The organism is Streptomyces sp. 7R007, assembly GCF_054850255.1.
The window spans coordinates 1-55484 of the sequence record NZ_JBTWMV010000031.1 but is presented as its reverse complement, the minus strand read 5'-3'; the positions used below and the strand labels follow the sequence as shown (position 1 = coordinate 55484).

Genomic DNA, 55484 nt, shown 5'->3' with positions numbered 1-55484 from the left:
GGACGGCCGGCCCCAGGCCGAGCACGCCGTCGGACAGGGGAGTGCAGCGCACGCCTCCCTTGTCGCGCAGCGCCTTCTGGGCGCCGGGGCCGATCGTGACGTTCATCCACGCGCAGGGTCTGGCCGGACGGTTCACCCGGAAGGTCACGGGGCCGTCACCGGAGTCGAGGGTGATGGTGCTGCCGACGAGAGCGTCGACGTCGACGCCGCGCAGGAGGATGTTGCGGCGGGTGTGCCGGAGGTCGGCCTCGGGGTTGATGTCCCGGGGCAGGTTCTCCGCGGACATCAGCGTCACCGCCGCGTCCCGGTGTGCCTGCCGGGCGAAGTAGCGGTCGCCGACCAGCCCCAGGTGGCGGCGTACCTCCACCTGGCGCACGCGCTCGTCCGCCGGGCCGTCCGCTGGTCCGTCCGCGGGCCGACCCGCCAGCCGGTGCGCCGGAGAGACGAGCAGCTGCAGCACCTCCACCTGGATCACGCCTCCACCCTACGGGCGTCACGGCAGGGGCGTGCCGCCGGTGGCGTTGAGGATCTCCGCGGTGATGAAGCTCGCCTCCTGGGAGGCGAGATAGACGTACGCCGGTGCCAGTTCGGCCGGCTGCGCCGGCCGGCCCAGCGGGCTCTGCTTGCCGAACTCCGCCGTGTCGGGCATCGTCGCCGGGATCAGCGGCGTCCACACGGGGCCGGGCGCGACGGCGTTGACGCGGACACCGCGCTCGGCGACCATCTGCGCCAGTCCCTGGGTGAAGGTGACGATCGCGCCCTTGGTCATCGCGTAGTCCAGCAGATGCGGGCTGGGCTTGTAGGCCTGCACGGACGTGGAGTTGATGACGCTGCCGCCTTCCGGGATGTGCGGCAGGGCGTACTTGGTCAGCCAGAACATGCCGTAGAGGTTGGTGCGCATCACCCGGTCGAACTGCTCGGTGGTGATGGCCTCGATGCCGTCCGGCTGCGACATCTGGTACGCCGCGTTGTTCACCAGGACGTCGATGCCCCCGAACTCCGCGACCGCGCGGTCGATCAGCGCCCGGCAGTTGTCCTCCTCGCGGATGTCGCAGGAGACGGCGACCGCCTTGCGGCCGGCGTCCTCGACCAGCCGGGCCGTCTCGCGCGCGTCGTCGGCCTCCTCCTGGAGGTGGGAGAACAGGACGTCGGCGCCCTCGCGGGCGAAGGCCAGGGCCACCGCCCGGCCGATGCCGGAGTCCCCGCCGGTGATCACCGTCCTGCGGCCCTCCAGCCGGCCGGAACCGCGGTAGGAGTCCTCGCCGTGGTCGGGCGGCGGATCCATCGGCCCCGTCCAGCCCGGATGCGGCTGGTCCTGCGAGGGAAAGCCGGGCCGGGGGTGCTGTGTGGTCGGATCCTGCTGGGTCCTCTGCTCGTCGCTCACGTCGGTCTCCCGTCTGGTCGGGCGTGCGGCCAGGCCACCGGGTTCCCCGATCCCACCAGCGGAAATCCACCTGTCTCCGGTCTGGCGGATGGAGCAGGAGCGGAGCGCGTGGAGGGGGCTTCCGGCCGGTGCTCAGCGGCGGCCGTTGCTGGGCAGCGGCGGCGGTGAGGCGACGGCGTCGGCCTGACGCAGCTCGGCGAGGAGCTGGTTCTGCCCGGCGAGCAGCTCGGTGAGGATGCGCCGGGCGGCCCGCAACAGGTCGGCGACGTCACCGCCGGCCAGGGCGTAGCGGACGGTGGACCCCTCCCGGACCGAGACGACGATGCCGGAGCGGCGCAGCACGGCCAGCTGCTGGGAGAGGCTGGAGGGTTCGATGTCGATGTCGGCGAGCAGATCCCGCACCGCGACCGGCCCGTGCTGCAGCAGTTCCAGCACCCGGATGCGCACGGGGTGCCCGAGCATGCGGAAGAAGTCCGCCTTGGCCTGGTAGAGGGGGACTGGCATGTCGCGCTCGCTCCCTGCCGGAGGGGTGGGGTGACTGGCGCGGCGGCATCCGGCGGGATGCCGCCGCACACGGGGTGCACATCGGCTGTCCAGCCGATCCTTCTCCTCGGGGGCGGTGCACGACCACACATTGGGATCATGCTGATGTGGTCACTTGAAGAAGTTTTCACATCACGGGCGCACTGCCCCGCGCAGGACGACGGCCGGAGCTAGATCTCGATCACTTCCTCCACCCGCTTGAGCTGGTGGCGGGCCATGGCCAGGTTCGAGCGGGCCTTGTCGAGGACGAGGTAGAGGAACAGCCCGTTGCCCTTGCGGCCGGTCACCAGCCGGATGAGGTGGTACTGGCTCTCCAGCGTGATGAGGATGTCCTCGATGCGGCTGCTCAGGCCGAGTTGCTCCATGGTGCGCACCTTGGCCCGGATGACGTCGGTGTTGCCGGCGGCGGCGATCGTCAGGTCCAGGTCCTTGCCGCCGCCGAGGGTGCCCAGGGCCATGCCGCTGGTGTAGTCGACGACCGCGGCTCCCAACGCCCCCTCGACACCGGCCATCATCTCCTTCAATGACACTTCCACACTTGCCACAGCGCCTCCCCTTCATGTGTCTTTCTCTCGCCGTGGCGGGCCGGCACGCATACCGTCCCACCCGATGGCCGGACGCTATGCACTCCGCGCGGCCGCCCGGGGAAGGTCTCTGGTGCTGACGCATGATGACTGAACGGCACCGGGACCGGACCGCCCGTCCGGCGAGAACTGCCCGACGTAAGGCCGAAGTTGACGCCCCGCCCGGACGTCCGCGGGCCGGAGGCGGACCTGGGGCCGAAATCCGGCGGAGCACCGGAATACGTGAATAGCCGGTACGCATAAACGCGCGCCCGTCCACGAACCCGCTATCCTCGGGGCGACGACCCGCCGGGGAAAGGGAAAGAGGGGGACGAGGGCAGGAAATGCCGGAACGCACCATGGAATTCGGGATGTACGGGGCCCGGGGCGTCAAGGGGCACGAGGCGGTCGCCCGTCGGCTCGACGCCCTCGCCGGTTTCGTCGCCACCCCGATCACCACCCGGCGCGGCCTGCTGGCCCGGCTGCACTACCTCACCCGCACCGACCACGCCCGCCAGGCGGCGCGGGAGGCCGGTCTGACGGTCACCGGGCGGACGCTCGCGGCCTGGCTGGAGGGCAGGCGGGCGCCGTCGAAGAAGAACCTGGAGCGGATCGAGAACGCCTATCGCGCGGTGCGCCGCCGGAACGTGGCGCGCTACCTGCTGGCCCGCCTGAACCGTGCGGGCCGCGGCACGCGGGTGGAGTTCCACCCCCTCAACCAGTCCCACGTCTCCCGGCCCCGCCAGCGCGAGGTCGGCTTCCGCACCCTCAACGTCCGCCACTGGGACCGTGTCGTCGCGGCCTGGGCCGCGGGCGACGACCAGGGCATGGACGAGGCCTGGGTGAACGACGTGGTCGTCGACCTCGGCTCCCAGTGGGGCCAGTACGAGTACGTCACGGCAGTCGGCTTCGCGGCCTGACGCGCCCCTCCCGCCGTCCCGCCGCTTTCACGTGCCCCACCCCTCCCCGGCGGTCTTGGCCGAAAAGCGTCCGTAGCGCGAACTCCTGCGCATATCCCCACAAGCGTGGCGGGCAGAGTCGTTCAATACGGCAGCCGCAGGGGGGAGTCGGATGTCACTGGACTGGGCGACCACCGTGACGATCGTCGGCGGAGTGGCCACCACGCTGGTCGGCGTGGTGGCGGGGTCTCTGCTCACCAGCCGCAGTGATCGCCTGCACTGGGTCCGCGACCAGCAGATCGCCGCCTGCTCGGCGGTCGTCGCCGAGTCCACGCGCATTCAGCTCGCCCTCTTGCGGGCCTGGAAGCACGGCGAGCCGGTGGACTGGGTGCCCTGGAACGTGGCCCTGGGCACCATCTGGCTCGTCGGGAGCCCGGCGGTCGTGCAGGCGGCGGGCCAGGTCGACGAGGTGTTCTGGGAATGCCGGGACCAGTTCATCCGGCAGACCGCCTCCAACGAGGCATGGCGCCTGGCGAGGGACCGCATGGAGGCGGCCCGGCTGCACTTCATCAACACCGCGCGCCTGTACGTCGATCCCCAGCGCCGACGGCTCACCCAGGTGCCGGTCAGCCGGCCGCCGCGCCCACCGGTCGGCGGACGGTCCGCGGGCCAGGGCCCCGACGAGACCCGGGAGCCGGACGCCGCGCGTTCCTGAGGGTGCCCGGTTCATCCGGGGTGCGCTGTGACGGGCTGCCGCAGGATCGTCCTGAGCCTGGCGGGGTCGGTGCGGCGGGGGTCGCTGAGGTAGATCTCGTGGTGCAGGCCCGCCTCCCGCAGGTGGTGGGCGGGGAGGTAGTCGCGGTGCAGCCTGGTCAGGATCGGCGTCTCGTCGTCGTACGAGCCGATGTGGAGAACCTGGGCGCAGGTGCCCTCGTGCAGCGTCTGTGACCGGACGTCGGGAACGGCCGGCAGGTTCTTCTTCTTGGCCGCGGCGGTGTCCCTGGCGTCGTCGATCATGTCGGCGGTGATCCAGTCGGGGACGTGGATGAGCAGTCTCCAGCGCCAGTTGTCCTTGCGCCGGGCCAGGAAGTCGGCCATGTCGTCGGCCCACCACAGACCCTCCAGCGGGCCCACCATGAAGTCCCTGCCGAGCCGGCCCTTGCTCGCGAACTTGACCGTGTAGGCGACCGCGTAGAGCGCCTCGACCGCGTGACGGTAGGCGGCACTGGTGTTCGGGTCACCATGCCCGTCGACGGCGAGGAACCGGAGCTCGGGGATGTCGACGAGTTCCCAGTCGGTGTTCTTGGGCGCGTAGCACGCCTTGAGCTCACGCTTGACGTCGTACGTGGCGGTCATGCCTCACACCCGAGGCGTCCGTGGCGCTGGTCCACGTCGGTGAGCAGGCGGGTGCCGGTGCGGTGTGGCTGCATCGGGGCATCGTAGGCGCGCCTGTCCCGGAGCGCCCACCGCGACGCCGTACCGTCGCCGGCGCGGTGGGCGCCGCTCGTGCGCTGCCCGATGGCAGCCGTACCAGGTCTGGACGAGGCCGATGTCAGGGGCGCTGGGCGGTGCTACGGGCGGAGCACGATCTTGCCGTGGGTGTGGCCGCGTTCCAGTTCGCGGAAGGCGTCCCGCACCTGCTCCAGCGGGTAGGTCCGCGCGATCGGCACCTGAAGTTCCCCGCGCGCGGCGAGGCGGGCGAGTTCGCCGACGACGACCGCGCACGCCGCCGAACCCTCCCCGTAGGTCCGCGCGCCGACCCTGGCCGCGGCCTGCCAGTCGCGGATGGTGTTGATGCGCTCGGGCCGGACGCCCAGTTCCACCGCCAGCTCCACGTAACCGTCGCCGAAGGTGTCGATGAACGCGTCGACGCTCCCGCCGGCGGCCTTCCGGATCCGCTCGGCCACGCCCTCCCCGTACCGGACCGGCACCACCCCGTGCTCCTTGAGCCAGGCGTGGTTGCGCTCGCCGGCCAGCCCGATCACCGTGGCGCCGCGCCGCCGCGCGAGCTGCACCGCCAGCGAGCCGACGCCCCCCGCGGCGCCGGACACCACGACGGTGTCGGCCGGCCCCGGGTCGACCGCGAAGACGGAGGCGTACGCGGTCGTGCCGGCCACGTACAACGACCCGGCGATCTCCCAGGGCAGCCCCTGGGGACGGGCGACGACGTTCACGTCGTCCACCACGACGAACTCCGCGTGACTGGCCCGGTTGTGGGTGAAGCCCAGGACCTCGTCGCCCGGCGCGAAGCCGCGCACCTCCGGGCCGAGCTCCACCACGACGCCGGCGAGATCGCTGCCCTGTCCGGAGGGGAAGGCGGCCGGCCAGCGTTTGTGCCGTGCGCCCTCGCGGATCATCACCTCACCGGGCTGGATCCCGGCCGCCCGAACCTCGACCAGCAGCTGCCCGGGCCCGGGCACGGGCCGCTCCACCTCCTCCACCCGCAGCACATCGATCCCGCCGTACTCATGGAACCGCACCGCCTTCATGCGCGATCACCGCACTTCCTCGCTCGGACAAGCCCTGGACGGTCACCTCGTGGACGGCCGCACTTCGGCCGCGCCGTCGGACTCAACGGCGCGGCAAGGGAGTTGTCTTCCCGCTCGGGCGTGGGTCAGGTGGCGATCGTGGCCAGGCCGGCGATTCCGGCGAGGTAGACGACCACCGCCGCGACGCTGTCGACGCCCATGCGGGCGTACTGACGTCGCGGGCGGAAGATCAGGCCGGCCATGTACACCACGGTCAGGATGATGCCGAGCGCGGTGAGGTAGATGTCGGTGTCGTGGGCGGCCGGCAGGACCGGATGGCCGGAGAGGAGGTCGGCGAGGAGGAACAGGACGGGAAGGAAGGCGTTGCCGCCGAAGATGTCGCTGACGGCGAGCTGGTAGTCGCCCAGCCCGGTCGAGGTCAGACCGGTGCTGACCTCGGGCAGCGAGGTGGCCGCCGCCAGCACGGTGGCGCCGAACAGGACACCGCTGAGCCCCTGCCGGGCGAAGAACTCCTCGCCGCTGCGCTCGATCACGACGCCGGCGACGAGGGTGGCCAGGGCGGAGAGGGAGAAGACCAGCGCCGCGCGGGCCGTGCTCACGCCCCGTGCGCTGGCCGCCTTCTCCTTCTTGTCCTTGGAGTGCCCGCGGGGCTCGGGCTGGCTGTCGGGCGCGTCGCCGCCCTCCCGCCACGGCAGGCCGCGCCCGGCGCGGTCGAGCAGGACCAGTCCGACGACCCACAGCGCGGCGATGGCCACCGACGCCGGGGCCAGACCGCCGGCGTGCAGCGCAGGGGAGAGCTGTGCGCCCATCACGACGACGGCCAGGACGACGACCACCAGGCCGCCTTCGAGGACGAGTTGCAGGCTGGCCGCCATCCGGGTGAGCGGCGCGCGGGGACGCACTCCGCCGGCGTCCAGGACGGCCAGCACGACGGTCTGCACGGCGATGCCGCCGAGGATGTTGCCCACGGCGACATCGAGCTGGTCCGCCACGGCCGCGCTCGCGGTGATCGCGATCTCGGGGAGGTTGGTGGCGATCGCCAGCAGGACCAGCCCGCCCAGCGCGCTGCCCAGACGCAGCCGCTGCGCCAGCACGTCGGTGGTGTCGGACAGTTTGACGCCCGCGAACCAGATCACGACCGCACTGGCCACGAACAGCAGCAACAACACCGGCGAACTCATCGATCCCATGCGGCGGGGAGTACCCGTGGATCACGACCGGAACCGGTGCACGCGGCCCGTGGCCGCACGGCGCTGGAACGGGCGCGTCACCGCGCGGTGCCGCTACGCACCATCGGGCGTCGGCACCCGGCCGGGCTCCTGCTCCGCCTCCGGAGGCGGCAGGTACGGCGTGATCAGCAGCCGGTACACGGCCGCGCCGACCACCCCGCCGATAAGGGGGCCGACGATCGGCACCCAGAAGTAGAGGTTGCCGTACTGATCGCGCCAGGCGGTGCCGTAGCCGGTGAGATAGCTGGCCAGGCGGGGGCCGAAGTCACGGGCCGGGTTGATGGCGTAACCGGCGTCGGTGCCCCACGCCATGCCGATCGCCACCACCAGGAAACCGATGATCAGCGGGGCCAGGTTGGCGCCGGGCGGGGTGTTGAGGAGGTCGGTGATGGCGAAGATGAGCAGGACCAGGATGGCCGTGCCGATCACCTGGTCGCGCAGCGCCCCGAGTTCGCTCACGGGCAGGGCGCCGTTGCCGGGCAGGGTCGAGAAGACGCCCTGGGTCTTGATGGTGTGCCCGGGGTCGGCCTTGGCCAGGACCTCGGTGTAGTTCCAGCGCACCAGCAGCGCCGCCACGAACGCGCCCGCGGTCTGCGCCACCGAGTAGGGCAGGACCTTGCTCCACGAGAAGCCCTTGAACGCCGCCAGCGCCACGGTCACCGCGGGATTGAGATGGGCTCCGCTGACCCGGGCGGCGACGTACACGCCGAGCGTGACGCCGAAGCCCCAGGCCCAGGCGATGCTGTCGTGGTCCCCGATCCCCGCGGCCACCACCTGGGCGACCACACCGCAGCCGAAGAGGATGAGGACCATCGTGCCGAGGAACTCCGCCAGGAGTTCACCGATCAGCCCTCTCCGGGCCGTCCACTCCGCCATGGGGCACCGCCTTCCACCGCGTGGTTGGGCAATTTGGCCCTGAGCGTAGTGATTTCACGCAGAACGTCCAGGGGCCCAGCAACAACTGGAACCCCGGTCACCTCTTCAGGCAGCGGCGGCCGGGCCAGATGGGTCAACAAAACGACCGGATGTCACCCGCAAGCGTCACATCCGGGCGCGCCGGCCGAGCAGAGCCACCCCGGCGAGCAGGACCAGGACCACCGCGCTGAACCACGTCATCGCCCCGGCCACGGAGGTGTACCGGGTGGCGACGCCGAGGCCGACGGGCAGCAGGGCCAGGCCGAGGTAGGAGATCAGGAACAGTCCGGCCAGGGCCTCACCGCGTCGGGCCGGGGCCGCCATCGCCGCGACGGAACCCACGGCCGACTTGAACAGCATCCCGGCGCCCGCGCCGGCCACGACACCGGCGAGGACGAACACGCTCAGGCTCGCGCTGCGCACACCCACCGCCAGTACGGCCACCCCGACGGCCTGGGCGAGCAGTCCCGCGGTGCGCCGCGCCCGCGGGCCGAGCCGCCCGGTCAGCACCTGCGCCGCCGCGGCCGCACCGAACACCACGAACACGATCAGCCCGGCGAGCGCCCGCGAGGGATGGTGCAGGGTGCCGCCGACGAAGCCCGGGACCAGGGAGGTGAACAGTCCGAAGACCGCCAGTGAGGCGAACCCGGCGGCGGCCGCGGCCAGGTAGCCGGCCCGGTCCCCGTGGTCGGCGCTCACCCGCTGCGGCCGGTACGCCGGCCGGACCTGCGGCCTCTGCACCGTCTCCGGCGTCAGGGCGATCGCCGCGACACCGATCAGCAGCAGAACCCCGAGGACGGCGTACGACAGACGCAGCGGCGCTCCCAGGTACTGGGCCAGCGCGCCCGCCACCAGCGGACCGAGCCCGAGCCCGCCGATGTTCGCCGCGGTGGAGACGATCTCGAACCGCTGCGGGGAACCACCGGGCCGGTGGGCCCGGTGCAGGTCGTGCAGATGGGCGGTGGCCGTCGCGGTGAGCATGCCGACACCGAGCCCGGTGACGAGCCGCGCGACGAGGAGCACGGGCAGGGAGGTGCCGGCGAGGAACAGGGCCGCGGCGACGAGTTCCAGGGCCAGCGCGGCGGTCAGCACCTTCTTGCGGCCCAGCCAGTCCGAGACGTGCCCGGCCAGGACCAGACTGGCGAGGACCCCGACGGCGTAGACCGCGAACACGACCGTCACGGTGAACGCCGAGAAGCCGTCGTGCGCCTGGTAGAGCGGATACAGCGGCGTCGGAACGGTCGAGAACGCCATCGCCGTGACGAACACGGCGGCGATCGTCCAGAACCCCGTGCCGTAGGCGCGAGGGGTGCGGCGGGTGTGCGGCGCGCGGCGGTCGACGCCGCCTGAGGGGCGGGTGGCCGAGGACATCGACATGGGAGCACTCCGATCCGTGAACGGTGGCTGCGGCGGCTTCCGCACCGCCTGTCCGTCCCAACCGGCGCCGGCCCGGACCGCTTCCCCCTCGGCTGCGATGATCGGCGATGACGGTAATCTCGTTCAGAGATGACCGGACGGAGGGCGGCGGCATGGAACTCCGGCAGATGGAGGTCGTCGTCGCGGTCGCCGAGGAGGGCGGATTCACCGCGGCGGCGCGACGGCTGCACGTGGTGCAGTCCGCGGTCTCCGGGACGGTGCGCGCGCTGGAGCGCGAACTGGGCGCGCAGCTCTTCCAGCGCACCACGCACCGCGTGTCGCTGACCCCGGCGGGACGGGCGTTCCTGTCGTCCGCGCGCACCGCGCTCCGGGCCGCCGAGGAGGCCCGGACGGCCGTCGCCCTGGCCCAGGCGGAACTGCGCGGGCAGATCACGGTCGGCGTGATGCAGGGGCTCTACGCCGGTCTCGCCCCCGGCCTGGCCGCCTTCCACCGGGAACACCCCGCGGTCGCGGTGCGGCTGCGCCAGGCCCCCGCCGACGACATCCCGCGGGCCCTGCGCGAGGGGGTCGTCGACCTGGCGGTCGTGGCCCTGGAGGCGTCGCGGCTGCGGGGGCTCGCCGGCCGGTCACTGGCGCGGGAGGACATGGTGCTGGTCGCCGCGCCGGGGGACACACGTGTGCCGGAACGCCCGGTGACCCTGGCCGAGGCGGTCGGTCTGCCGTTGGTCGACTTCCCCCTCGGCTGGGCGATCCGCACCTCGGTCGACCGGGCCCTGCGGTCGGCGGCCGTCGAACGGACCACCGCCTTCGAGGTGAACGACGTCCTCGGCGCCACCGACCTCGTACGCCACGGCCTCGGCGTCTGCATCCTGCCCCCGTCCCTGGCCGCCCGTTTCCCCGACCTGTCCGTCCGCCCCTTCACCTCCCACGCGCCGACCTGGCGGATGCGGGTCGTCCACCCGCGCGGAGACCTCGCCCCGGCGGTGACCGAACTGCTGCGCCACATCGGGTAGCGGGGTCGGTTGCGGTTCACGGGCTGCCCGGAAGCGTCCGGCCCAGGCGGGCCAGGGGGGAGAGGGCCATCAGGGCCGGGGACAGCAGCATGCCGGCGGCCGTTGCCGTCAGGCTCGCGCGCGTGCCCCACACGTCCGCGAGGAGGCCGCCGAGCAGGGAGCCGAGCGGCGTCAGTCCCATGCCGACGAAGGTGATCGTCGCGGTCGCCCGGCCTTGCATCGCGGCCGGGGTGAGGGACTGCCGGACGGCCATGACCGTGACGTTCACCAGCTGACCGAAGGCACCGAAGACGAAGTTGACCGCGACGAGCACGACGACCGTCAGCGCGCCGGCGCCGCGCAGCGCGGGCACGACGAGGAACACGCCGTCGCCGAGCGCCGCCGCGCCCACGAGGACGGTCCCGTGCCCGAGGCGGCGCGGCAGGCGGGCGGCCAGCAGCGAACCCACCAGTGCGCCCGGTCCCGAGGCCGCGAGCGCCAGCCCGACGGCGGTGCCCGACAGGTGCAGGTCCCGTGGCAGGAACAGCAGACAGACGGTCATCGCCGCCGCGAGGAAGAACTGGAACGCGGCGGACGCGAGGCACACGGTCCGCAGCGCGGTGTCCCCGGCGACGAAACGCAGGCCCTCGTGGATGCGCCGCCACAGGCGCGGTGGACGCACCGAGCGGTCCGGGACGGACTCACGGCCACCGATGCGTCGTATCGACAGGAACGACAGCGTGAAGAACACCGCACCGCAGGCGAGGGCGATCGGCGCCGACAGCGCGGACACCAGCGCACCGCCGAGCGCGGGACCGCCGATCTGCGCGGCGGACCGGCTGCCCTCCAGCGCGCTGTTGCCGCGCACCAACTGCTCGCGCTCCACCAGCCGTACCAGGGACGACTGGTACGCCACGTCGAAGATCACGGACAGCGCCCCGACGCCGAACGCGACCACGAGCAGCCCCGGCAGGCCCAGCCCGCCGAGGACGCCGGCCACGGCGGCGGCGCCCAGGACCAGGGCCCGGCCGGCGTCCGTCACCACCATCAGCGTGCGGGTCCGCCACCTGTCCACCCACGCGCCGGCGAACAGCGACAGCAGCACGATCGGCGCCTGCCCCACGGCACGCAGGGCGCCCAGCCGACCCGCGTCGGCGCCGAGCGTCAGCACGGCGAAGAGCGGCAGCACCACCAGGCTGGTGTGCTCGCCCAGCTGGGAGACGGTCTGGCCCACCCAGAGCCGGCGGAAGTCGGCGTCGCGCCACAGGCCCGACGGAACAGGGCGGGCGTGATCGGACGCGGCGGAGGAAGAGGATGAAGACGAGGACGGCACAGGAATCCCTCGTGAAGAAGGGCAGCGGGAAGGAAAGGCTCGCTGTGCCGCGCGTCGAGGGCGGCACGCGATGACGGGCCGCCGAAGGGCCTGGGACGTCAACGCGTGCGCGGACGACCGACCATGTCTTCACTCCTCGTAAGCCACTCGCTGCCCTCGTAAGCCACTCGCTGCCCAGACCCTAACTCCCGCCCGCCGCCCGCGAAAGGCGATCAGCGGAAGCGGCCCGGCCGGGGCCCCGTCCGTGTGGATGATCTCCTGCGGGGCACACGAGCGTCGACGACGAGCCTGGGAGGGTACGTGTTCGACGGCTTCGAGCTGACGCGCTGCCAGGGCGACGGGGCCGGACTGCGGGTCCGCCACGGCGGCAGCGGCCCTGCCGTGCTGCTCCTGCACGGCCACCCGCGCACGCACGCCACCTGGCACCGCGTCGCCCCGCTGCTCGCCGCGGCGGGCCACACCGTCGTCTGCCCCGACCTGCGCGGGTACGGCCGGTCCGACAAGCCCGCGACCGACGCAGAACACCGTCCGTACTCCAAACGGGCCATGGCCGGCGACTGCCTCGCGGTCATGCGCCGGCTCGGGCACGAGCGGTTCGCGGTCGTCGGGCACGACCGGGGCGCCTACGTCGCCACACGCCTCGCCCTGGACCACCCCGAGGCGGTCTCGGCCGTCAGCGTGCTGGACGCCGTCCCCATCGGGGAGGCGCTGCGACGCTGTGACGCCGGCTTCGCCGCGAGCTGGTGGCACTGGTTCTTCCTCGGCCAGACGGACAAGCCCGCCGAACGCCTCATCAACGCCGACCCCGACGCCTGGTACAGGGCCACCGCCGAGCAGATGGGCGCCGAAGCGTACGAGGACTACCGGCGGGCGATACACGATCCGGCGACCGTGCACGCCATGTGCGAGGACTACCGGGCCGGCCTCGGCGTCGACCGGGAGCACGACGACGCCGACCGGCGGGCCGGCCGGCGTGTCGGCTGCCCGTTGCAGGTGCTGTGGGCCACCCGTGACGACATGGTCGACCTCTACGGCGACGTCCTGGGCGTCTGGCGCGACTGGGCGGGCGACCGGCTGGAAGGCGGCCCGATCGACTCCGGGCACCACATCGCCGAGGAGGCGCCCGAGGAACTCGTCACCGCGCTGCGCGCGTTCTGGGAGAAGGCCGGGTGGATGACCGCCTAGGGGTCAGGCCGCGTCCCGGTGCCCGTGGGGGGAGGACGCCTGCGGCTCGGCGCGTCCGCCGCCGTGGATCAGCTTCAGATGTCGTCGCGTGCGCGCGTGCCGTGGCGCGCCGGGCTCCGCCGTCAGCCAGTCCTCGACCCGGTCCATCAGCAGCAACAGCGCACCCAGGACAGGCACGACCAAGCCCGCTACGACGATCACAACGAAGCACTCCCTCATCGACGTTCGTGGACATCGGGTGCCCGTTTCCCGAAGACAGGCCCACCGGTGGTGTGAGGGTGCGGTGAAGGTCGGCCGGGCCGGAGCCCGTCAGTGTCCCGCCGCGTCCTCGGCTTCCCAGCGCAGCAGGTCGCCCGGTTGGCACTCGAGCACCTCGCAGAGCGCGGCGAGGGTCGTGAAGCGCACCGCCTTGGCACGGCCGTTCTTGAGCACCGCGAGGTTGGCGGGTGTGATGCCGACGCGGTCCGCCAGTTCGCCCACCTGCATCTTCCGCTTGGCCAGCATCACGTCGATGTCGACGACGATCGGCATCAGATCACCTCGTCCAACTCGGCCTGCATCCGCGACGCTTCGACGTCGCGTGCGACGGCCTGGGCGAGCAGCATCCGCAGGACGAGCACGATGAGGGCGACCCCCAGGACGGCCACGCCGATTCCGCCCATGATGAGGGTCACGCCCGGGTCGTCCCGCTGGCCCGGCGCGTTGAGGGCGGTGACCGTGAACCACACGAGGGCGGCCGCCACGATCGCGCCGATCACGCCGTCCACGTAGCGGAAGGCGGCGTTCGAGAAGACGGTTCCCCGTCGCACCATCGTCACCAGCCTCCCCACGCAGACCACGGCGATCTGGACCGACACCATGCCCACGAGGGTGACCACCCGCAGCGCGGTCAGGGGCAGTGACCCGTCCTCCGGGTCGTTCCCGCTGATCAGCGTCCACATCATCAACACCTGGACGAAGACGGTGCCGACGAGCACCACCCCGAGAATGACGCGCAGCGCCCCGACGGCCAGCTTGCCCATGACTCACCTCCCAATCGAATTCCGATGGGAATCTATCGAATATCGATGGGTGCGGGCAACACTCCCCGCAGGGGCGGTGCGCGAGCGGACCGACCCCCGTACGGTCTGCCCGCGCACCGCACGGCCGGCGAGGGGGGCCGGCTCGACGCGCAGCCCGCGGCCCTCGCCGCTCACCGGAGTGCGTGAGCGTGCGGCAGTCGACCCGGTCGTCCGCCCGACGACCGCTAATGTGAGGATGCGGAACGCGTCTTGCGAAAACCTTGCGACGGAGGACCGTTGAAGCTCCTTCTGCTCGGCCCACTGGAATTACGCCTCGCGCGGGGTGAGGTGGAGCCGGGTCAGCCGCGAAGGCGGGCCGTCCTCGCGGCGTTGGCGGCCGACACCGGGCGCCCGGTGCCGGTGGAGACGCTGGTCGACCGGCTGTGGGACGGGGCTCCGCCCGAGGGCGCGCGCTCCGTCGTCTACTCCCACATCAGCCGCTTACGCAGGCTCCTCGACGAGGCCGCGGCCAAGGAGAACGGCGACGCGGAGCCACAGCCGTCGATCCGCCTGGGCAAGGTGTCCGGCGGCTATGTCCTGCAGGCGGACGATGACGCCGTCGACCTGACGCACTTCCGCTCCCTGGTCGCGCGCGGGCGCGAGCCGGGGTGCCCGGACGCGGAGCGCACCGTCCTGCTCGCGCAAGCGCTCCGGCTGTGGCGGGGCGTCCCGCTGGCCGGGCTCACCGGGACGTGGGCCGAGCGGATGCGCTCGGCCTGGAGCCAGGAGCGGATCGAGGCGGCCCTCGCCTGGGCCCAGGCCTGTCTGCGGCAGGGCAGCCCGCAGCAGGTGCCCGAACTGCTGCGTCCCGTGCTGGCGGAGCACCCCCTGTCCGAGCAACTGGCCGCGCTGCTCATGCGCTCGCTCGCGGACGTCGGCTCGACCGCCGACGCGCTGCACGTCTACGGCGGAATCCGCGCACACCTCGCCGACGAGCTGGACGTACCTCCCGGCCCCGAACTGCGCTCCCTGTACGAGGAGTTGTCGAGCGGCGGCACCACCCCGCGCCGTCGCCCGGCCCCCCGGCAGTCCCCGCCGCCGGTCCCCGCCCAACTCCCCATGGACATACGTCCCTTCACCGGACGCGATGAACAGCTCACCGACCTCACCCGGGCGCTGACACCCACCGGCAGCGACGCGGGCGCCGCCGCAGTGGTCGTCTCCGCCGTCTCCGGCACCGCGGGCGTCGGCAAGACCGCGCTGGCGGTGCACTGGGCCCACCAGGCGCGCGGCGCCTTCCCCGACGGGCAGTTGTACGTCGACCTCCGGGGCTACGACCCGCGGTCACCGCTGTCCGCGTCCCAGGCGCTGACCGGTTTCCTCACCGCCCTGGGCGTGCCCGTGCAGGAGATCCCGCCGCGCCTGGAGGACCGCGCGGCGCGCTACCGTACGGCGCTCGACGGCCGGCGCCTGCTGGTGATCCTGGACAACGCCGCCTCCGCCGCCCAGGTCAGGCCCCTGCTGCCGGGCAGCCCGGACTGCCGGGTGCTGATCACCAGCCGGGACGCGCTGGGCGCGCTGGTGTCCGTGCACGGGGCGCACCGCGTGGTGCTCGACGCGCTCTCCGAGGCCGACTCCCTGGACCTGCTGCGCGCGCTGATCGGCGAGCGCGTCGACGCCGAGCGGGCCTGCGCCGAGGACCTGACGCGGCAGTGTGCCCGGCTGCCGCTGGCCCTGCGGGTGGCGGCCGAGCTGGTCCTGTCCCGGCCCGACGAGCCGCTCAGCCGGCTCGTGGCCGAACTCCACGACCACCAGCGGCGGTTGGACCTGCTGGACTCCGGTGACGACCCGCGGGCCGCGGTACGCGCGGTCTTCTCCTGGTCCTACGCCCGCCTGACCGACCTGCCGGCCCGGCTCTTCCGGCTCCTGGGCCTGCACCCCGGGCCGGACGCCGACCTCCACTCCCTCGCCGCCCTGGCCGGCGCGTCCGTGGACGCCGTACGACGGGCGCTCGACCGGCTCGCCGGCGCGCACCTGGTGCACCGCGTCGGCGCGGGCCGGTACGGCATGCACGACCTGCTGCGGGCGTACGCGGCCGAACTCGCCGCCCGGCACGACCCGAAGGCCGCACGCGATGCCGCCCTCACCCGCCTGCTCGACCACTGCCTGGCCGCGTCGTCGGCGGCCATGGACGTCCTCTACCCCGCCGAACGCCATCTGCGGCCGGACGTGGAGCGTCCCGCCACCGGCCTGCCGCCCCTGCGGACCGCGGAGGAGGCGCGCGCCTGGCTGGCCGCCGCGCAGCCCACGCTGGTCGCGCTGTGCTCCCGTACCGAAGAGCCCGGCCCGTCCCGCCACACGGTGCGCATCGCCACCACCCTGCACCGCCACTACGAACGCACCGGGCACTACACGCACGCCCTGACCCTGCACACGCACGCCCTGCGGGCCGCGCGCTTGGTGGGGGACGCGCGGGGCGAGGCCGACGTGCTGGGCTTCCTCGGCGCCGTCCACCGCCGGCTCGGCGACTACGACCAGGCCCGGCAACTCCACGACACCGCACTCGCGTTGTGCCGCCGCATCGGCTACGCGGCGGGCGAGGCCCGGCACCTGACGAACGTGGGGGTCCTCTTCGAACTGCGCGGCCGCTACCGGGAGGCCGCCGCAGCGCACGAGCGGGCGGTCGCGCTGTTCCGCTCGGTCGACGACCCGCACGGCGAGGCGGACGCGCTCAACAACCTGGGGATCGTCCTGGAGTTGCTGGAGGACTTCACGGCCTCGATCGAACGCTACGAGCGGGCGCTGGAGTTGTACCGGACCGTGGGCCATCCCATGGGAGAGGCCAGCGCCCTCGGCAACCTGGGCATCCTCCTCGCCCGGCTCGGCGACCACACGGCGGCCGCGGGGCACTTCGACAGGGCCCTGGCCCTCTTCCGGCGCCTGGGCAACGCCTCGGGGACGGGGCACGCGCTGACCAACCTGGGCAACGCCCTCAGCGGTCTGGGCCGCCACGAGGAGGCGGCCGGACGACAGCGCGAGGCCCTGGAACTGTTCCGCCGGATCGGCGAGCGCTACGGCGAGGCCGGCGCCCTCAACGGACTGGGCGAGGCCCTGCAGGGCCTGGGGCGACCGGCCGAGGCCCTCGACGCCCACGCGAAGGCCCTCGCGGTCGCCCGCGAGATCGACGAGCAGGAGGAACAGGCCCGCGCCCACATGGGAACCGCCGCCGTCCTACGCTCCGGTCCGGCCCCGGACCGGGCGACCGGCCACCTTCAGCAGGCATTGCGGCTCTACACGGCGCTCGGCTCCCCGCGGGCGCGGGAGGTGTCGACCCTGCTCGACAGCCCGTGATCCGTCACCAGTGACGCGACGCGTCACCTCTGGTCAACGGTGGCCACGGAGTTTGCCCAGCAGGCGCTGGGCCTGGGCCCGGCGCCGCGGGTCCGCCGCGGCCCGCCGCGCCTGTTCGGCCGCCCGCCTGCCCTGGGGGCTCCTGGCGAACTGCTTGATGCGCTCCATCATGCCGGGCATGACGCTCCTTCCCTGCGGGGCTTTTCTCCCTTGCTGTCGGCTCGGTTACCCCCGACCGGTCGGCTCAGCCCTGCCCGGCGGCCTGTGCGGGGCTGGGCCACCGGACGAGATGACAGGTGCGGTACGGCCCGGACGGGGTACTGGGCGCCGCATGTCGATGCACCCTGAGACTCCTGATCACGTCCGTCCGGTCGTGCGGCAGTTGCGTCGGATGCGTGCCCTGTACGCCGCGGGCGTGGCGTTGTGGGCGGCTTCGAGCGCCTGGACCGGATGGACGGCCCCCGGCGACCGGACCATGTGGACGTGCCTGCTGCTCCTGGCGGTCTTCACGGGCCTGCTCGCGCTGGCGAGCTGGTGGCTGCGGCGCCTGGAGCCCGTCAGGGCCCGGCCGGCCGTCCACGCCGCACCGCGGGGGATCCGTGCCTCGCAGCAGGCGCGTGCCTGACCGTGCACGCAGAGCACAGCAGTGTGCGCTGAGGTGTAAGGACGGCCCCGGCTGCGGCATGCACCCTTTCCGAACAACAGCGGTCGATCCGTGTTCGGGAAAGGAATGTGATGTCGGTACTGAAGCGGTACGCGTCCCTGGCAGCCGGGGCCGTCGTCGTGCTCGCCGTGGGATGGGCCGGCCCGGCGTTCGCGGAGACGGCGGGCGGCCACACGCCCTTCGTCGTTCAAGCCCGCGCAGCCGGACTCACCGCGGAGCAAGCCGGCGCCCTGCAGGCCAAGGTGGACGGATACCTCGCTCGGCAGGACGGGCGCCAGGTCGCCGCGAACGAGATCCGGCTGGCCGGCGGGGCGACGCTGACGCTCACCGTCCCCGGCGAGCGGTACGTGCGTGACCTGGCCGCACCGGACGCGGCCCGGACCACGGAGGACTGGGAGTGCGACTACACGTACTTCTGCATGTACCGCCAGCCCCTCGGGCAGGGCGAGCGGCTCTCCCTCTACCACTGCCAGGACTACGCGCTGCAGGACTGGCTCGGCGAGGGCTCCTACTACAACAACCAGACCCCCGGCACCCAAGCGCAGTTCAAGGACCGCAACCGCAGGGTCATCTACACCACCCCCCGGGCCCCGTTCAGCGACGCGAGCTTCGACTGGACCCCGGTCTGGTACGTCAAGCCCTGCTAGGGCAGGCGCCGTTGTTGCGGCGTTGTTTGTTCGGCGCCGGTGTCCCGAAGGCGAACATCCCCGAGCCGTTAGACCAGAGAGAGGACGGAGAACGGGAGAAACGGGGAGACGCACATGCCGCACCGCGACGCCACCACCGCGCCACCATCGTGGGGCACGAACGCCGTCAGCACCGACGACGTACCGGCCGAGGAGCGGTTCGGTTTCTGGCACGACGTCAGCGCACGCACCTGGGTGCCCTACGACCTGCGCCGCGAACCGCAGCACGGGCGGACCTTCCGGGCCCGGATGAGCACCCGTGAACTCGGCACCCTGCAACTGGCACTGATGACGACCACTCCGTACACCATCCACCGCACGGACCGGCTCATCCGCCGCAGCGACCCCGGACTGTTCAAGCTGGGCGTCGCGGTCCGGGGCGAGGGAGCCGTCACACAAGGCGATCGGCAGGCGCGGTTCGCCGTGGGCGACCTCGTCCTCTACGACACCTCCAGGCCGTACACGGCGACACTGGACGCCGGCCCACGCGCCTGCCAACTGCTGGTGCTGCAGTTCGCGCCCTCGCTCCTGCACCTGCCCGAGAAGGAGGTACGGCGTCTGAGCGCCGTCCGCATACCCGGCCACCACGGCATCGCCGCACTGTCCTCCCAGTATCTGCTGCACCTCGCCCGTCACCTGGACGAACTCACGCCGGCGGACACCAGCCGGCTGTCCACTCTCACCCTCGACATCCTGACCACGGCTCTCGCCACCGCGCTGGACACCGGCAGCGCGGTGCCCGCGCACACCCGGCAGCAGGCGCTCAGGGCCCGGATCCGCGCCTTCATCCACGACCACCTCGGCGACCCGGCTCTGACCCCGGACGTGATCGCCGCCGCCCACCACATCTCCCTGCGGTATCTGCACAAGCTGTTCCAGCACGACGGGCTCACCGTCGCCGGCCACATTCGCGAGCGCCGTCTGGAACAGTGCCGACGCGAGCTCGCCGACCCACGGCTGACGGCCCGTACGGTCCATGCGATCGCCGCGCGCTGGGGCTTCTCCAGCCCCGCCCACTTCAGCCAGGTCTTCCGCAACGCCTACGGCATGTCGCCGAGGGAGTACCGCCGGCAGTGCGAAGAGGCGGCGCACGTCGTGCGGTGAGCGGGCCGGTTTCTCAAGTGGCGTGTTTCCACAGGCGGATTGTCTGGTCCGCACTGCCGCTGGCCAGCAGTTTTCCGTCGGGGCTGAAGGCCACGGCGTAGACGGCGTCGGTGTGGCCGGTGAGGGGGTGGGCGAGGAGGGACGGGGCGGTGGATTCGGTGACGTGCCACAGGCGGATCGTCTTGTCGCTGCCGGCGCTGGCCAGGACCCGCCCGTCGGGGCTGAAGGCGACCGCGTTGACGGCGTCGGAGTGGCCGGTGGCGTGACCCAGGAAGGCCGGGTTCGCCGGGTCCTTCACGTTCCACAGCCGGATCGTGTGGTCACCGCTTCCGCTGGCCAGCAGATGCCCGTTGGGGCTGAACGTCACGCAGTACACGCGGTCGGTGTGGCCGGGCAGGGCCGGGCCGATGGGGGCGGGAGGGTCCGCCACGTTCCACAGGCGCACCGCGTGGTCGGAGCCACCGCTGCCCAGGACGCTCTCGTCGTGGCTGAAGGCCACCGACAGAACGGCGTCCGTGTGCCCGAGGACGGGCCCGCCGAGGAGTTTCGGGCGTGCGGGGTCGGACACGTTCCACAGGCGCAGCGTGCGGTCCCCGCTGCCACCGGCCAGCAGTTCGCCGCTCGGCGCGAAGGCGACGGAGAAGACGGCGTCGGTGTGGCCGGTGGCCGGCCGGCTGAGGGTCACCGGCTTCGCGGGGTCGGCCACGGTCAGCAGCCGCACCTTCTGGTCGGCGCCGGCGTCCGCCAGCAGCTTGCCGTCGGGGCTGAACACGACGGAGTAGACCGTGTCGGTATGGCCGGGGAAGGGCGCGCCGACGGGCTTGGGCCGCGCGGGATCGGTCAGGTCCCAGAACCGGACCGTCTGGTCGGCGCTGCCGCTGACCAGGACCCGTCCGCCCGGGTGGAAGGCCACCGAGTAGACGCGGTCGGTGTGGCCGAGGACCGGCTGCCCCAGCGCGGTCATCGCGGCCTTGGTCGCCGAGGTGGAGGCGTGGTTGCCGGGCGGGTCGGCGTGCGAGCCGGTCGCCGTGCCGGTCAGACGGCCGTTGAGCGTCAGAAGGGTGTTGGCGACCGTCAGACCGATGGTGCCGGCACCGGTCAGCAGCGTACGCCGGTCCAGGCGGGGCGGAACTTCCGGTACGACGACGTCTTCGCCGCCCTCGATGAGCTTCTCGCGGTGGGCGGGATGGGCGGCGTTCAGGGCGAACCGGTACCGGTGTGCTCCGCGGGCTCCGCTCTCCACCGGCTCCGGCAGCAGTTTGCGCCCCAGCTCCGCCCGCAGTTCGAGGAAGATCCGCTCCAGCGACAACTCGGGGTCCGGCTCTTCGGGGATGCCGCGGCGCACCACCGACAAGAAGGCCTCGGTGAAGCAGGTCAGGGTCGCGTTCGGGAGGGTCTTGGCCTTCATGTGGCTGCCGCTGGCGCCGATCACGTACACGCCGTCGATGGGGTAGGTCTCCCCGAAGTCGACGGACTGGAACACGTAGGTGGCCTTGTTGGCGAGTTCCGCGTGGCAGCAGTCCAGGAGGACGAGTGTGGTGGCCGCCCGGCAGTGGCGAAGGATCTTGGCGAGGTTCTCGTACAGCAGCGCGGTGTGCGGCAGTGCCCGCGGGTCGGCGTCGGTGTCGCCCACGGTGAGGGCGAGTTGGCCGTCGCTGGTGCGCACGCCGTGGCCGACGTAGTACACCAGCAGCACGTCGTCGGTGTCGTCGATCGCGGCGATCACCTTGCGGGCCAGGTCGCCTGGGGAGGACACGTCGACCAGAGTCGTGACGCGGTCGGCCGGCCATCGGCACAGGGGGCCGGTGAGCAGGGCCGCCATCGCCTGGACGCACGCGGCCGCGGGCAAGTTCGGGATGCGGGCGTCCCGGTACACGCCGTTGCCGATGAGGAGGGCGCGGGCCCGGCTGAGGTCAGCGTCCACCCAGCAGATCCTCCAGCACCGGGCGGGCGTCCTCGAAGGTGTCGGCGGTGATCTTCAGCCGGACGTTCCCCTGCCGGACCTTCAGGACGAAGCCGGGGCCTGCGGATTCGAGCAGGGACTTGACGATCCCCAGCAGCACGGCGACGGCACCGCCCGACGCGCAGGCCACCGTCAGCAGATCCACGACCGAGCCCTGCTCACCGGGCCGCATGGGCGCGGCGACCGCCTCCACCGTGATTCCGCTGCGTCCTTGCAACTCGCCGTACAGGACGTCGAAATCGTCCGGATCCTCCGCCGAGATCTCGACCGCGCCCACCCTTGCCCCTTTCAGGCCCGACCCCCCTGTGCCCGCTGCCGCGGGCGCCGACGCCTCACGCGCACTCGCCCGCGCGTACGGGACGAGGGTCTGCCAGGCGCTTCGACCCTAGGGACGCCGGGTCCGCGGTACGCGCGGAAGACCGGAACCTGCCGGGAACCGCCCGCCTGCGACCGGGATACGGCGCGAAGAGGCCGGTCTCGGCTGTCAGTTGGCCGAGATGACGGGGAAGCGGGCCGGTGCGGTCACTCCCGCCTGTCTGGGGTGGGTGCGTGCGCGGGGCGAGCGGCGCGACCGGGTGGCCGTTCGCCGTCGTCCCTAGGAGCCGTGTGCCGTGTGCCACACCATGTGGTGCAGGCGCATGGAGCGACCGGCCATGGCGTGAGCGGCTCCCTCAGGCACCGCCGGCCCTGGTGCGGAGCATGCGCCTGACCATGTCCGACCGTTCCAGCAGGGTGGTGCGCACCACCGGGGCCGCTTCGAGCGCTGCCTGCTGGGCCTTGTCGATGTACGCGGTGTCGATGGCGTGCAGGGGGAAGAGGTGCCTGGTGAAGGCCATCGCCGGGATCATTCCGCCGTGGTGCAGGTCAGGGACCGCGTCCAGGTAGCGCTGGGCGTAGGGCTCCAGCAGCGGCTCCTGACCGGGGCGCCAGAACGCGGCCGCCACGTGACCGACCGAACTGATGGGGACGCGGCGGTCGAGGACCAGCTGCTGCCAGACGTCGGCCTTGGCGGCGGGGTCGGGCAGGGCGGCGCGTACGGTCAGGGCGCGGATCCAGGCGTCCGGATCGGGGTCGCGGTCCAGCAGCCGGGCGGCCTCGGCGGAGACGTCCGCGCCCAGTTCGGCCTGGCGTACCAGCAGGTGCCAGCGCAGGTCCGCGTCGTCCGCCACCTGCCCGTCGAGCCAGGCCAGGTCGTCGTCGCTCGTCGCGGTGCGGGCCAGGGCGCGCAGCGCGACGCGGCGGCGGCCGGGGTTGTCGGCGAGGCGGCGGCAGACGGCCGCCAGCGCCGTGGCCAGTGCGGCGCGGGCGCCGGGCGGCGCCCACAGTTCGGCGATGCTCGTGGCCAGGGTCAGATAGGGCTCGATCACCGCGTCCGACGTCTCGGCCGCGAGGACCGCGGTGAGGCACTGTCCGGCTTCCACGGCCGTCGCCTCGCCGGTGGTCAGCATGTCCCAGACGGTGGCGGCGGCCACGCCCCGGGAGAGGGCCGAGGGCAGACGGGCCGCCGTGCGCAAGAGAGCGTCCCGGGCCGCGGGATCCGGGCGGGTCGTCGCGAAGGTCAGGTCGTCGTCGTTGATCAGCAGGACGTCCGCCGTGAGCGGCAGGCCGGCGACCTCGGTCCGCGTCCCCGTCACCTCGACGCGCACCGATGCCGTGCGTTCCAACGCCGAGCCGTTCCTGTCGTACGCGCCCACCGCCAGCACCTGCGGACGAGGGCTGCCGTCGGCCACGAGCGTGAGCGTGTCGCCGTCCCGCCGCAGACGGAAGCGGTCGGTGCCCGCCGTCTCGAGCCAGGCCGCGCGCCAGGCGTCCAGGTCGCGGCCGCTGGCCTCGGCGAGCGCCTCGATCAGGTCCTGCAGGGTGGTGTTGGCCCAGGCGTGGCGGGCGAAGTAGGCGGCCATGCCCGTCCGGAAGCTGTCCTCGCCGACGTAGGTCATCAGCTGCTGCAGGACGGAGGCGCCCTTGGGATAGGTGATGTTGTCGAAGATCGACGCGGCCTGGTCGACGTCGTGGATGGGCTGGTGGATCGGGTGCGTGGCCGGACCCTGGTCCGACAGGTACGCCTTGAGCTTGTCGCCGACCAGATGGCCGGCCCACGCGTCGGTGTACCGGGTGGCTCGCTCGGCGGCCCAGTGGCAGGCGAACTCGGCGAACGCCTCGTTGAGCCACAGGTCGTCCCACCAGCGCATGGTGACGATGTTGCCGAACCACATGTGCGCCATCTCGTGCAGCAGCACCTTGGCGAACAGCTCGCGCTCGGCCGGGGTCGGCGCGGCCCGCCGCAGGAAGGCGTCCGACCAGGTCACACAGCCGTAGTTCTCCATCGCCCCGCCGAACTCGGGCATGAACACCTGGTCGTACCGGCGCTGCGGGAACGGCATCGCGAAGGCGTCGGCGTAGAAGGCGAGGCCCTGACGGGTGAGGGTGAAGATCTCGTCGGCGTCGCGTTCCAGGACGGCGGCGAGCGAACGGCGGGCGTACAGGCGCAGGTCGTGGCCGTCGGCCTGGTGGCGCAGCTCGTGGAAGGGCCCCGCGTTGACGACGGTGTTGTACACCGACAGGGGCGGGGTGTCCGGGAAGGTCCAGCGGCGGGCCGACGGCAGTTCCTCGACGCGCGGGTCGCCGGAGTTGCTGGTCACGGTCCACGCGGCGGGAGCGGTGACGGTGAAGGCGTGCGGGGCTTTGAGGTCGGGTTGGTCGAAGCAGGCCCAGACGAACCGCGCCTCGTCCGGTTCGAAGCTCGTCCAGACGTACACCTCGCCGTCGGCGGGGTCGACGGCCTTGTGCACGCCGGGACCGGCGGCCGTGTCGGCCTGGACGCTCTCCACCCGCAGCACGTTGCGCTCGGCCAGGGCGGGCAGCGGGATGCGGCCGTCGTCGCCCGGGGTGAGGGCGGCGCCGTTCAGAGTGGCGCCGACCACCTGTGCCGCGCAGTCCACGAAGGTGTCCGCGCCCGGTTCCCGGCAGGTGAACGTCACCGTGGACACGCACCGGACCTCGGGCCCCTCGGGCAGGGCGGTGAGGTCGATGTCCACCTCGTACCGCTCGACCGCCAGCAGCGCGGCCCGGCGCTCGGCTTCGTCCCGTGTCAGGCTGCGGATCCCCATGTGTGCTCCCTCGGCAGACGGCGGGCGACAGCGTACGACGGCGGCCGCCGTTGATCACAGGGGATTTGCGCGTGGCGCCGGAGTGCCGTGTCCACCGCAACTGCCCGGCGGTCGACGCTGGTTGGTGCGTCGCCAGGCGGCCGCGCCGACTCGCCCGCGAGGTGTCAGGGGCGAGTGGTCGTTTCCGCCGCGGGCGGTCGGGCACCCAGTGTCCATGGAGAGGCGTCCCGTTCCGGTACGCACCATTCTCGCCGCCATCGGTCTGGTGCTCGCCGCCTATGTCGCACTGCAAGTGGTGGTGCAGACGCGCCGGGTCCTGGTGTGGATGGTGATCGCGCTGTTCTTCGCGGTCGCCCTCTACCCGGCGGTCGACGCGCTGGAGCGCCGGGTGACGCGCTGTCGCCGTTCCGTGGCCACGCTGCTGGTCTTCCTGGTCGCGGTGGTGGTCGTCGGCGGTCTGGTCGCGCTGTTCGTGGCCCCGCTGGCCGAGGAGGGGACCCGGCTCGCCGGCCGGCTGCCCACGATCATCGACGACGCCCGGGCCGGCCGCGGGCCCGTCGGCGACCTGCTGGAGCGCACGCATGCCCTGCGCTACGTCCAGCAGCACCAGGACCAGATCCGCTCCTTCGCCACCGGGCTGGGCACACCCGCCCTGGCCTTCGTCCGCAGTGCGGCGACCACGGTCGCGGGAGCCGTCACGATCTTCGTCCTGGCGTATCTGATGGTGCTGGAGGGACCCAAGGCCATCGACGGTGCGCTGGCCCTGACGGACGAGGCACGCGCCGCTCGCATCCGCCGGGTCGGTGCCGCCTGCGCCCGCACCGTCAACGGCTACCTCACCGGGAACCTGCTGATCAGCGTCATCTGCGGCGTCCTGACCTATGTGATGCTCCTGATCGCGAGGGTGCCGTTCGCCGGTCTGCTGGCGCTGTTCGTCGCGCTCGCCGACCTCATCCCTCTGGTGGGGGCCACGCTGGGAGCCGTCGTCGCCTCGGTGGCGGCGTTCATCCACTCCCTGCCGGCCGGCATCGCCGCCATCGTCTTCTTCGTCGTCTACCAGCAGGTCGAGAACCACCTGCTGCAGCCGGTCATCCTGTCGCGGACGGTGAAACTCAACCCTCTCACCGTGCTGGTCGCCATCCTGCTGGCCGTCGAGATCGCCGGCATCCTCGGTGCCCTGCTCGCCATTCCGGTCGCCGGGATGATCCAGGTCGTCCTCCGTGACGTCTGGGCACACCGGGGCGGGCGACCACTGAAGCTGCCGATGCGGGGGGACCGGCTCCCGGAGCACCCGGACCGGGCCGTGAGCGGTGCCGATTAGCGCCTCGCGCGAACGTGCTGGCGGAGAAAGAGCGCGGCGCGGTCCAGCGCCGCGTCGGCTTCCTCCAGGGCGCCGGCGAACGCCTGGAAGACGTGGGGCACGTCGGCGGTGACGTCCAGGATGACGTCCACTCCGGCGTCCCGTGCGCGGGCGGCCAGGCGGGTGGAGTCGTCCAGGAGCAGTTCGTTGGTGCCCACCTGCAGCAGCATCGGGGGGAAGCCGGTCAGGTCGGCGAGGACCGCGGGGCTGAGCAGGGGCTGGCGCGGGTCCTGTCCCGCCAGGTACATGGCCCCCGTGTGTTCCATGCCCTCCCGGGTGAAGAACGGGTCGATGCCGGCCTTGGAGTCCATGGACGAGCCGGTGCGGGTCAGGTCGAGGCCGGGGGAGAACGCCACGATCGCCGCGGGCAGCGGCAGGCCCGCGTCGCGGGCGGCGAGGCAGGTGGTGACGGTGAGGCCGCCACCGGCGGAGTCGCCGGCGAAGGCGATCGCCGAGGGGTCCTCGCCGCTGTCGAGAAGTGCGCGGTAGGCGTTCAGGCAGTCCTGGATCGCGGCCGGGAACGGATGTTCCGGGGCAAGCCGGTAGTCCAGGGAGAACGCCCTGAACCGGGAGCGGGTGACCAGGTTCCCGGTCAGCGGCAACGCCGTCTGCGGTGAACCGACCACGTAGGAGCCGCCGTGGAAGTACAGCAGCGTCCCTGCTTCGGCAGTGCCGTCCGGCTCGACGAGGAGCGCCGGCCGGTCACCGAGCGTCGTGGTCTGCGTGCGGATCTCCGCCGGAACGGTCATCTCGGCCATCATCGCCCTGAACCCCGCGCGCAGCTCCGCCACCGACCGGCCGCCCTCGGGGCGGGGCCGCCGGACCCTCGCGTCGATCTCCGCGCGCTGTTGCCTGCTCATCACTGCCTCCGTCTCACACCACGTGCATGTCGTGGAACTATATTCCTGAGCACTATATTCCTGGGAATATAGCCTAGGATATATGCCATGGCATCCAAGTCGAGCGGTGGCCGGGTCGATCTCCCGGGCTTCTTCGGCGATCTCGTCCGCTGCGAGACGCGCCTGTACAACGCGCTGAACGACCGGCTCCGCGAGCGGCACGGGATCGTCACCTCGCAGTTCGAGTTCCTGCGCTTCCTGCACGAGCACCCCGGGGCCCGGGTGGCGGACCTGGCGGTGGAGTTCGCCATCGGGATCGGCGCGACCAGCAAGGGCATCGACCGCCTGGAGCAACGGGGTTGGGTCGTACGGCGACCCCATCCGTCGGATCGCCGGTCGTCGCTGCTGGACCTGACCGACGACGGCGTGCGGCTCGCCGAGGCGGCGGAGGAGACCTTCACCGAGACCCTGGCCGAGCTGACCGCCGGCGTCCTCGGCGGCCCGTCGGGACCGGCCGCCGTGCAGGTCCTCGCCGAACTGCGCTCCGCGCTCGAAGCCGAGCAGATCGGCCTGCCCACGGGCTGAGTGGCCTGCCCGCCCGGTGTCGGGCGCACGGCCTCGCCGGGTCGTCAGGGGCCGGGGTGGGAGGGTTCGGGTTCGTCCGCGTCGACGGCCGCCGCGCGGAGGGCGGCTGCCACGCGGACGACCGGGTCGGCCGGCGGGTGGGGCAGGCGGGCCAGGAGCAGACGCCGCTGTTCCTGGGGGCCGCCGCGCACGGGCAGGACGCGGACGCCGGGGGGTGCGGCCGGGGCCAGCACGGCGGGCACGGTGGTCAGCCCGCAGCCCGCGGCGACCAGGTGGAGCTTGGCGAGCCAGTCGCGGACGGTGTGCGCGATCTCGGGCCGCTCGTCCAGGCCCGGCCACACGCCCATCAGCGTGTCCTCCCGCGAGGAGGAGCCGGTGATCCACCGCTGACCGCGCAGATCGACCACGTCGACGAAGTCACCGCGAGCCAGCGGGTGGCCGGCGGGCACCGCCAGCATGAGGGCGCGTTCGGTGAGCGTCCGCACCACCAGCGGTGGCGACTCGGCGTCCGGCGGCCGGAAGGGCGGCGCCGACGCCAGCAGCGCCAGATCGATGCTGCCGGCCCGCAGGGCCCGCACCAGTGCCGGCGTGCTGCCCTCCCGGCCCACGACGTGCAGGCCGGGGTCCGTGCGGCGCAGCGCGGCCAGGGCGCGGGGCACCAGGACGGCGCCGGCGCTGGGGAACCAGCCCAGCCGCACCGTGCCGGCCTGTCCGGGCAGACCGGACAGCTCGCGCGCGGTCGCGTCGATCTCGTCCAGGACGACCGTCGCCCGGCGCATGACGAGGCGGCCGGCCGGGGTGAGCCGTACGCCGTCGCGCCGCCGTTCCAGCAACTCGGCGCCCGCCGCCCGTTCGATCGCGGCGATCTGCCGGGACACCGCCGACTGGGTGTAGCCCAGCGACGCGGCGGCCGCGGTGAAGGTCCCCTGTTCGGCGACGGTGCGGAAGACGCGCAGTGCGGTGAGCGACACATCCCTGAAGTCCATGACGTTTACGCATACTAGCCTTGCCGAAGTCTCGTTGGACTCATGGCTGTGCGGTTTCTAGCGTGGGGTGCATGGCCACTTCCCGCATCGCCCTCGTCACGGGCGCCAACCAAGGACTCGGCCGCGCTCTCGTCGAAGGGCTGGCGGCCCGTATGGACCCCGACGACCTCGTCCTGCTCACCGGCCGCGACCACCGGCGCGTAACGGACGCCGCGCACGAGGTGGGCCGGCTGCCCGGTACGCGCGCACGCGTCGAGGGCCGGGTCCTCGACGTCACGGACACCGACGCCATCGCCCGCCTCGCCGACGACCTGACGGCCCGCCACGGCGGGGTCGACGTCGTCATCTCCAACGCGGTCGCCCGCGTCCTGCCGCAGGAGTCGCAGGCCGAGCGGGCGGACGAGTTCATCGACGTCTCCAACACCGCCACGCACGCCGTCCTGCGCTCCTTCGGCCCCGTCCTGCGCCCCGGCGGCAGGCTCCTCGTCGTCGCCAGCAGTCTGGGCACCCTGGGCCATCTCGACCCGCGGCTGCACCACTTGTTCGACGGGGCGAGCCTGGACCAGGTCGAGTACGCCGTCGAGTCGTGGCGCCGCGCGATCCACAACAAGACCGCGCAGGAGGCGGGTTGGCCCGTCTGGCTGAACGTCCCCTCGAAGGTGGCCCAGGTCGCCGCCGTCCGCGCCGTCGCCGCCGAACGCCGCGAGCGCGACCTCGCCGACGGCACCCTCATCGCCTCGGTGTGCCCGGGCATGGTCGACACCGCCACCTCACGCCCCTGGTTCAGCGACTTCAGCCACGCGCAGTCACCGGCCCGGGCCGCCGAGGCCGTGCTCGACCTGGTCTTCGCCGAGCACGTCGATCCCGCCCTGTACGGCGAGTTGGTCCGCTTCGGCAAGGCGCTGGACTGGCACGAGGGCACGCCTCCGGTGGAGCAGGACCGGCTGCTGACCCCCTGAACAGCGGCGTAGCGGCCGGCACTTGCTAGGGTGCGCCGATGTCTTCGATCAAGCAGTTCCAGGTCACCTTCGACTGCGCGGAACCCGAGCGCGTCGCCCGCTTCTGGTGCGAGGTCCTGGGATACGTCGTGTCGCCGCCCCCGAAGGGGTTCGCCACCTGGGACGATTTCGACCGCTCACGGCCGCCCCAGGAGCGGGGGTCGTGGTTCGCGTGCGGTGACCCGGCGGGCGTCGGACCGCGCCTGTTCTTCCAGCGCGTCCCCGAGGGCAAGGTCGTCAAGAACCGGGTCCACCTCGACGTGCGGGTCGGCACGGGACTCGTCGGCGAGGAGCGGCTGGCCGTGCTCGAGGCCGAGTGCACACGACTGGTCGCCCTCGGCGCGGTGCGCGAACGCCTCCTGTACGACGGCCACGACGCGTGCATCGTCATGCGGGACATCGAGGACAACGAGTTCTGTCTCGACTGAAACGGGAACGCGAGACGGCTGCGCGGCCGCGCCGTCGTCACGCGTGCGCGGCCGTGGTGCCGGTGAGCCCCACCGGATTGCCGGCAGGCAGCAGCCCGGCCTTTCGTACCGCGCCGGCCAGGGGCGTGAGGAGGTCGGCGAGGCGGGCGGTGTGCTCCTGGCCGAGAGCCCGCCAGGGCTGTGCGGCGAGCGCGTCGGTCTGCGCCTCGACCGCGCCGCGTCCGGCGCTGCCCTCCGCGGTCAGCGCGCCGTCCTCGTCGAGCCAGCCGCGTCGGCGCAGTTCCGTCTCGGCGGCCGCCCAGTCGGCCGGCTCCCACCTGCGCCCCTCGCGCAGCAACGCGGCGTCCGATTCCCCCGCGGCCGCCTTGAGCACCATGGCGGCCACGGGGGAGAGCCCGTGCCCGACCAGCGTGGCGACATGGCCGTCACCCCGGTGCTCGCGCAACGTGGTCAGCGCCTGCCACAGCCGCGTGTGCGCCTGCCGCGGACGGTCGAGAGCCTGGTTCGCGGCGGCCAGCGGCCGGCCGGCGGTGCCGGCGGCGGCCGCCGCCCGCCATGCCAGGTCGGCGGCCTCCGCCATCCGCGCCGACGTGACCGCGTCACGGCCGAACAGCCCCGTCATGGCCGCGTCCATGGCCCGCAGCCGCGCCGCGAGGACGTCCTCCGGGGCCGCGTACCGCCAGGCGTCCGGCAGCGCGCGTGCGACACGGGCGGGATGGAAGACGTAGAAGCAGGCGGTGACGACGCCGGCGGGCACGGGGCCCAGGGGAGCCGCGCGCAGGGCGAAGTAACCCATCCAGAAGCCGCGCATGCCGAGTTCGTCCGCCGTCCGGCGGGCCTCGGGCGCGAAATAGAGCAGATCGTGGACCGGTTCGAGCCGCTCCCACATCATCCGCGCCGTCGTCGCCATGCCGCACCCTCTCCCTGGCCGGAAGGTATCCCCGGAACGTCGGCCGCACCGCCGACACAGGGCAGCATCGGTCATGACAGCCGTCATAACAAGCCGGGCGCACGGCCGCACCGGGAGGACGCGCTCGCGCCCCCGTCACGCGCTGCTGCTGTCGAGCAGGCCGCGGCCCAGGGCGGTCGCCGAATGCAGGACGTACTTGCCGTCGCGGCGGCTGACGACGAGACCCCCCTCGCGCAACACGCCGATCTGGTAACTCGCGCTGGGAGCGGCGATGCCGAGCGTGCGGGCGATCTCGGTGGTGGTGCGGCCGCCGTGCCGGGCGACGTCCATCAGCACGGCGCTTCTGGTGCGCCCCAGCAGCCGTTCGAGCCGTTCCTCACTCGCGCCCACCAGGCCGAGTGGCGGTTTGGCCACCGGATACACGAGCACCGGGTCGAGGTGCGGGTCGGCGAGCGAGGTCGGCCTGCGCCAGCAGAAGTACGACGGCACGAGCAGCAGGCCGCGGCCCTCCAGATGCAGATCGCGTGCGCTCGGGTAGTCCACCTCCAGCACGGGAGCCCGCCAGCGCGCCCACGGGCGCAGCCCGTCGAAGAGGGCGCGCGTGCCGCCTTGGAGCAGGGCCTGCGAGCGCAGCGCGACATCGTTGCCCACCGCCGACCGTACGGGACCCCAGTACGGCGCCAGCAGGGCGCGGAAGGACGATTCGAAGGCCGTGGCGAGCGAGGTGACGAAGGTGTTGGCCGAAAGGGCCGTGTGCATGGCCGCGTTGGGCAGCGCGCGGGCCCTGGCGAACAGCCGCAGGTCGCGCAGTAATCGTTCCCGTGGCGTGGCCCGCACCTGTTCCAGGCCGGCGGACAGACCCTCTCCGGTGACGGGCGGCGTGAGGAAGTCCGGGATGTAACCCGTGGCGGGAATCAGGGACTTCGCCAGCCGTACGGCGCGAGTCGCCTGTGTGTCGGCGAGCAGCCGCTCGGCGACCGAGTGACGCCAGCCGCCGAAGGGGAGCGGTCCCTGACGGCTGTTCAGACGGCAGACGGCGCAGACGAGTTCCCACAGCGGGTCGGGTTGCTGGGCTATGCGGACGTTTTCCAGATCGCGGGCGGTGAAGTGGATACGAAGCATCGAGTCGGTCACTCACAATGCGGTGGGGGGTGTGCGGCACGGTGGTCGGTGTGCCGTCAGTGAGACGACTGACTGCTGCGTATGGTTGTCGGCGCGAACAAGCCGCGGCGCACGAGCGCCGCGGCCGTGTCCTGCGTGGACCGCTCTCGGGTGACCGTGCCTTTAGAAGGGGGCGCAGAGACCGGGGTAGGCGCTGCAGGCGCGCAGGTTCGGGTCCCAGGTGGTGTTGGAGCTGGAGAAGAACACCTCCGGCACCCAGCCCCAGTTGCCGTTGTCCGCCTCGGTGAACGCCCAGGCGTTGTTGCAGTAGCCGCTGGAGCAGAACTGCGCGTCCAGCGTGTCCCCGCGGAACCAGTTGGTGTTGGCGCTGTTGATGGTGCCGACGAGAGTGCTCGACCCCGGCGCCGAACGGACGCCGATGCTGCCGCCCCACAGACGGCAGTAGTTCACGTCGCCGGCGCCGTGGTGGGCGCCGGCGGGGATGTAGGAGTAGGTCAGGTTGCAGGCCGTGTCGTACTGCGCGCTCGAAGAGGCGGCGGAGGCGGGGCCGGCGGTGACGCCCAGGGCCGTGACGACGGCCGCGGCGGTGGCGGCGAACGCGGCGGCCAGGGACTTCGCTGTGTTCCTCACTGGTGTCTCCCTCAGGGTCGGTTTCGTGCGGGGTCTCAGCCGCGCAGGGCGGCGGTGCCGGGGCCCTGCCCCGGGGTCTGGTCCCGGCGTCCGATCCGGGCGGCGAGCCGGTCGAGGCGCTCGTCGGACGGGGGGACGTCGATGTGGAAGTGCGCGTCGTACGGGGTGCGGAAGGTGCCGCCCCACCGCACCACTCCCGCGCAGTCGGCCACGATGTCGGCGACGGCGGCACGCTGAGCCGGGAAGAGCCCTCCGGCCGCCCCCGGCGGGTGGGCGCCGGGGCGGAGGGCGACGGCGGTGCCCGAGGCGTAGTCGGTCCGGAAGCCGCGCAGGCCGTGCGGGGCCTGGAAGCCGAGAATGTCGTCCGGGCCGAGGGCTTCCACCTCGTAGTGGTAGCGGCTGATCACGTACAGGAGCACGGTGGAGACCGCGCCGAGCCGCACGGCGACGGTGGCTCCGGTGCCCGGCACGGGTCTGCTCCATAGGGCGCCGCCGATGTCGGCGCCCTTCTCCATGGGCCAGCCGTTGGAGCTGACCGCGCCGGTGCGCGGTCGTTCTCGGGGCGCCTCGCCGGCACGGGCGGCCGGTGCCGTGTGGCCGGCGCGGTCCGTCGCGGCGGTGGCGGTCGTGGCGAGTGCGGGGACGGCCCCGGCCGCGCACACGGCCGCGGCGGCGGTGCGCAGCAGCAGGCGTCGGGGCAGGGTGGGATCGGGCAAGGCCATGGCGTTGCCTCCGGTGCGATGGGGTGAGTGGACCGCGGTCAGTCGCGGAAGAGCCGGTTGTACTTCTCGAAGACGGCGTAGAGGCCGATCATCGCGTTGCCGTAGCGTTCGGCGCCGTCGCCGGTCCCGTTGTACCGGCCCATGATCCGGCGGCTGTCGTCGTCGCTGCTGTTCACGGACGGCCGGGCGACACCGATGTCGGCGGCGCCCTCCACCAGCACGGCCGGGATGGTGCTGACGTTGTACACGTCGTCGTCGTGCAGGGCCCGCCACATGGCGTCGAGGTCGTCGGAGTTGCCGGCGTCCATGATGCGGCCGGTGATGATCCCCGCACGGATGCAGTAGTTGCGGGCCCGGATGCCGGTGGCGGCGAAGATCTGGCCCAGACCGGTGCTGCTGTCGTCCTTCAGGCCGGCTTCCACGGCGTCGTCCGCGGCCTTGTCGCCGATGTTGTACGCCCTGATCTCCCACAGCAGAGGGCACTGGATGAGGGCCTTGCGCATGCCGTACGTACGCGAAAGGGACGTCGTCAGCCAGTCCAGGTCCATCACCGCCTGGAACGACTGGGTGGTGGTACGGGTGCTCAGGGACAGCCCTCCGTCGCCGCCCTGCTCGGGCACCCCCATCGAGTTGACGAGGTAGTTCTGGACGTCGGCGAGGAGCACGCCCTGGAACATCGACTTGTTGAACAGGCCGTCCAACTGGCTGTCGTCGTCCTCCGGCAGGAAGCTGTTCTGCCCCTCGTCGCGGCCGGAGGCGATGTCGTTGTCGATCGTGATCGCGCCGTCTCCGCTGCCCACGGCGATGGTGGCGATCTGGTCGAAGGACCAGTCGACGGGATGGGGGTAGCCGAGGTTCCCGGAGAACCCGGTCGACATGTCGGACAGGAAGCTGGCCGTGGTCAGGCCCTCGGCGGCGACCCGGCTGCACACGTTGCGCGGGGCGTAGATGCCGATGCGGAACTCGGGCCCGTACTCGTCGATGGTGGCCTTGATGCCCCGGAAGTGGGGCAGAACGCTGTCGGTCACCTCGTGGTCGAGGGCGTCGAAGTCGACGGCGAAGTAGATGCGCGTGCCGGGTCTGAAGCCGTAGTGGCGGGCGCGTTCGATCGCCGCGTGGGCGTCGGCGATGCCCTGGGCGCGCCGGAAGTAGGCCGCCTCACCGCCGTAGGTCTGGTAGATCGGGAAGACGTTGAGGCCCTGTGCGGCGATGACCGCCAACTCGCCGGGCTGGAGCCGTTTGTTGAGGGTGGAGCCCGGCACGTTGGAGAGATAGCGGCCGATGTAGCGGTAGCCGGCCGCGTACAGGGCCCTGGCGCGGGCCGGGGTGACCTCCGTGACGGTGTCGCAGGCGGTGCCGGGGCGGCTGCTGTCACCCGTGGACACCAGCAGGGAGGCCCAGGTCGGGAAGTCGCCCTGACCGTTGACGGCAAGACGTACGAAACTCTGGAACTCCCGCACCCGAGAGCTGAGTTGGGCGTCGAAGGTGTCCGTGAAGGAGACGCCGGGGCGCCGGTTGAAGAGCATGGCGGCACTGAACAGGCTGACCCAGGTGCCGGTGGCTCCTTCGGCCACGGTGTGCTGGCGCAGTCCTTGTTTCGTGGCGGGGCCGAGGGAGCCGGTGGCGACGTCGTCGCTCATGCCGAGTTCGTACTGGATGGCGTAGACGAGGGCCTTCTGCACGTCGCGGGAGAAGTTGCCGTCGCAGGGGATCACGAAGAAGTCCCTGCGGCCGACGTAGCGGCCGTTGAGCCACCGCTCGACGCTGCGTATGGCGTCCGTGCCGCCCGCGACGACCACGTAGGCGTCCATGGTCAGCAGCGCCTTGAAGACCTTGGGCGTCAGTCCGTCGCCCGGGTAGACGCCGTCGACGCCCATGTTCTGCTTGAGTTCGGTCACCGACCGGGCGACGCGTTCCGTGTAGTCGCCGTTGATCTGGTCGCCGTCGTATCCCTTGCAGTACAGGCCCGACTGCACGATCCGATAGATGTTCCCGTGCCGGGTGCCCGCGTCCACGACCGGGAAGCGGCTCTGCAGCGCGGCGAGCGTCGCCGGTCCGAAGCTGTCCGAGAGGGTGGTCAGGCCCAGCTCGTACTGCAACGCCCGGGTGAGCGCGTACATGACCGTCCAGCTCGTCCTGCCGTTGACCTCCACCTTCGGTATGCCGTCGACGTTGTAGGAGTTGATGAATCTCTGGGCCTGCTCCACCATCGCGTCGGCCATCGCCGGCTCCCCCTTGCACCGAGCTCGGTCGGCTCGTCGGTGCGCGGAAAGCCTCCGCGACGGCGCGTAGGCCCGGCAATCAATTCGAACCGTGTCTAAGCGTGCGGACCGGGGTGCATTGACAGGGTCATGCTCGGCGGGTCACCGTGGAGAGGCGCGCTATGGGAGCGCTCCCACCGCTGAGGCGACCTTATCCCTACTCACCCCCAAGGATGGCCGCATGCAGCCGTCGCCCCCTCGTCTCACCCGTCGGACGCTGGTCACCGCCGCCGCTGCCGGCCTGGTCGCCGCCGTCGCTTCCCCCTCGCGCGCCTCGACGGCCCCGGCTGCCGCAACCCGCTTCCACACGGCGGGCCGGGTCGAGAGGGCCGCCGACGGGACCGTGCGCTACAGCTGACCCGGCGTCTACTTCGAGGGGCGGTTCCGCGGTACCGGCGTCGGCATCGTCCTCGACGACGCCGACAACGACTACGACGTCCAGATCGACGGAACGGCCGCCGCCACCCTCGTCACCCCGGGCCGCACGACCGCCTGGATCGACGGCCTCGCCGACACCGAGCACGGCGTCCGGCTCGTCAAACGCACGGAGAGCCCCTGGGCCGCGGGCCGGTTCGGCGGTTTCGTCGCCGCTCCCGGAGGCGTGATCCTCGCCCGGCCCCGGGCGCGGACCCGGCAGATCGAGTACATCGGCGACTCCTTCACCGCCGGCTACGGCGACGTCTCCGGCACGCGCGACTGCTCGGGCATCGGCGGGGTCGACAGGAACAGCGACGCCGACCTCGCCTTCGGGCCCGTGACCGCCCGCCGGCTCGGCGCCGACTGCCAGCTCAACGCCTTCTCCGGCCGGGGCATGGTCCGCAACCACGACGGAACCGACCCCGGCACGGATTTCCGCACCTCCTACGACCGGGCCCTGCTGAACATCGAAGGCGACGTCTGGCACAGGCCGGTCACCTGGCGGCCGCAGGCCGTCGTGGTGGGACTGGGCATCAACGACTTCTCGACCCCCCTCAACCCAGGCGAGCGCTGGGCGACGCAGGCCGAGCTGATCGCCGACTACGAGACGGCGTACCAGGGCTTCCTCGACACGCTGCGCGACCGGTACGGCCGAAGGACGTTCATCGTGGTCAGCGCGACCCGCCTGGCGGACACCACCGCGTTCGCCGACGCCACCGAGCGCATCGTCCGGGACCGCAACCGGCGCGGCGACGACCGGATCGGCCACTGGTACTACGACGGCGCCGGCCTGGACTACCTGGGCTGCGACTGGCACCCCTCCGCCCGCGACCACCGGATCATCTCCGGCCTGCTCGACCAGTACCTCGCCGCCCTGCCGCTTCGCTGGTAACGCCCCCGAGGAACCGGTGCGGGGTGCCGCGGGAGGGCATTCCCCGGCATTACGGAACAGGCCATGTCTTTTGCTCATTGCTCTCGTTACGGAACGCGGATGGCTGTTCAGCCCTCCTCCTGTGCGAAGGACCGTGCAGAGGCGTATCGGGGACTGAGTGACATGGGCTTGACCAGTCGGGCAACCGTTGATGCGATGGCGGCGCTGGCCGCCGTGTGTGTGGCGCTGCTGGTCTGGCTGTGGCCACGCTTCGCCCGCCCGGGGCTGCGGCCGGTGCTCGGACGGCTGGCGGCCATCGGTGTGACGCAGGTGACTCTCGTGGCGGCGTTCGCCTGCGCGGTGAACTCGTCGTACCAGTTCTTCGGGTCCTGGAGCGAGCTGTTCGGCAACGTCGACACCGCTCCCGTCGGCGTGACCCAGACGGCCGGCGCCGACGGCGGCTCGATGAGCGGCATCAGCAGCGTCCACGGGTCGCTCGTCCAGCCCGCCGGCAGCCAGCAGCTCGACCGGGTCGGCGGCCTGCCCAGCGGGCCGGCCGCGGTCACCGGGCGAGTGGAGTCGGTCAAGATCATCGGGCGGCGCACCGGCGTGGTCGATCCGGCCTTCGTCTACCTGCCGCCGCAGTACTTCCAGAAGGCATACCACCGCATGCGCTTCCCGGTGATCGTGGCGCTCAGCGGCTACCCCGGCAGCATCTTCAACCTCGCCCAGCACCTGCGGGTCCCGCAGACGGCCGCCCAGCTGCAGGGCAAGGGGCGGATGCAGCCGACGATCATGGTGATGATCCGGCCCACCATCGCACCGCCGCGCGACACCGAGTGCGTCAACGTCCCCGGCGGCCCGCAGGCCGAGACGTTCCTGGCCAAGGACCTGCCGCAGGCCATCAGGTCCGTCTACCGGGCCGGCCACGACGCGAGCGCCTGGGGCGTCATGGGCTACTCCTCCGGCGGCAGCTGCGCCCTCCAGCTGACGATGCGCAACCCCGGCGTCTACACCACCGCCGTCGCCCTCTCGCCCGACTACCGGGTGAAGGACGACCCCACCACCGGCAACCTCTTCGGCACCGGTCCCGGCCGCGCCGCCCGCGTCTCGGGGCACGACCTGATGTGGCGGCTGAAGCACCTGCCCGCGCCCCAGGTCTCGGTCCTGGTCGCCAACAGCAAACACGGCGAGAAGGGGTACGCGCAGACGCGGGCCTTCCTCCAGGCCGTCAGGCCGCCCATGCGGGTCGCCTCGATCCTGCCCGAGAACGGCAGCCACAACTTCCCCACCTGGGTGCGGGAGATGCCCGCCGCCCTGACCTGGATGAGCGCCCAGCTGACCTTCCCGCAGGACGTCGTACCCCGGCACCACCCCACGAAGGCGACGCCGCCCGCGGCCGCCCCGAGGCCCGGCCACCGCCCCGTCCGCGCGGAGGGCACCGCGCCCACGCCCACGGCGGCGACGCACCGGTGACGCTCGGCCGTATCCGGGCACTCTGCACATCATGGGCCGAACCGCGCTGACCGTCATCGATATGATCAACACCTACGACCATGCCGACGCCGAGCTCCTGCTGCCCTCGGTGACCGACGTGGTGCCGAAGGTGACCTCGCTGCTGGAACGGGCGCGCGGGAACGAGGTGCCCGTCATCTACGTCAACGACAACTTCGGCGAATGGCGCTCGCATCACGGCGAGCTCCTCGACAAGGCCCTGGCCGGCCCGCACGCCGACCTGGTGGAGCCGGTCGTGCCCGACGACAGCTCCCTCTTCGTGGTCAAGGCGCGGCACTCGATCTTCTACGAGACGCCCCTGGCCTATCTGCTGTCCCAGCAGGGCATCGACCATCTGGTGCTGTGCGGGCAGGTCACCGAGCAGTGCATCCTCTACTCGGCGCTGGACGCGCACATCCGCCACCTCGACGTGACCGTCCCCCGGGACGCGGTGGCCCACATCCACGCCGACCTCGCCGACGCCGCGCTGCGCATGATGGAACGGAACATGGGCGCCCGGGTCTGCGGGAGCGGCGATCTGTGGTGCTCCTGAGCGCTCACACCGGCCCGCCCGTCACCAGGGCCGCGGCGGCACGGCTGCGGTGGGCACGGAAACGGCGCAGGTAGGACCGTGCCATGGGGCCCGGCGGCACCCCCCGGGCGAACGCCCGCATATTGCGTTCTCCCGCGTTGTAGCCCAGGGCCAGCAACTCGTCGCTTGTGTAGTGGCGCACGTGCCGGTGCGGAAGGCTCCGGTCGAGGTCCTTCAGGTGCAGGGCCGCGGCCCGGATGGCGAACGCGGGATCGTCGCGCAGGTCGTGCCAGTGCCCGGACAGGCCATGTGAGCGCCGGACGCGCTCGAACGTCGCACGGTGCATGTTGGCCACCCCGAAGGACGCCCGGGGCTTCCACCACTGCCACAGCCGTTCCCACAGCGGATGGTGCGGCTTGTACGCCTCGTTGTAGAGCACGGTCATCACCAGGACCGGCGACACCCCGGCCTCCTCGGCGCTGTGCACCACCCGTCCGGCATACTCGGCCGGATCGTAGCCGCCGGGCCGCAGCGGCGGCGTCCGCACCTCGCCCCCGTCCGCCTGACCGGCCCCGGCACCGCCGTCGTCGGTTCGGCCATCCCCACCTCGTTTCTCCCTGGCCCGCGCGGGCCGCAGATCGTGCGCGATCGCGCAGTGAACGTGCCCGCGCGGCCCGCCCTCAATCCGGACTGCTCCGGTGCGATCCCCGGTCCGCGACCCCGGGACGGCGTCCCCGCCCGTCACGTGAACGTCTCGCTCCAGGCGGTGAACCGGGCGTCGGGCGCCGTGGACCGGGCCGGCGAAGGGAGGCGGGCCGCGGTGCACGGAAGGGCAAGGGCCCGGGCACCGAAGGGCAGGCGGCGGCGGACCCGGTGCGTGGCCCGCGCCGCCGTGAGCAGGTGACACGCGCCGGGACCCCGGGTTCGGGCCCACCGGGGAAGGTAGTGTGCTGAAGGCTCGAACGGCCTTTCGCGGGGCTCGTGTTGGAGACCGCGAGGGGTGAGTCGTTCGTACGGGCCGCCTGCACGCGACCTGTGAAAGTGGAGTTGATGAACGTGTCGACCGGCGGCAGACGTCTGCGAAGTCGGGCCACGGCAACAGCCCTCGTCTGCGCGATCACCCTGATTCCCGGCCCGGCCTACGCGGCCCCGAGCGACCCCGACCCGCAGGACCGGTCCGTCGAGGAGATCCAGACCGAACTCAACGGCCTGTACCGCCAGGCGGAGGTGGCCACCGAGGCCTACAACACCGCCGACGAGAAGGCGACCGAGCAGGAGAAGCGGCTGACGTCGCTGCGCAGGTCCCTGGCCCGCACCGAGGACCGGGTGGACGATCTGCACGACCTCGCGGGCGCGGCCGCGCGCACCCAGTACCGGGGAGGCGATCTGGCCGCAACGGGCATCCAGTTGCTGCTCGGCGACCACCCCGACCAGGCCCTCGACGAGGCGTCCCAGGCCCGTCAGGCGATGCGCAACCTGGTCAACGTCTCCGCGGCGCAGAACACCACCCGCGCGGACCTGGACCGGCAGACCGACGCCGCCGCCAAGAAGCTGCGGGAGCTGAAGGCCAGCCGTGCGGACAAGGCCGCGGCGAAGCAGGAGATCGAGGAGAAGATCGCCCAGGCCGAGCGGATCGAGGCCGGGCTGAAGAAGGACCAGACCCAGAAGCTGGCCCGGTTGGAGCAGGACCAGGCGCAGAAGGCGAAGTCCGAGTGGAAGGGCCCCACGGCGGCGGCCGGCACCACGAAGGCCGGCGGCGCGGCCGCCAGAGCCGTCGACTTCGCGATGGCACAGATCGGCAAGCCGTACGTGTGGGGTGCCGTGGGCCCCTCGTCGTACGACTGCTCGGGACTGACCTCCACGGCGTGGGCGGCGGCCGGCCATCCCATACCCCGCACCTCGCAGGCGCAGTGGCAGGGCCTGACCCGGGTCGCCCTGGCGGCCGTGCGGCCCGGAGACCTGATCATCTACTACAGCGACGCCACCCACGTGGGCATGTACATCGGGGGCGGGCAGATCGTCCACGCCCCGCGGCCCGGACGCACGGTCACCACCGCGCCCGCCGCCTCCATGCCCATCCTCGGCGTCGTGCGACCCGGAGTCTGAGCGGATGGCCCACTCCCTGACGCCCCGTGACGAGCACCACCTGCCCGCGCGCACCGCGCCGCCGCTGATCCGCCTCGACGCCTACGTGGCCGAGGACGGGTCGACGGTGGTCAACGGTCATCTGCTGGAGATGGGCGGCAGGCGCCCGCCCAACGAGGCGATCCTGGACGCCGTCGCCATGTTCGCCCGCACCCTGGGAGCGCCGGTGGCGGCCACCGTCATCGACCGCACGGTGCAGCAGGTGGCCCGGGTGTGGATGCAGCCCGACGGGTCGAGCCGGACCATCGCCGACGAGGAGGACCTGCCGCCCGGGCGGGAGCGGACCGCCGCGGAGGAGGCGGCGTTTCCCCCGCTGGCCCGTGTCGAGCGCATCATCCAGCACGCGCAGCGCGAGGAACTGCACGCCGCGTTCGTCCTCGCCAGCGCCCTGCGCGAGCACCTCACGCTGCGCAGGGGAGCCGAGGACGAACTGTCGCTGGAGGCGCGGGCGATCGAGGCGTACCTGGCGTATCTGCGCGCCGACTACGAGCTGTCCACCGTCCTCGCCCTGACCGTCGCGCGCATCCGCTGCCGTACCGACCCCCAGCGGGCGGTGCCCGAGGTGGCCCGCGCCACCGCTGCGTGGCAGCGGCTGACGGACGAGCGCCAGGTGGCGACCAGGGGACAGGAGCTGTCGCGCATGTGGGCGCACCTGTCCGCACAGGGCCTGCTGCTGGAGCCGTCGCACCAGGCCATGGCCCAGGCGGTCCGCAGCCGGCTCGAACGCGGCACTCAGCCCGCGCCGGCGCTCGCCTGCGGGCGGGAGGTGCTCGCTCCCGAGGACAAGCCCCTCAAGCCCACACGCCGGGGCCTGCGCCGCTTCACCCGCCGGCCCGGCCGGTCCACGGAGCCGTCGCCCTAGCGGTGGTGCGGGCGGCCGCGCGGCGCAGGCACCGGCGTACCGGCGTGCGGGGTGTGCCGGACGTCTCGGACTGAACATGCGGCGCCCGGGGCACATGGTGGAGTCATGATGGTGCTCGCCGTGGTCTTCGCCGTGCTGGGCGCTCTGAGCAACGCCGTGGGCACCGCCTTCCAGCGGAAGGCCGCCTCCACCGTCTCCCAGGGCGGCGGGGTACGCCTGCTGCTCGCCCTGGTGCGGCGGCCCGCCTGGTCGGTCGGCATCGCCGGGGTGATCGGCGCCGCCGTGTTCCAGGCACTCGCCCTGGTCAACGGCCCCATGGCACTCGTCCAGCCGCTGTTCATCCTCGAACTGCCGTTCGCCCTGCTGATCGCGTCGCCGCTGCTGCACCGGCGGCTGAACGCGCAGGGCTGGTGGGGGGTGGCGGGAGTGGTGGCCGGGCTCGCCCTCCTCCTCGCCGCCTCCGCGCCGGCCGGGAACCGCGAGCAGGCCCCGCTCCAGCGCTGGGTGCCCGTCCTGGTGCTCACCGTGGGGGCGATCGTCACCGCGGTCATGCTCGTACGGTCCTCCTCCTCGCCGTTCTTCCGCGCCGCCGCCCTGGCGACGGGCGCCGCGATCGGCAACGCCCTGACCGCCGCCCTGCTGAAGTCGGCGACGAGCCGGCTGTCCGACGGGGGCCTGTCGGCCTTCCTCGCCGCCTGGCAGACCTACGGCTTCGCGCTGACCGGGGTCACGGCCCTGCTGTTGCTGGAGAACGCGCTGCAGGCCGGCCCGCTCACCGCCTCGCAGCCCGCGCTGACGATCGGCGACGCGACGGTGAGCGTGCTGCTGGGCGTCGCCCTGTTCGAGGAGACGATCCGCACCGGCTGGTGGCTGCTGCCCGAGGCCGTCGGCCTTGGCCTGCTCGTGTGGGGTGTCCTGCGGCTGACCAGGGTCGTCCCCCATATGGCCGACGTCGTGCGCTGAGGGCGCCTGGGGCGTCCGTGGGGCGATTGATGCCGTGCGATGCCTGTACGGAGCGCGTGCGCCTGCGGTAGCTTCACCTCGCCCACTCGGAATGAATCGTTTCAATCCAGTCCGGGCACCGCAACGGCAGCCAGAGCCAGGGGAGATGAGGCAGTCATGCACCCGAACGCCGAGCAGGCAGCACAGTCAGGTCCGGGGCGGCGCGCGGTGGTCGTGGCGGGCGCCGGCGCCGTGGCACTCTCCGTGACGGGGATCTCCGCGGCGGCAGCCTCACCGGCCTCCGCGCCGGCCGCGGACGGCAGATCCTGGCACCGCTACGTCCAGGCGCCCGCCTCCCGCACCGTACGACCGGTACGGACCATCGCCACCACCGGCGACGTCCAGCACCCCGACGCCCTGCTGCGCCCGGGCGGGCAGGTCACCGTCCTGCACCGGGAGGAGCCGCCCGTCCCCACCCGCTGGCCCGAGGGCACGGTGGCCGTGGCGTCGTCCACGCACGCCGGCAACAACGGCAACGACGGGCAGCCGCGCACCTACGAGGCGGGCAACGCCATCGACGGGGACCCGGACACGTTCTGGAACGACGACACCATCGCCGCCGGACCCGACGTCCTGACTCTCACCCTGCCCGCCCCGCAGGAGCTGTCGGGCATCACCCTTGTCTCCGACAGCGACGGCGTACCGGCCGACTTCACCGTGGAGACCTGGCAGGCCGACCGGTGGCAGACCGCCGCCACGGTCTCGGACAACGATGTCATCCAGCGGGCGGTGCCGTTCACCGCCCCGGTCACCACCACCGGCGTCCGCATCACCGTCACCGCCGTCCAGGACACCCCGCGCGGCGACTTCACCCGCGTCAACGAGGTGTGGCCCGAAGCCATCGAGCCGGTCGTCGCGCCCAGCGTGACCCTCGACTTCGGCAAGGTCGTCGTGGGATGGCCCCGTGTCCGCTTCGCCGCGGCCTCCGACAACCATCCCGGAGTGCGCCTCGCCTTCTCGGAGACCCGGCAGTTCCTGACCGACCGCTCCGACTTCACCCGCTCCGACCAGGCGGGCGGCGCCGGCCAGGGCACCGACCAGTTCGCCGTGCCCGCACAGGGCGCCGACTGGCTGGACACCAAGGGCTTCCAGGCCGGGGACAAGGTGTACGCGGACGGGCTGCACGGGTTCCGCTACCTGAAGATCACGCTGGACGCGCCGGCGGCGGACGCTCCTGCCGCACAGCCCTGGGGCACGGTCGCGATCGACTCCGTCGCCCTGGAGTTCAGCGCCTACCTCGGCACGCCGGACACCTACCGCGGCTGGTTCGAGTGCTCCGACGAGGACCTGAACCGCTACTGGTACGGGGCGTCGTACACCAACGAACTCGTCACCGACACCTTCCGCCGCGACGACGTCGACCCGCGCAACGCCTGGAGCGCGTCGCTGGAGGGGAAGCTCGTGCTGCACGACGGCGCCAAGCGCGACCGTGACCCGTACGTCGGTGACCTGGCCGTGTCGGCACGCACCCTGTACCTCACCCACGACGAGGCGGCGGCCGCCGCCCGCAACGTCCTGGCGGACCTCGCCGAACACCAGCGGGCCGACGGCTGGATCCCGCCGGCGTCCATCGCCGGCTACGACCTGCACCTGTTCGACTATCCGCTGTGGTGGGTGACGTGCAGCTGGGACTACGTGCTCTACACCGGCGACCGCGACTACGCGGCGCGCTACTACCCGAACCTGCTGAAGGTCCTGGACCAGTGGTATCCCACCGTCACCGACGAGGCCGGTCTGCTGAGCAAGGGGCTCAACGGCACGGCCGACTACGGCGATTACGCCTTCCTCGGCCGCACCGGACGCATCACCTACTACAACGCCCTCTACGTGCAGGCCCTCAACGACGCGGCGGCGCTCGCCCGTTGGCTGGGCCGCCCCGCCGACGCCGCCCGCTGGGCGCAGCGCGCCGACGGGGTCGCCCAGGCCGTCAACACCCACCTGTGGGACGCGTCGGCCGGCGCCTACCTCGACTCCGCCACCGGAGCCGTCCGGCACGCCCAGGACGGCAACGCCATGGCCGTCACGTCCGGGGTGGCCGACGCCGAGCGCACCGCGAGCCTGCTCGACCACCTCGACGCCACCACCCGGCTGCGCTACGGCAACGCGTTCATGGACAACGACACCCTCTTCGGCGGCGCCTCCCAGCGGGTGTACGCCTTCACCTCGTACCCGGAGATCGTCGCCCGCTTCCTGGCGGGCCGCGCGGACTCCGCCCTGGACCAGATCCGCCGCACCTACGGCTGGATGGACTCGCACGATCCCGGCATCACCCACTGGGAGGGCATCGGCCCCAACGGATCGCTGTACGAGGACGCGTACACCAGCATGGCCCACGGCTGGTCCACCGGCGTGCTGCCCGCGCTGACGCACCAGCTCCTCGGCGCCCGCCCGACGTCACCGGGATACGCCGCCTGGGAGGTGCGGCCGCGCCCCGGCACCGTCGCCTGGGCCCGGGGACAACTGCCCACGCCCCACGGCCCGTTGCGGGTCGGCTGGAGCAACGCCGCCGAGCGGTTCGACCTGACCGTCCAGGCGCCGAAGGGCACCCGCGGCACGGTCGTCGTACCGGGCGCCGCGCAGGACGTGGCCGTACGGCTCGACGGGCGCCCGGTGTGGAACGGCCGCCGCGCCGCGCACCCCGGCGTGCAGGTCGCCGCCGGTCACGTCACCCTCACCGACCTGGCCGCCGGGGTCCATCACATCACCGCCACCGCGGTCTGACGGCGGGGGCGACGTCAGGTCACCGGCCCCGACGTCCGCGGCGCCGCGTCGTAGGAGCCGTCGGCGGCGAGGTCCCGAAGGCACCGCACCGCGGTGAGCAGTTCCCGGTGCGTGGTGTAGAGCGCGTTGACGCCGAAGCGCAGGAGGTCGGGGGCGCGCATGTCCGCGATCACGCCGTGGTCGGCGAGCGCGCGGGTCAGGGCGTGCGCGTCAGGGTGCCGCAGGGAGACCTGGCTGCCGCGGCGGTCGGGGTCGGACGGCGTGACGGAGGTGAAACCGAAGGGGGTGAGCAGGTCGTCGGCGCAGCGCAGCAGGAACCCGGTCAGGGACAGGCTCTTGGCGCGGACCGCGGCGAGGTCCACGCCGTCGAAGGCGGTCAGGGCCGCCTCCAGGGCGAGCAGGGACAGGATCGGAGGCGTGCCGATGCGGGCCCGGGCGATGCCGGGGGCCGGTGTGTAGTCCCGGCCCAGGCCGAAGGGGTCGGCGTGCCCGGTCCAGCCCGGCAGCGGGGTGCGCAGCCGCTCGTGGTGGCGGTGGGCGACGTACAGGTAGGCCGGTGCGCCGGGGCCGCCGGAGAGGAACTTGTAGCCGCAGCCGACGGCGAGATCGACGCCGAGGGCGTCCAGTTCGACCGGCATCGCCCCCGCCGCGTGGCACAGGTCCCACACCACCAGCGCCCCGGCGTCGTGGGCCGCCCGCGTCAGCTCCCGCATGGCGAACAGCTCGCCGGTGCGGAAGTCGACGGGCGAGTAGCTGACGACGGCCACCCGGTCGCCCTCGGCCCGCAGGAGGCGGGGCAGCTCGGACGGTGACACCCGCCGCAGGTCCAGGCCGCGGCGTTCGGCGACGGCGGCGGCCACGTAGCGGTCGGTGGGGAAGTGGCCGGGGTCGGTGACGAGCAGGTCGCGGTCCGGCCGGAGCGAGACAGCCGCGTCCAGGGCGGTGTACAGCTGCACGCTGGTGGAGTCGCCCGCCACGGTCTGGCCCGGCGCGGCCCCGATGAGCGCGCCGACGGCGTCGCCCACCCGCAACGGCGCCTCCCACCAGCCGTTGTCGTTCCAGGAGCCGATCAGGTCGGTGCCCCACTGCCGGGTCACGACGTCGGTGAGCACCGGCGGGACGGCGGCGGGCAGCGGACCGAGGGAGTTGCCGTCGAGGTAGACGACGTCCGGAGGGAGCAGGAAACGCTCGCGCAGGTGGGCCAGGGGGTCGTCGGCGTCGAGGCGCGCGGCGGCCTCGGTCAGGTCGGTCGTCGGCGTGACGGTCATCGGTGCGCGGGCTCCTCGGGGGCCGGTGCGGAGCGCTGGGCGGGGAAGGCGGCCGCCATCTTCCGCAGGGTGTCGGCGACGGCGCGGGCGCCGGGCGCGCCCGGTTCGATGAGGGTGTAGTGGCCGGTGCCGGGCAGGACGACCGTGCCGAGGTCGCGGTGGACGGCCGCGTAGTCGGAGAACTGGGTGAGGGGGACCTCCTCGTCGGCGGCGCCGTGCAGCAGCACGGTGGGCACCCCGGTGGTGCCGGCGCCGCGCAGCAGGGTGAGGGGGTCGACTTCGGCCAGGCGCTCCTCGAAGTGCTCCGCTCCGCCGAGGAGTTGCAGGGCGGCGCCGTTGCTGAGGTCGTCGCGGCGGGTGGCGGTGAGGTCGGTGAGGGGGGCCAGGGCGAGCACGCTGGTCGGCAGGGTGCGGGTGTGCCAGCGCGAGCCGGCCGGCAGCAGGCCGCGGGCGGCGCACCACAGGGCCAGGTGACCGCCGGAGCAGTGGCCGGTCAGGATGTACGGCCGTCCCTGGGGGAGGGTGTCGGCGATGCGGGCGACGTCGTCGAAGGTCTCGGGGTAGCCGCCGGCGCCTCCTGAGCGGCGGAAGCCGGGCAGCAGGACGTCGAAGCCCTGTTCGGCGAGGTAGGCGGCGAAGGGCGTCAGGTGCATGCGGTCGTAGCGCCAGTAGCCGCCGTGCAGCAGGATCACCCGCGGGGCGTCGGGGTCCTGTGCGGGCCAGGCGTCGTAGACCTGGTGCGGGTGGTCGCCGTAGCGGCCGTGCACCGGGGCGAGGACCGGCTTCAGGCTGAGCACCCGCTTCTCCTCCTCGGCCGCGAAGGCCGAGACGACCCTAGAGGTCACCGCGCACCTCCCACAGCTCGGGGAAGACCGGGCGGGCGGCCCGCTTCTCCAGCCAGGCCAGGCCCGCGGAGCCGGCGCTGCCGGGCTTGGCGCCCATGGCGCGGCGCACCACCAGGACGTGTTCGAAGCGCCAGCGGGTGACGAGTTCGGCGACGTCGGTGAGCAACTCGCCGAGCGCCAGGTGCGGGTGGTGCTGCGGCCCGGCGTAGATCTGCCGCCACACCTCCACCACCGCCGGGTCCGAGGTGTAGGGGCTGGTCAGGTCCCGCTCGCGGATGCGCAGGGGGACGTGCAGGCCCTGGCGGTGCAGGAAGGCCAGCACCTCGTCGTACAGGGTGGGTTCGCGGTAGGTCTCGGCGAGCGCCTCGTGGACGGCCGGGTCGCCGCGGTGCGCGCGCAGCAGCCCGGCGGACTTGTCGCCGAGGAGGAACTCCATGTGCCGGTACATCGCCGACTGGAAGCCCGAGGCCCTGCCGAACGCGGCCCGGAAACCGTTGAACTGAGCGGGCGTCAGCGCGGCGATGGGCGCCCAGGATCCGTTGAGGGCGGTCAGAGCCCGGCGGCTGCGGGAGAGGGCGTCCATCGCCGCGGGCAGGTCGTCCTTGGCGAAGGCCACCCGCGCGGTGCGCCACTCGTGCACGATCAGGGTGAACCACAGCTCCATCACCTGGGTGGTGACGAGGAAGCCCATCTCGTCCGGCGCGTCGGTGAGCGGCTGCTGCAGGGAGTTCAGGACGGAGGCGTGCACATAGCTGTCGTAGGGGCTGGGGCCGGTGAAGGGCCGGGTCAGGGTGTCGTCCGTGCCGGGCTCGGCGAGAGCGGTCGGGCGGTCGTTCATCGCATCTCCAGGTGCTGCGGCCGTGCGGAGGCGACGGCCGCGTCAGGGTGCCGCGGAAGGTGGGGGTGGGGTCACACGCCCAGGTGGACTCCGCCGGACGCGTCGATCCACTGGCCGGTCACCCAGCGGGCGTCGTCGCTCGCGACGAAGGACACCACGTCGGCGATGTCCGCCGGTTGGCCGAGCCGGCTGAAGACGGAGGCCTCGGAGTAGCGGCGGCGGATCTCCGGAACGGCGAGCGTGGGGTTGATCTCCGTCTCGGTGTAGCCCGGGGCTACGGCGTTGACGGTGATGCCCCGGGGCCCGAGCTCCTGGGCGAGGGTGAGGGTGAGGTAGTCGAGGGCGGCCTTGGTCATGGTGTACGCGACGATCGCGGGGAAGGCGACCCGGGTGGCGACGGAGGAGATGTTGACGATCCGGCCGCCGTCCCGCAGCCGGTCCAGGCCGCGCTGGATGATGAAGAACGGCGCCTTGGTGTTGATCGCGAACACCCGGTCGTAGTCGGCCTCGGTCACCTCGGCGATGCGGCGCGGGACGGTGATGCCCGCGTTGTTGACCAGGATGTCGAGGCCGCCGTCCGCGCCCTGGCCCGCCAGCGCCCGGTCGAAGGCCGACCACAGGGTGTCGGCGTCGCCGGGCACGCCGAGTTCGGCGTGGACGGTGAAGGCGTGGCCGCCGTCGGCCTCGATCTCCTTGACGGTCCGCTCGGCCGCGGTCAGGTCGTGTCCGTAGTGCACGGCCACCAGGGCGCCGTCGTGTGCGAGGCGACGGCTGATGGCCCGGCCGATGCCCCGGCTGCCGCCGGTGACCAGGGCGGTCTTTCCTGCAAGGCGGGCGGTGGTGCTCACGTGCGTCTCCTTCGCTGCGGGTGGACGGGGAGGGACGGCCGCGGGCGGCCGTCATACGTCGAAGTCGAGGACGAGTTCGGGGGAGTCGGGCCGGGCCCGGCACACGAGGGTGTGGCCCGCGGCCCGGTCGCGGTCGTCGAGGGCGTGCTGCCGCTCGGCGCGCACCCGCCCCGACACGACCTTGGCGCGGCAGCTGCCGCACACGCCTTCGCGGCAGGCGTACGGCACGTCCGGGTGGGCGCGCAGCAGGGCGTCGAGGATCACCGTGTCCTGTGGTCCGACGGTGGCCTGTCGGCGCCGTCCGTCGAGCAGGACGGTGACGCGGGTCGTCCCGGCGGTGTCGTCGGCGACCGCGGCCGGGGCGGGGCCGGCGGCGGGGGGAGTGGGGCTGGAGGTGAACAACTCCCAGCGTACGAGCGCCGGTTCGGCGCCCCAATCGGCCAGGAAGCCCCGTACGGTGGCGATCATCCCCGGCGGCCCGCACAAGGCGAAGGAGGTGGCTTCGGTGGGCCGGGCGCCGAGGACGGTGAGCAGGCGGGAGAGCCTGCCCGCGTCGAGGCGTCCGCGCAACGGGCCGCCGTCGGGCGGCTGTTCGTCGCGGGTGAGGACGTACAGGATGCTGCAGCGGTCCAGGAACGTGTCCTTCAGGGCGGCCAGTTCGTCGGCGAGCAGGGCGTGCGCGGAGGTCGGCACGGAGTGGACGAGCGACACCCGGCAGGTGGCGTCCCGGCGCAGGACGTCGGCGGCCATCGGGGCCAGCGGGGTGATGCCGGAGCCGCCGGCGATCAGGACATGGTGGGCGCCGGGCAGCTCCGGCAGGGCGAAGTGGCCGGTGGGGGCGGACAGTTCGAGGCGGTCGCCGGGTGCCAGGCGGGCGGCGTGGGCGCCGAAGCCGTCCGGGGCGCCGCGTCTGATGACCAGGCGCAGGGCCGTCGGGTCGTGCGGGGGCGGGCACAGGGAGTAGGCGCGGCGCAGTTCGCCGTCGGCGCGGCGATGGCGGACGACGACGTGCTGCCCGGGCCGGTGGGCGAAGACCTCGCGCAGCCCGGCGGGCACTGCCAGGGTGACGGCCACGGCGTCCGCGGTCAGACGGCACACCTCGTCGACCGTGACGGCGTGCCAGCGGGTGCGCGTGGCCTCGCGCACGGCCTGTTCGGCGGGCGTGTCCCGCAGGACGGCCGGCGGAGTGGCGGCGGTGTTCACGGGGTGCCTCACAGCGCGGTCAGGTGGGGGAAGGGCTCGCGGCACGCCGTGCACCACAGCACCGACTGGCAGCGCGACGGGCCGAAGGGGCTGTGCGGCCGGGTGGCGCGCGAGCCGCAGTGCGGGCAGGGCACGCCGCCCAGCTCGACGGGCACCGGATCGCCGGCCGCCGTGCGCTCCGGCGGGGCGATGCCGTGGGCGGCGAGGGCGCGCAGGCCGCGGGGGGTGATGCGGTCGGTCGTCCACGGGGGCGAGAGCACCTGCCGTACCCGGCCGTCGGGGTGGCCGCAGGCGGCGAGGACCTCGCGGACGGCGGCGGTGATCGCCGGCAGCGCGGGGCAGCCCAGGTAGGTGGGGGTGATGTCGACTTCGAGGGTCCCGTCCGGTGCCGGGCCGACGCGGCCCACCACGCCGAGGTCGCCGAGGGAGATCACCGGCAGTTCGGGGTCGGGCAGCGCCTCCACGCGCCTGCGCACCTCCGCCGCGGCGAGGGGCGGCGCCGTCCCCGCGCCGCCGCTCACCAGGTCCCCACGGGGAACTCCCGGTGCACCGACTGCAGTTCGCCGATCAGGCCGGTGAACTCCTCGGTGTGCAGGCCCGAACGCCCGCCCGCGGCCTGCCAGGAGGGGGCGGGCACGGTGAGTCCCGCGCCGGTGACGACCTCGGTGACGCGTTGCTCCCACGCCGGGCGCAGTGGCGCCGGGGAGGGTGCGGTGCCGGTGGCGGCCAGGCGCCGTACGAGGTCGTCCTCGTCGAAGAGCTCGCCGGTGTAGGGCCACACGTGCTCCAGTCCCCGCTGCATCCGGCGTGCGCTCTCCGCTGTGCCGCGGCCCAGTTGGCGTGTCCAGCGGTCGGCGTGCGAGCGGTGGAAGGCGACCTCCTTGGCCGCCCGCGCGCCGAAGGCGGCGAGTTCGGGGTCCGGGCAGCCGGCGAGGGCCTCGTAGTGCAGGAACGCGTAGTGGGCGTAGGCGAGTTGGCGGGCGATGGTCACCGCGAAGTCGCCGTTGGGCAGTTCCGTCAGCAGCGTGTTGGTGAACTCGCGTGGATGGCGGGTGAAGGCGAGGTCGTCCTCGGTGCGGCCGGTGCCGTCGAGCCGTCCGGCCAGGGTGAGCAGGGTGCGGGCGTGGCCGACGAGGTCCAGGGCGATGTTGGACAGCGCCAGGTCCTCCTCGATCATGGGGGCGCGCGTGATCCACTCGCACAGCCGCTGGCCGAGCACGAGGGCGTCGTCGCCCAGGCGCAGGAGGTAGGCGGCGAGGTCGGGGTCGGCGGGGGCGTCCACGGCGGGGTGCGCCCGCCGGTCACTGGTGGTGGTCACCATCCGGCCCTTTCTCGGTGAGCGGCGGGAAGTGCTCCGGATACCGGTACGGCTTGTGGTGGGCGTTCGCGAAGTACGGGTCGCGTTCGTCGGGAGAGGCCGCGTGCACGGCGTCCGAGCGCACCACCCACAGCGACAGCGGATCGCCACGGCGGGTGTACAGGTCGCGGGCGACCGCCAGCGCCGCGTCCGGGCCGGCGGCGCGCACCGAGCCCACGTGCTGGTGGGCGAGTCCGCGGCGCGCCCGCAGGAAGACCTCCCAGGACGCGGGCGCGCCCTCGCCGTTGCCGCTCATACGTGCTCCTCCTGGTGGACGAGGGCCCGGGCGGCGTACGCGACGGCGGCCTCCCGGACCCAGGCGCCGTCCTCGTGCGCACTCCTGCGGTGGTCGACGCGCCGGCGCGCCCAGTGGGTGTCCTCGCCCAGGGCCCTGCGGTAGGTGTCCCAGTCGACGGGGGTGAAGTCGTAGTGGCCGCGCTCCTCGTTCCAGCGGATGGCCGGGTCGGGCAGCGTCAGGCCCAGGCGCTCGGCCTGCGGGACGCACTGGTCGACGAAGCGCTGGCGCAGCTCGTCGTTGGTGTGGCGTTTGATGCCCCAGGCCATCGCGCGGCGGGAGACGGAGGCCCCCAGCGCGGCGGTCCGGGCGTCGGCGCCGCCCGCCTCGGTGTCGGGCGGGCCGAACATCAGCGCCACGGCGGGCAGCCACCAGCGGTCCACCGCGTCCTGCGCCATCGCCTTCTGCTCGGGTGTGCCCTCGCACAGGGCGCGCATCAGGTCGTACCCCTGGCGCACATGGAAGGCCTCCTCCTGGCACACGCGGCGCATCGCCCGCGCGTAGGGGCCGTAGGAGGTACGGCACAACGGCGCCTGGTTGATGACGGCGGCCCCGTCGGTCAGCCAGGCGATGGCGCCGGTGTCCGCCCAGGTCAGCGCCGGGTGGTTGAAGGTGGCCGAGGCGCGCTGGCGGCCCCGGTGCAGGGCGTCGAGCAGCTCGGCGCGGTCCACTCCCAGGGTCTCGGCGGCCGAGTACAGGTACAGGCCGTGGCCGGCCTCGTCCTGGACCTTGGCGATGAGCACCGACTTGCGGTGCAGGGACGGAGCGCGGGTCAGCCAGGCACCCTCGGGCTGCATGCCGATGATCTCGGAGTGGGCGTGCTGGGCGATCTGGCGGATCAGCATGCGGCGGTAGCCGTCCGGCATCCAGTCGCGCGGTTCGACCGTCTCGCCGCGGGCGACCAACTCCTCGAAGTGCGCGAGCAGCTCCCGCTGTCCGGCGTTCTCGGGGGCGGCCGTGTCAGTGCTCACCCGGCACCGCCCGTGCGAGCGAGGTTCGCCGCGACGGCGCGGCGCACGGGGCGTCCTGCCGCGGACCGGACCCGTACCGGCTGCCTGGACACGCGCATCACTCCCTGGTTCGGCGCCCGCCCGCGTCCCGCAGCAGCGGCGGGCGCGGGCGGAGCAGGTGTCTTCGTTCCGGTAAGGAGGCCGGGCGGGCGGCGCGGCTATCCCTGCCGCCCGTGACCGGTGTGCGTGACAAAGCTCACGGGCGGCTGCGGGGAGTGTGCGCGGCGGCGGGCGCCTCTTGTGGGGTGACAGTCCAGGCCCGCACGGCGGCGTTCCGGCATGCCGCGGCGAAAGGGGAAACCATGAGCACCATCAGGGAGTTGCTGGTCGAACTCACCGGCACCGCCGAGTACGCGGACGCGGTCGGCGACGACGTCGACCTCGCCGCCAGCGGCATCGACTCCGGGGACCTGGTGCGCCTGGTGCTGCTCGTCGAGCAGCGCCTCGGCGTGGAGATCACGGCCGAGGACATGGAGAAGCTGCGCACGATCGGCGACTACGAACGGTTCGTGGCCGAGCGTTCCGTCGCCGGCGCCGCCGGCGGTGCGTGATGTGGCTGACGCAGCTGCTGGAGCGCAACCGGCAGTGCTTCCCCCACCGGGTCGCCGTCGCGGACGAGCAACGCAGCGTCACCTGGGCGCAGTTCCACGACCGTACCGCCGAACTCGCCCGCGGCTTCGCGGAGCTGGGCATCGAGCGCGGTGACCGGGTGGCCGTGCTGTCCAAGGACCGCGTCGAGGTGCTGGAGAGCTACTTCGCGCTCGCCCGCCTGGGCGCGCTGTTCGTGCCGCTGAACCACAGCCTGGCCGAGCCGGAGGTCGCCGGCATCGTCGAACGCGTCGGCGCGGTGGCGGTGCTTGGCGAGTCGGAACTGCTCGACCGCCATCCCCGGCTGCCGGAGTCGGTGCGCACACGGGTGGCGCTGGACAAGCCCGCCTTCGCGGCGCTCGGCACGCTGGCGCCCGAGCGGGAGCTGCCCCCGGTGGCCGACACCGACCCGATCGCCGTCCTGCACACCTCGGCGACGACCGGCCAGGCCAAGGGCGTCACCGTCGACAGCGGTTCCTTCCGGGCGATCGCCCTGGGCTGGCTGGTCATGGCCCGGCCCACCGACGACATCGTCTTGGTCAACTGCTGCCCGCTCTACCACGGCAGCATGGTCGTCTCGCTCACCTACATGGCGGCCGGCGCCACGATCGTGCTGATGCCCGGCTTCACCCCGCAGCGGGCGCTGACCGCGGTCGAACGCCACCGGGCCACGCACCTGTGGATGGTGCCGCAGATGCTGCGCTTCATGCTCCAGGCCAGGTCGTCGCGGCACACCGACTTCTCCTCGCTGCGGGAGGTCCTCTACGGCGCCGCGCCCATGCCGCTGGACGTGTACGCCGAGGCCGTGGAGCGGCTGGGCTGCGGCTTCCGGCAGGTCTACGGCATGACCGAGGTCGGCGGTCCCTTCGTCACCCTCGGCCCCGACGAGCACCCCGCCCCGGGGGACGTCACCGCGCGCATCCCGTGCGGACGGGTCGTGCCGGGCATGTCGGCCCGCGCCGTCGACCGGGACGGGCGGGAGGTGCCGCGCGGCGAGATCGGCGAGATCGTGGTGCGCGGGCCCGGCGTCATGCAGGGCTACTGGAACGACCCCGAGGCCACCCGCGAGATCACCCTCGACGGCTGGACCAGGACGGGCGACCTGGGCTTCGTCGACGGCGAGGGCCGCATCAGCCTGGTGGACCGGACCAAGGACGTCATCATCCGCGCGGGTCAGAACGTCTATCCGTCGGAGATCGAGCGCGCCCTGATGACCCACCCGGCGGTCCACGACGCGGCGGTCGTCGGCATGCCCGACGAGGACTACGGCGAGGTCCCGCTGGCCTACGTCGCCCGGGAGCCGGGCGCGCCGGTGAGCGCGGCGGAGCTGCTGGGCCACGTCGCGGGGCTGCTCGCGCCCTACAAACGCCCGCGGCGGGTGGAGTTCATCGAGCAGGTGCCGCGCAACCCCGCCGGGAAGATCATCAAGAAGCTGCTGCGGGCCTGAGCGTGGCCCGCGGTGCGCGCGGCCATGCGGTGCCGGACGGGTGGTACCGGGGCCGGGGCGCGACCGTCGCCGACGACGAGGCTGGCGCGGGCAGCCAGGTCAGCGGGCCGTCGCC

The 55484-nt window shown here is 72.8% G+C and carries 54 protein-coding genes and 1 pseudogene (1 of these 55 running past the window's edge); 21 read left to right on the top strand and 34 right to left on the bottom strand.

Features of this window, described 5'->3' with window-relative positions:
- The 4 genes from ACYF6T_RS31430 to ACYF6T_RS31415 all read right to left on the bottom strand — a co-directional run.
- A protein-coding gene (locus ACYF6T_RS31430) for an MOSC domain-containing protein (RefSeq protein WP_461700704.1) crosses the window boundary here: on the bottom strand, window positions 1–475 show its 5' portion. The gene continues 29 nt to the left of window position 1, outside the view; 475 of the gene's 504 nt are visible here — the first part of the coding sequence; its start codon is at window positions 473–475; its stop codon lies off the left edge, out of view.
- Window positions 476–493: 18 nt separating this feature from the next.
- Window positions 494–1384 (bottom strand): SDR family oxidoreductase, encoded by an 891-nt coding sequence (locus ACYF6T_RS31425; RefSeq protein ID WP_461700703.1) that lies wholly within the window; start codon window positions 1382–1384, stop codon window positions 494–496.
- 132 nt (window positions 1385–1516) lie between these two features.
- The gene (locus ACYF6T_RS31420) at window positions 1517–1888 is read right to left on the bottom strand and encodes an ArsR/SmtB family transcription factor (RefSeq protein WP_461700702.1); all 372 of its coding nucleotides are present in this window, start codon (window positions 1886–1888) and stop codon (window positions 1517–1519) included.
- Window positions 1889–2097: 209 nt separating this feature from the next.
- Window positions 2098–2472 carry a roadblock/LC7 domain-containing protein gene (locus ACYF6T_RS31415; RefSeq protein ID WP_461700700.1) on the bottom strand — a complete coding sequence of 125 codons (375 nt, stop codon included), beginning with the start codon at window positions 2470–2472 and terminating at the stop codon, window positions 2098–2100.
- A gap of 362 nt (window positions 2473–2834) precedes the next feature.
- On the opposite strand from ACYF6T_RS31415, the gene ACYF6T_RS31410 reads away from it, so the two are divergent.
- Both ACYF6T_RS31410 and ACYF6T_RS31405 read left to right on the top strand, forming a co-directional pair.
- Complete coding sequence (locus tag ACYF6T_RS31410) at window positions 2835–3410, top strand: helix-turn-helix domain-containing protein (protein WP_461700699.1); 576 nt, start codon at window positions 2835–2837, stop codon at window positions 3408–3410.
- A 151-nt stretch (window positions 3411–3561) separates the two neighbouring features.
- Window positions 3562–4104: a hypothetical protein gene (locus ACYF6T_RS31405; protein WP_461700698.1), complete on the top strand. Its 543-nt coding sequence runs from the start codon at window positions 3562–3564 to the stop codon at window positions 4102–4104.
- A gap of 11 nt (window positions 4105–4115) precedes the next feature.
- Here ACYF6T_RS31405 and ACYF6T_RS31400 read toward each other — a convergent pair whose 3' ends face one another.
- The 5 genes from ACYF6T_RS31400 to ACYF6T_RS31380 form a co-directional block, all read right to left on the bottom strand.
- Window positions 4116–4745, bottom strand: coding sequence for a GyrI-like domain-containing protein (locus ACYF6T_RS31400; RefSeq protein WP_461700697.1), 630 nt, complete (start codon window positions 4743–4745; stop codon window positions 4116–4118).
- Between the two features lie 215 nt (window positions 4746–4960).
- The gene (locus ACYF6T_RS31395) at window positions 4961–5878 is read right to left on the bottom strand and encodes an NADP-dependent oxidoreductase (RefSeq protein WP_461700696.1); all 918 of its coding nucleotides are present in this window, start codon (window positions 5876–5878) and stop codon (window positions 4961–4963) included.
- 125 nt (window positions 5879–6003) lie between these two features.
- On the bottom strand, window positions 6004–7068 hold the full coding sequence (locus ACYF6T_RS31390; protein ID WP_461700695.1) for a sodium:calcium antiporter: 1065 nt from the start codon (window positions 7066–7068) through the stop codon (window positions 6004–6006).
- A 93-nt stretch (window positions 7069–7161) separates the two neighbouring features.
- Window positions 7162–7983 carry an MIP/aquaporin family protein gene (locus ACYF6T_RS31385; RefSeq protein ID WP_461700694.1) on the bottom strand — a complete coding sequence of 274 codons (822 nt, stop codon included), beginning with the start codon at window positions 7981–7983 and terminating at the stop codon, window positions 7162–7164.
- Window positions 7984–8148: 165 nt separating this feature from the next.
- Complete coding sequence (locus ACYF6T_RS31380; protein WP_461700693.1) at window positions 8149–9399, bottom strand: MFS transporter; 1251 nt, start codon at window positions 9397–9399, stop codon at window positions 8149–8151.
- 152 nt (window positions 9400–9551) lie between these two features.
- Here ACYF6T_RS31380 and ACYF6T_RS31375 point away from each other — a divergent pair, with 152 nt between their 5' ends.
- Window positions 9552–10412 carry a LysR family transcriptional regulator gene (locus ACYF6T_RS31375; protein ID WP_461700692.1) on the top strand — a complete coding sequence of 287 codons (861 nt, stop codon included), beginning with the start codon at window positions 9552–9554 and terminating at the stop codon, window positions 10410–10412.
- A gap of 16 nt (window positions 10413–10428) precedes the next feature.
- Here ACYF6T_RS31375 and ACYF6T_RS31370 read toward each other — a convergent pair whose 3' ends face one another.
- The gene (locus ACYF6T_RS31370) at window positions 10429–11724 is read right to left on the bottom strand and encodes an MFS transporter (RefSeq protein WP_461700691.1); all 1296 of its coding nucleotides are present in this window, start codon (window positions 11722–11724) and stop codon (window positions 10429–10431) included.
- Between the two features lie 300 nt (window positions 11725–12024).
- Between ACYF6T_RS31370 and ACYF6T_RS31365 the strand changes: the two genes are divergently transcribed.
- Complete coding sequence (locus ACYF6T_RS31365; protein ID WP_461700690.1) at window positions 12025–12909, top strand: alpha/beta fold hydrolase; 885 nt, start codon at window positions 12025–12027, stop codon at window positions 12907–12909.
- Between the two features lie 3 nt (window positions 12910–12912).
- Here ACYF6T_RS31365 and ACYF6T_RS31360 read toward each other — a convergent pair whose 3' ends face one another.
- The 3 genes from ACYF6T_RS31360 to ACYF6T_RS31350 form a co-directional block, all read right to left on the bottom strand.
- On the bottom strand, window positions 12913–13086 hold the full coding sequence (locus ACYF6T_RS31360; protein ID WP_461700689.1) for a hypothetical protein: 174 nt from the start codon (window positions 13084–13086) through the stop codon (window positions 12913–12915).
- Between the two features lie 132 nt (window positions 13087–13218).
- Window positions 13219–13440: a helix-turn-helix domain-containing protein gene (locus ACYF6T_RS31355; protein ID WP_461700687.1), complete on the bottom strand. Its 222-nt coding sequence runs from the start codon at window positions 13438–13440 to the stop codon at window positions 13219–13221.
- On the bottom strand, window positions 13440–13931 hold the full coding sequence (locus tag ACYF6T_RS31350; RefSeq protein ID WP_461700686.1) for a DUF2975 domain-containing protein: 492 nt from the start codon (window positions 13929–13931) through the stop codon (window positions 13440–13442). The genes ACYF6T_RS31355 and ACYF6T_RS31350 overlap by 1 nt, the downstream gene beginning before the upstream one ends.
- Before the next feature lie 276 nt (window positions 13932–14207).
- Here ACYF6T_RS31350 and ACYF6T_RS31345 point away from each other — a divergent pair, with 276 nt between their 5' ends.
- Window positions 14208–17261 (top strand): AfsR/SARP family transcriptional regulator, encoded by a 3054-nt coding sequence (locus ACYF6T_RS31345; RefSeq protein ID WP_461700684.1) that lies wholly within the window; start codon window positions 14208–14210, stop codon window positions 17259–17261.
- A 33-nt stretch (window positions 17262–17294) separates the two neighbouring features.
- Here ACYF6T_RS31345 and ACYF6T_RS31340 read toward each other — a convergent pair whose 3' ends face one another.
- A complete protein-coding gene (locus tag ACYF6T_RS31340; protein WP_351577368.1) occupies window positions 17295–17441 on the bottom strand; it encodes a hypothetical protein in 147 nt (48 codons plus the stop codon).
- Window positions 17442–17652: 211 nt separating this feature from the next.
- Here ACYF6T_RS31340 and ACYF6T_RS31335 point away from each other — a divergent pair, with 211 nt between their 5' ends.
- From ACYF6T_RS31335 to ACYF6T_RS31325, 3 genes are all read left to right on the top strand, one after another.
- Window positions 17653–17886, top strand: coding sequence for a hypothetical protein (locus tag ACYF6T_RS31335; protein WP_461700683.1), 234 nt, complete (start codon window positions 17653–17655; stop codon window positions 17884–17886).
- A 110-nt stretch (window positions 17887–17996) separates the two neighbouring features.
- Entirely contained in the window at window positions 17997–18572 is a 576-nt protein-coding gene (locus ACYF6T_RS31330; RefSeq protein ID WP_461700682.1) for a hypothetical protein, read from the top strand.
- 114 nt (window positions 18573–18686) lie between these two features.
- Window positions 18687–19715 (top strand): AraC-like ligand-binding domain-containing protein, encoded by a 1029-nt coding sequence (locus ACYF6T_RS31325; protein ID WP_461700681.1) that lies wholly within the window; start codon window positions 18687–18689, stop codon window positions 19713–19715.
- A gap of 13 nt (window positions 19716–19728) precedes the next feature.
- On the opposite strand, the gene ACYF6T_RS31320 is transcribed toward ACYF6T_RS31325, so the two are convergent.
- From ACYF6T_RS31320 to pepN, 3 genes are all read right to left on the bottom strand, one after another.
- The gene (locus ACYF6T_RS31320; protein ID WP_461700680.1) at window positions 19729–21639 is read right to left on the bottom strand and encodes a caspase, EACC1-associated type; all 1911 of its coding nucleotides are present in this window, start codon (window positions 21637–21639) and stop codon (window positions 19729–19731) included.
- Window positions 21629–21955 (bottom strand): effector-associated constant component EACC1, encoded by a 327-nt coding sequence (locus ACYF6T_RS31315; protein ID WP_461700679.1) that lies wholly within the window; start codon window positions 21953–21955, stop codon window positions 21629–21631. Before ACYF6T_RS31315 ends, ACYF6T_RS31320 begins: the two co-directional genes overlap by 11 nt.
- 394 nt (window positions 21956–22349) lie before the next feature.
- Entirely contained in the window at window positions 22350–24785 is a 2436-nt protein-coding gene (pepN, locus tag ACYF6T_RS31310; RefSeq protein WP_461700678.1) for an aminopeptidase N, read from the bottom strand.
- A gap of 214 nt (window positions 24786–24999) precedes the next feature.
- Here pepN and ACYF6T_RS31305 point away from each other — a divergent pair, with 214 nt between their 5' ends.
- On the top strand, window positions 25000–26106 hold the full coding sequence (locus ACYF6T_RS31305) for an AI-2E family transporter (protein ID WP_461700677.1): 1107 nt from the start codon (window positions 25000–25002) through the stop codon (window positions 26104–26106).
- On the opposite strand, the gene ACYF6T_RS31300 is transcribed toward ACYF6T_RS31305, so the two are convergent.
- Window positions 26103–27005 (bottom strand): alpha/beta hydrolase, encoded by a 903-nt coding sequence (locus ACYF6T_RS31300; RefSeq protein ID WP_461700675.1) that lies wholly within the window; start codon window positions 27003–27005, stop codon window positions 26103–26105. The genes ACYF6T_RS31305 and ACYF6T_RS31300 overlap by 4 nt on opposite strands.
- An 87-nt stretch (window positions 27006–27092) precedes the next feature.
- Between ACYF6T_RS31300 and ACYF6T_RS31295 the strand changes: the two genes are divergently transcribed.
- The gene (locus tag ACYF6T_RS31295) at window positions 27093–27569 is read left to right on the top strand and encodes a MarR family winged helix-turn-helix transcriptional regulator (RefSeq protein ID WP_461700673.1); all 477 of its coding nucleotides are present in this window, start codon (window positions 27093–27095) and stop codon (window positions 27567–27569) included.
- Between the two features lie 44 nt (window positions 27570–27613).
- Here ACYF6T_RS31295 and ACYF6T_RS31290 read toward each other — a convergent pair whose 3' ends face one another.
- The gene (locus ACYF6T_RS31290; protein WP_461700672.1) at window positions 27614–28555 is read right to left on the bottom strand and encodes a LysR family transcriptional regulator; all 942 of its coding nucleotides are present in this window, start codon (window positions 28553–28555) and stop codon (window positions 27614–27616) included.
- Window positions 28556–28626: 71 nt separating this feature from the next.
- Here ACYF6T_RS31290 and ACYF6T_RS31285 point away from each other — a divergent pair, with 71 nt between their 5' ends.
- The gene (locus ACYF6T_RS31285) at window positions 28627–29514 is read left to right on the top strand and encodes an SDR family NAD(P)-dependent oxidoreductase (RefSeq protein WP_461700671.1); all 888 of its coding nucleotides are present in this window, start codon (window positions 28627–28629) and stop codon (window positions 29512–29514) included.
- Window positions 29515–29552: 38 nt separating this feature from the next.
- Window positions 29553–29981, top strand: coding sequence for a VOC family protein (locus tag ACYF6T_RS31280; RefSeq protein ID WP_461700670.1), 429 nt, complete (start codon window positions 29553–29555; stop codon window positions 29979–29981).
- Window positions 29982–30018: 37 nt separating this feature from the next.
- On the opposite strand, the gene ACYF6T_RS31275 is transcribed toward ACYF6T_RS31280, so the two are convergent.
- The 5 genes from ACYF6T_RS31275 to ACYF6T_RS31255 form a co-directional block, all read right to left on the bottom strand.
- Entirely contained in the window at window positions 30019–30891 is an 873-nt protein-coding gene (locus tag ACYF6T_RS31275; protein ID WP_461700669.1) for an SCO6745 family protein, read from the bottom strand.
- A gap of 135 nt (window positions 30892–31026) precedes the next feature.
- Window positions 31027–32025, bottom strand: coding sequence for an ArsR/SmtB family transcription factor (locus tag ACYF6T_RS31270; RefSeq protein WP_461700668.1), 999 nt, complete (start codon window positions 32023–32025; stop codon window positions 31027–31029).
- Between the two features lie 150 nt (window positions 32026–32175).
- Entirely contained in the window at window positions 32176–32643 is a 468-nt protein-coding gene (locus ACYF6T_RS31265) for a hypothetical protein (RefSeq protein ID WP_461700667.1), read from the bottom strand.
- Window positions 32644–32678: 35 nt separating this feature from the next.
- Window positions 32679–33365, bottom strand: coding sequence for a hypothetical protein (locus tag ACYF6T_RS31260; RefSeq protein ID WP_461700666.1), 687 nt, complete (start codon window positions 33363–33365; stop codon window positions 32679–32681).
- A 38-nt stretch (window positions 33366–33403) separates the two neighbouring features.
- The gene (locus ACYF6T_RS31255) at window positions 33404–35587 is read right to left on the bottom strand and encodes a glycoside hydrolase domain-containing protein (RefSeq protein WP_461700665.1); all 2184 of its coding nucleotides are present in this window, start codon (window positions 35585–35587) and stop codon (window positions 33404–33406) included.
- Between the two features lie 220 nt (window positions 35588–35807).
- Between ACYF6T_RS31255 and ACYF6T_RS31250 the strand changes: the two are divergent.
- From ACYF6T_RS31250 to ACYF6T_RS31240, 3 genes and pseudogenes are all read left to right on the top strand, one after another.
- Window positions 35808–36935 (top strand): annotated as a pseudogene (locus ACYF6T_RS31250) (SGNH/GDSL hydrolase family protein).
- A 162-nt stretch (window positions 36936–37097) separates the two neighbouring features.
- Window positions 37098–38390 (top strand): alpha/beta hydrolase, encoded by a 1293-nt coding sequence (locus ACYF6T_RS31245; protein ID WP_461700664.1) that lies wholly within the window; start codon window positions 37098–37100, stop codon window positions 38388–38390.
- Between the two features lie 31 nt (window positions 38391–38421).
- A complete protein-coding gene (locus tag ACYF6T_RS31240; protein WP_461700663.1) occupies window positions 38422–38961 on the top strand; it encodes a cysteine hydrolase family protein in 540 nt (179 codons plus the stop codon).
- A gap of 4 nt (window positions 38962–38965) precedes the next feature.
- On the opposite strand, the gene ACYF6T_RS31235 is transcribed toward ACYF6T_RS31240, so the two are convergent.
- Window positions 38966–39487 (bottom strand): lytic transglycosylase domain-containing protein, encoded by a 522-nt coding sequence (locus ACYF6T_RS31235; RefSeq protein WP_461700662.1) that lies wholly within the window; start codon window positions 39485–39487, stop codon window positions 38966–38968.
- 503 nt (window positions 39488–39990) lie between these two features.
- Between ACYF6T_RS31235 and ACYF6T_RS31230 the strand changes: the two genes are divergently transcribed.
- From ACYF6T_RS31230 to ACYF6T_RS31215, 4 genes are all read left to right on the top strand, one after another.
- On the top strand, window positions 39991–41046 hold the full coding sequence (locus ACYF6T_RS31230) for a C40 family peptidase (RefSeq protein ID WP_461700661.1): 1056 nt from the start codon (window positions 39991–39993) through the stop codon (window positions 41044–41046).
- A 4-nt stretch (window positions 41047–41050) separates the two neighbouring features.
- Window positions 41051–41947, top strand: coding sequence for a hypothetical protein (locus tag ACYF6T_RS31225; RefSeq protein WP_461700660.1), 897 nt, complete (start codon window positions 41051–41053; stop codon window positions 41945–41947).
- A gap of 105 nt (window positions 41948–42052) precedes the next feature.
- Window positions 42053–42910 carry a DMT family transporter gene (locus ACYF6T_RS31220; protein ID WP_461700659.1) on the top strand — a complete coding sequence of 286 codons (858 nt, stop codon included), beginning with the start codon at window positions 42053–42055 and terminating at the stop codon, window positions 42908–42910.
- A gap of 156 nt (window positions 42911–43066) precedes the next feature.
- Window positions 43067–45670, top strand: a complete 2604-nt coding sequence (locus ACYF6T_RS31215) for an alpha-L-rhamnosidase-related protein (protein ID WP_461700658.1) — start codon at window positions 43067–43069, stop codon at window positions 45668–45670.
- Between the two features lie 14 nt (window positions 45671–45684).
- Here the strand turns inward: ACYF6T_RS31215 and kynU are convergent, their stop codons facing one another.
- From kynU to paaA, 9 genes are all read right to left on the bottom strand, one after another.
- Complete coding sequence (gene kynU, locus ACYF6T_RS31210) at window positions 45685–46938, bottom strand: kynureninase (protein WP_461700657.1); 1254 nt, start codon at window positions 46936–46938, stop codon at window positions 45685–45687.
- Complete coding sequence (locus tag ACYF6T_RS31205) at window positions 46935–47783, bottom strand: alpha/beta hydrolase family protein (RefSeq protein ID WP_461700656.1); 849 nt, start codon at window positions 47781–47783, stop codon at window positions 46935–46937. The genes kynU and ACYF6T_RS31205 overlap by 4 nt, the downstream gene beginning before the upstream one ends.
- Window positions 47773–48621: a tryptophan 2,3-dioxygenase gene (locus tag ACYF6T_RS31200; protein ID WP_461700655.1), complete on the bottom strand. Its 849-nt coding sequence runs from the start codon at window positions 48619–48621 to the stop codon at window positions 47773–47775. Before ACYF6T_RS31200 ends, ACYF6T_RS31205 begins: the two co-directional genes overlap by 11 nt.
- Window positions 48622–48692: 71 nt before the next feature.
- A complete protein-coding gene (locus tag ACYF6T_RS31195) occupies window positions 48693–49469 on the bottom strand; it encodes an SDR family oxidoreductase (RefSeq protein WP_461700653.1) in 777 nt (258 codons plus the stop codon).
- Window positions 49470–49520: 51 nt separating this feature from the next.
- Window positions 49521–50672, bottom strand: a complete 1152-nt coding sequence (locus tag ACYF6T_RS31190) for a 2Fe-2S iron-sulfur cluster-binding protein (protein ID WP_461700652.1) — start codon at window positions 50670–50672, stop codon at window positions 49521–49523.
- Between the two features lie 8 nt (window positions 50673–50680).
- Window positions 50681–51196, bottom strand: a complete 516-nt coding sequence (gene paaD, locus ACYF6T_RS31185; RefSeq protein ID WP_461700724.1) for a 1,2-phenylacetyl-CoA epoxidase subunit PaaD — start codon at window positions 51194–51196, stop codon at window positions 50681–50683.
- Window positions 51190–51993, bottom strand: coding sequence for a 1,2-phenylacetyl-CoA epoxidase subunit PaaC (paaC, locus tag ACYF6T_RS31180; protein ID WP_461700651.1), 804 nt, complete (start codon window positions 51991–51993; stop codon window positions 51190–51192). Before paaC ends, paaD begins: the two co-directional genes overlap by 7 nt.
- Complete coding sequence (gene paaB / locus ACYF6T_RS31175; RefSeq protein WP_461700650.1) at window positions 51974–52285, bottom strand: 1,2-phenylacetyl-CoA epoxidase subunit PaaB; 312 nt, start codon at window positions 52283–52285, stop codon at window positions 51974–51976. The genes paaC and paaB overlap by 20 nt, the downstream gene beginning before the upstream one ends.
- The gene (paaA, locus tag ACYF6T_RS31170) at window positions 52282–53295 is read right to left on the bottom strand and encodes a 1,2-phenylacetyl-CoA epoxidase subunit PaaA (protein ID WP_461700648.1); all 1014 of its coding nucleotides are present in this window, start codon (window positions 53293–53295) and stop codon (window positions 52282–52284) included. Before paaA ends, paaB begins: the two co-directional genes overlap by 4 nt.
- Before the next feature lie 341 nt (window positions 53296–53636).
- Between paaA and ACYF6T_RS31165 the strand changes: the two genes are divergently transcribed.
- Together ACYF6T_RS31165 and ACYF6T_RS31160 are read left to right on the top strand one after the other, a co-directional pair.
- On the top strand, window positions 53637–53885 hold the full coding sequence (locus ACYF6T_RS31165; protein ID WP_461700647.1) for an acyl carrier protein: 249 nt from the start codon (window positions 53637–53639) through the stop codon (window positions 53883–53885).
- Window positions 53885–55369, top strand: a complete 1485-nt coding sequence (locus ACYF6T_RS31160) for a class I adenylate-forming enzyme family protein (protein ID WP_461700646.1) — start codon at window positions 53885–53887, stop codon at window positions 55367–55369. Before ACYF6T_RS31165 ends, ACYF6T_RS31160 begins: the two co-directional genes overlap by 1 nt.
- Window positions 55370–55484: the final 115 nt, after the last annotated feature.

Coding starts and splice junctions, on each gene's coding strand:
- ACYF6T_RS31275 (WP_461700669.1), bottom strand. CDS start 30,891: ATGGCGACGACGGCGCGGATGATGTGGGAGCGGCTCGAACCGGTCCAC.
- ACYF6T_RS31305 (WP_461700677.1), top strand. CDS start 25,000: ATGGAGAGGCGTCCCGTTCCGGTACGCACCATTCTCGCCGCCATCGGT.
- paaB (WP_461700650.1), bottom strand. CDS start 52,285: ATGAGCGGCAACGGCGAGGGCGCGCCCGCGTCCTGGGAGGTCTTCCTG.
- ACYF6T_RS31410 (WP_461700699.1), top strand. CDS start 2,835: ATGCCGGAACGCACCATGGAATTCGGGATGTACGGGGCCCGGGGCGTC.
- ACYF6T_RS31375 (WP_461700692.1), top strand. CDS start 9,552: ATGGAACTCCGGCAGATGGAGGTCGTCGTCGCGGTCGCCGAGGAGGGC.
- ACYF6T_RS31340 (WP_351577368.1), bottom strand. CDS start 17,441: ATGCCCGGCATGATGGAGCGCATCAAGCAGTTCGCCAGGAGCCCCCAG.
- ACYF6T_RS31395 (WP_461700696.1), bottom strand. CDS start 5,878: ATGAAGGCGGTGCGGTTCCATGAGTACGGCGGGATCGATGTGCTGCGG.
- paaC (WP_461700651.1), bottom strand. CDS start 51,993: ATGGTGACCACCACCAGTGACCGGCGGGCGCACCCCGCCGTGGACGCC.
- ACYF6T_RS31420 (WP_461700702.1), bottom strand. CDS start 1,888: ATGCCAGTCCCCCTCTACCAGGCCAAGGCGGACTTCTTCCGCATGCTC.
- ACYF6T_RS31230 (WP_461700661.1), top strand. CDS start 39,991: ATGAACGTGTCGACCGGCGGCAGACGTCTGCGAAGTCGGGCCACGGCA.
- ACYF6T_RS31255 (WP_461700665.1), bottom strand. CDS start 35,587: ATGGCCGACGCGATGGTGGAGCAGGCCCAGAGATTCATCAACTCCTAC.
- ACYF6T_RS31330 (WP_461700682.1), top strand. CDS start 17,997: ATGTCGGTACTGAAGCGGTACGCGTCCCTGGCAGCCGGGGCCGTCGTC.
- ACYF6T_RS31245 (WP_461700664.1), top strand. CDS start 37,098: ATGGGCTTGACCAGTCGGGCAACCGTTGATGCGATGGCGGCGCTGGCC.
- ACYF6T_RS31300 (WP_461700675.1), bottom strand. CDS start 27,005: ATGAGCAGGCAACAGCGCGCGGAGATCGACGCGAGGGTCCGGCGGCCC.
- ACYF6T_RS31405 (WP_461700698.1), top strand. CDS start 3,562: ATGTCACTGGACTGGGCGACCACCGTGACGATCGTCGGCGGAGTGGCC.
- ACYF6T_RS31350 (WP_461700686.1), bottom strand. CDS start 13,931: ATGGGCAAGCTGGCCGTCGGGGCGCTGCGCGTCATTCTCGGGGTGGTG.
- pepN (WP_461700678.1), bottom strand. CDS start 24,785: ATGGGGATCCGCAGCCTGACACGGGACGAAGCCGAGCGCCGGGCCGCG.
- ACYF6T_RS31295 (WP_461700673.1), top strand. CDS start 27,093: ATGGCATCCAAGTCGAGCGGTGGCCGGGTCGATCTCCCGGGCTTCTTC.
- ACYF6T_RS31290 (WP_461700672.1), bottom strand. CDS start 28,555: ATGGACTTCAGGGATGTGTCGCTCACCGCACTGCGCGTCTTCCGCACC.
- ACYF6T_RS31165 (WP_461700647.1), top strand. CDS start 53,637: ATGAGCACCATCAGGGAGTTGCTGGTCGAACTCACCGGCACCGCCGAG.
- kynU (WP_461700657.1), bottom strand. CDS start 46,938: ATGACCGTCACGCCGACGACCGACCTGACCGAGGCCGCCGCGCGCCTC.
- ACYF6T_RS31390 (WP_461700695.1), bottom strand. CDS start 7,068: ATGGGATCGATGAGTTCGCCGGTGTTGTTGCTGCTGTTCGTGGCCAGT.
- ACYF6T_RS31260 (WP_461700666.1), bottom strand. CDS start 33,365: ATGGCCTTGCCCGATCCCACCCTGCCCCGACGCCTGCTGCTGCGCACC.
- ACYF6T_RS31240 (WP_461700663.1), top strand. CDS start 38,422: ATGGGCCGAACCGCGCTGACCGTCATCGATATGATCAACACCTACGAC.
- ACYF6T_RS31280 (WP_461700670.1), top strand. CDS start 29,553: ATGTCTTCGATCAAGCAGTTCCAGGTCACCTTCGACTGCGCGGAACCC.
- ACYF6T_RS31215 (WP_461700658.1), top strand. CDS start 43,067: ATGCACCCGAACGCCGAGCAGGCAGCACAGTCAGGTCCGGGGCGGCGC.
- ACYF6T_RS31335 (WP_461700683.1), top strand. CDS start 17,653: ATGCGTGCCCTGTACGCCGCGGGCGTGGCGTTGTGGGCGGCTTCGAGC.
- ACYF6T_RS31225 (WP_461700660.1), top strand. CDS start 41,051: ATGGCCCACTCCCTGACGCCCCGTGACGAGCACCACCTGCCCGCGCGC.
- ACYF6T_RS31160 (WP_461700646.1), top strand. CDS start 53,885: ATGTGGCTGACGCAGCTGCTGGAGCGCAACCGGCAGTGCTTCCCCCAC.
- ACYF6T_RS31325 (WP_461700681.1), top strand. CDS start 18,687: ATGCCGCACCGCGACGCCACCACCGCGCCACCATCGTGGGGCACGAAC.
- ACYF6T_RS31220 (WP_461700659.1), top strand. CDS start 42,053: ATGATGGTGCTCGCCGTGGTCTTCGCCGTGCTGGGCGCTCTGAGCAAC.
- ACYF6T_RS31285 (WP_461700671.1), top strand. CDS start 28,627: ATGGCCACTTCCCGCATCGCCCTCGTCACGGGCGCCAACCAAGGACTC.
- ACYF6T_RS31385 (WP_461700694.1), bottom strand. CDS start 7,983: ATGGCGGAGTGGACGGCCCGGAGAGGGCTGATCGGTGAACTCCTGGCG.
- ACYF6T_RS31200 (WP_461700655.1), bottom strand. CDS start 48,621: ATGAACGACCGCCCGACCGCTCTCGCCGAGCCCGGCACGGACGACACC.
- ACYF6T_RS31380 (WP_461700693.1), bottom strand. CDS start 9,399: ATGTCGATGTCCTCGGCCACCCGCCCCTCAGGCGGCGTCGACCGCCGC.
- ACYF6T_RS31400 (WP_461700697.1), bottom strand. CDS start 4,745: ATGACCGCCACGTACGACGTCAAGCGTGAGCTCAAGGCGTGCTACGCG.
- ACYF6T_RS31355 (WP_461700687.1), bottom strand. CDS start 13,440: ATGCCGATCGTCGTCGACATCGACGTGATGCTGGCCAAGCGGAAGATG.